Genomic DNA, 54,328 nt, shown 5'->3' with positions numbered 1-54,328 from the left:
GCTTCGGCCCGGCGTACAGCACGGCGCTCTGGCCGGGAGCCACAGCGAACTGGGCGTCCTCGAATTCCAGCTCGAAACCCTGCTCGTCGGCGTGGACGATTCGCGCCTTCACCGGGGCAGTACGGTAACGCACCTGCACTTCCAATTCGCGGGGCAAGTCGGCCAGGTCGATCAGGTAGTTGGCTCCCTCGGCCTTCAACCCGGTCCACAGACAGTCCTCGTATTCGCCCACCCAGACGGTGTTGCTCGCCACGTCCAGGTGAACCACATGCCGCACCAGATGCGACTGAAACAGGCCCAGACCCTTTTTCTGGCCGAGGGTGTAGAACTGTGTGCCCAGGTGCGCGCCCAGCACCTCGCCGCTGCGAATGTCACGCATCGGGCCGGACTGCTGCGGCACATACTCGGCCACGAATTCCTGAACGGTGCCAGGCACGAAGCAGATGTTCTGGCTCTCGGCTTTCTGGGCGGTCAGCAGGCCGTATTCCTCGGCGATCTCGCGCACACGGGGCTTTTCCAGCTCTCCGACTGGAAAGAGGATGTACGGCAGGGCGTCTTTGGGGGTGCCCCACAGGAAATAGGTCTGGTCCTTGCGTGGGTCGTCGCCCCGGTGAAAGGCCACGCCCCCGTCCGGCTCGTCAACCCGCTTGACATAGTGCCCGGTGGCGACGTAATCACAGCCGAGCATCCTGGCCTTTTTCACCAGCTCGTCGAATTTGACCTTGGTGTTGCAGTTGACGCAGGGGTTGGGCGTGCGCCCGGCGGCGTACTCGGCCAGAAAAGGGCCGACGATGTGGCGCTGAAAGGCCTCGCGGTAATCGAGCAGGTAAAACGGCACGCCGACCTGCTCGGCCACCCGACGGGCCTCGTAGGCGGCGTCGGGCGAGCAGCAGCTGTCGAAGGTGTCGGTGCGCTTGTCGTCGGGCCAGAAGCGCATCATCGCGCCGACCACCGAGAAGCCCTGCGCCTTGAGGAGCGCGGCACTCACACTGCTGTCGACGCCGCCGGACATGGCGCACAGCACCCGCCCGCCCGGCTTAATGCCATGGCCCGCTCGTTTTTGGGTTGTCTGGTCTGCCGTGGCCATCATAACGAGTGAGTGTAACAGGCCCGCTGTCACCCTGGCGTGAGCGCCGCGACAGTGAGACGCAACGGCGAGCAAAAACAGTGGCTAGACTGCTGGACATGCTCACCGACGCTCAACTTCTTGGTGCCGCCGCCCGCTTCGGCACGCCGCTGTATGTCTACGACGCTGCCGAGCTGGACGCCGCCCTCTCACGGGTTCGCAGCGCCTTTCACGACGCGCGCCTCTTTTACGCCATGAAGGCCAATCCCAATTTGACCCTGCTGTCCCGGATGCGGGCGGCGGGCGTGGGTTTCGAGTGCGTCAGCGCCGGAGAACTGGCGCGGGCGGTGAAGGTGGGCGCGGGCGGTGAGGAGATTCTGGTGAACGGCCCGGCCAAGACTGACGAGGAATACGCCGAGGGCGGGCGGCTCGGCGCGACCTTCATCGTGGATAGGGCCGAGGAAGTCGGACTGCTGCCGCCGCGCTCACGGGCGCTGGTGCGGGTCAACCCGGCCCTGGAAGTCAGCACCCACGACCACCTCGCCACCGGTGCCGGTAGCAGCAAGTTCGGCGTGCCGCTGGACGGGGTTCCCGCCGTGCTGGTAGCCCTCGAGGCAGCGGGACATACGGTACGCGGTCTACACGTCCACATCGGCAGCGCCATCCGCGATGCGGGCGATTTCGCGGCGGCCTTCCGTCGGCTGAGCGAACTTCGCCCCAGCGTGGGCGCGCTGGAAGTGCTCGATGTGGGCGGCGGCTGGGGACTGGACGCCGATCTGAATGGCATCGCGGCCCAGGCCAGATCGGCGGCGCAGGTGTTCGGCGCTCAGCTGTGGGCCGAGCCGGGAAGGTATCTGGTGGCGGGCGCGGGCGTCCTGCTCAGCCGGGTGGTGGGCCTCAAGGAGACCACCCGCGACTTCGTACTACTTGACGCGGGCATGACCGAACTGCTGCGCCCGATGCTCTACGGCGCGGAGCACCCGGTCAGAGCGCTCTGGCAGCGCGGCGAAGATGGGTCAGGAGAAATGGACAGCTACGACCTGGCCGGTCCCGCCTGCGAGAGCGGCGACGTGCTGGCCCGTGCCGTGCCGCTGGCAGAGCCGCAGCGCGGCGATGTGCTGGCCTTGCTGGACGCTGGAGCCTACGGCGCGGCCATGAGCAGCAATTACCTCACTCGCCCGCGCCCCGCCGAGGTGCTGTGGGACGGGGAGTGGCAGGTCATCAGGCAGCGCGAGAGCGTGGAGGCGATCTGGAGCGCTGAAGTCTAGGTCAGCCGTCCTCGTCGCTGGGAATCAATTCGGTCTCCGACGCGGCGTGCTGCTGCAACTTGGCGGCCTTGTCAGTAGGCGTCTCGTTCTGAGGGTCGCTGTCCGGCACGGCCACCACCTCGGGATGCTCGTTAGGCAAGCTGGACTGGATGATCTCGCCGGGCTGATTGCTGGCAGTCTTGTCGGTCATGGGCGCACCTTAAAGGCGGAATGGGCCGTTATGGTGGCGATTTGGGCAAGCAGGCTTTAGAAAAACCTCTCACAGCTGCGCGTGCAGCCGCCGCGACAGCTCGCCCGCCGCCTCGATGCCAGCTTTGAGGAGGGCCATGTAGGCGTCGGGGGCAATCGGGGCCTCCTCCGCACCTCCCTGGGCTTCCAGAATCAGGCCCGCTGCGGTGGCGACCACGTTCAGGTCAGCACTGGCCCGCGCATCTTCGCTGTAATCGAGATCGACCAGCAATTCACCGTCCACGTAGCCGACGCTGACCGCGCCGAGTTCGTGCGTCAGCGGCCACTCGCTGAGCGTGCCGCGCTTGACCAGCCGGTCCGCGAGGTCGAACAGGGCAGTGTATCCCGCCAGCAAGCTGGTGATGCGGGTGCCGCCGTCGGCCTGCAACACGTCGCAGTCGATGACCAGTGTCTGGTTTCTGAACGGCTTCAAATCGACGACCGAGCGAAACGAGCGCCCCAGCAACCGCTGAATTTCGTGCCGCCGCCCATTTTGCATGTTGCGTTCGCGGTTCTGGCGGTCCTGGGTGGCGCGCGGCAGCATCAGGTACTCGGCCATCAGCCAGCCTTCCTTCTTGCCGCGCATGTGGTGCGGCACCTTCGGGTCGAGACTGACAGTGGCGATCACCCTGGTCTGGCCGAGTTCCACCAGCGCGCTGCCCTCGGCGTAGGCATTGACGCCCCGGCTGACCTTGAGGACGCGGGGGTCGAGGGCAGCCCGGCCCTGCCTCACCTGGCTTGCCTCACCTGGGTGGCCTGCGGCACGGCGGGTTCGGCAAACGAGCATTCGGCCCGCTCGACCCGCACCGGCTGGCCCGTCAGCGCCGCCATCACGGGCGCGGCCTGCGCGGGGTCACCCGTGACGAAGAAGGCCGTTCCTGCCTCAGCGCCGGACGTCTCGGCACCCGGCGGCTCCTGGGCCGTTCCCAACACCTGCACCGTGCGCCGCGCCACCGCCGCTCCGGAATCGAGCAGCGCGAACTGGTCGCCGAACTCGGCCCGGATACTGTCCACCAGAAACGGAAAGTGGGTGCAGCCCAGGACCAGCTGGTCGGCCCCAGCCTCGGCGGCGGGCGTCAGTACCTCGCGCAGCACGGCCCGCATCCGCGCCGAGTCGGCCTGACCGGCTTCCACCAGCGGCACCAGTTCGGGATGGCTCAGATGTAGCACTTTTGCCCCGGCGGGCACCGCGAACTGCCGGGTCACCTCGGCCAGCTTCTCGCCGCGCAGCGTGACTGGCGTGGCGAGCACAGCCACTATGCCGCTGCGGGTGGCCGCCACCGCTGGTTTGAGCGCCGGAACCAGGCCCACGATGGGAAAATCAGGGCCGAAACGCGCCCGCAGAAAATCGAGGCTGAAGGCGCTGGCGGTGTTGCAGGCGACGACGGCTCCCCGGCAGCCGTGGTCCCGCAACCAGACCAGACCAGTCGCCGTCAGGTGGCGCACCTCGTCGTCAGAGCGGCTACCGTAGGGCACGTGGGCGGTGTCGGCCAGGTACACGAAGTGCTCGTCCGGCAGCGCCCGGCGCAACTCGGCCAGCACGCTCAGGCCACCCATGCCCGAATCGAAGACCCCGATGGGCCGCGCCCTCAAGGCGTATTGCTGCTGCGCTGCGCTCACGCCCGGAAGTCTAGCGGGTTTGCCCACCCCGCAACACGCCTCCGCTTCCAGCTAGCCCTCTCGGGGCGGGCAGGAAAATGGGAGCCGGCGTCACCTATGCCGCGTACAGCGCGCAGAGCATTCTGTGCAACCCAGCTTCGGGCACCTTCCCTAACACTTGCAGTTCGATGTTCCATTGTCACACCAGGGCGCCGAATAGTCGAGACAAGGATTCGCTGTTCCTGTGCGTCGCCTCAGAATGTTTAAAAAGATACCAGTCGCCATAAATCCGATCTGCCCATCTCAAATCTGTTCATGACATCAGCAAATAGTCAAGAAGGCCTTGAAGATAGGAGAATATGCCTGCAAATGTAGCAGCGATAGAGATAGAGACACCAGCGCAATCAACACTATTCCAGAACTCGGACTTTTTAGGGCAGGTGTGCCAAAACGGGAGAGTTATAACCCCCCGCAGCAGGACAAACCCTCCAAACATTCGTGGAGAGTCATGGAAATGCAGCCCAGGTTGATAAAGACCCACCAAACCAAGAAGCCCAGCGACTTCGGCGGTGAACATGTCAGAAAGTAAATTCTGTTACTTCTCCCCTGCCCCTGTTTGGCCGATGCTGCCCGCGTGAAAGTAAACGACGATCTGCTGGTGCTGGAACTCTCCGCCAACTTGATGGGCGGCCCGACGCTGATTCATCCGGTCGTGATTGTGGACGAAGCTATGGGGTTGACGCTGGTGGACGCGGGCCTCCCCGGCATGGCCGACGCCATCGGCGCTCTGCTCTCCGAGCAGGGGCTGAAGCTCAGCGACATCAAACGGGTCATCATCACGCACCACGACCTCGACCACATCGGCAGCGTGCCTGCCGTGGTGGAAGCCAGCGGCGCACAGGTCTGGGCACCGGAGCGCGAGATTCCCTTTCTTGAGGGCCGCGAGTGGCCGCAGAAAATGCCCACGCCGCAGCAGGCCGATCAGTTGCTGGCCGATCCCAACGTGCCGCAAGCGCGCAAGGAAATGATCAAGCAGATGTCCGGCATGAAGCCGGTCACACTCAAGGTGGACCGCGCCCTGAAAGACGGTGAGGTGCTGCCGATGGCCGGGGGGGTACGGGTTGTCACGACGCCGGGACACACCTTCGGGCACGCCAGCCTGTATCTCGAACGCCACCAGACGCTGATTACGGGAGACGCCCTGTCGTCCAGTGCCGGGCAACTGAGTGGGCCATTCCCCGCCGGAACAGCCGACATGAAGACGGCAGGCGAGTCGGTGAACAAGCTCGCCGGGCTGGACGTGCAGACCATCGTGACCTATCACGGCGGCGTGGTGAGCGAGGAGGCCAGCGGGCAACTCAAGCAGGTGGCGGGGCAAATGGCCGCAGCAAACTGATGGGGACCGAGCGCTGGGTCTTTATAGGCGACAGCATCACCGACACCGGGCGGCGAGAAGACCCGGAAGGCTACGGCGACGGCTACGTCTCGCGCATCCGTGAGCAACTGCTGGTGGGTGACCCGGCCTGCACCACCGACATTCTCAACCGGGGCGTCAGCGGCGACACCGTGCGCGAGTTGCGCCAGCGCTGGCAGACTGACGTGACGGCCCTCAAGCCCGACCTACTCAGCGTCAAGATCGGCGTGAATGACGTGTGGCGCAGCTTCGACGGCGCACCGGACCGGGCGGTGAATGCCGACGAGTACCGGGCCACCCTGCGCGGCCTGCTCGGTGAGGCCAGTGCCCTGGACTGCCGCCTGGTGCTCGTCACGCCGTTTCTGGTGGAACCGGACCGCCAGGAAGCGATGCGCCGCGAGGTCGAAGCCCGCGCGCACATCGTGGCCGAGCTGGCCCACGAGTTCGGGGCCACGCTGGTCGAGCTGCAACCCGCCTTCGACGAGGCGATGGACGCCAGCTCGCCTGAGTGCTGGGCTCCGGACCGGGTGCATCCCAGCGGGCCGGGCCACCTGCTGATCGCGCGCGAATGGCTGCGGGCAGTGGAGAGCGGAGCACCCACCTTGCTCTAGACTTCCGCTTGAGATGACCCAGCCCGGTTCCGATGCCCCAGCTTCACCCGCTCCGCCGCACGACCTGGGGCTGGGCCGCATCCTAGCCGAGCAGTCGGGCGAGCGATTCCTCAACAAGGACGGCTCATTCAACGTGCAGCGCCAGGGCATGGGCTGGCAATCGGTCAGCGTGTACGGCAGTCTGCTCACTGCGCCGTGGAGCGTCTTTTTTCTGGCGATGGGCGGCCTGTATCTGGCGCTCAACGCGCTGTTCGGCCTGGCGTATTTCTGGCTCGGCAAGGGTGCCCTCAGCGAGGAGCCGCTCAGCGGCATGCCGCACTACCTGGCCTGCTTTTTTTTCAGCGTGCAGACCTTCGGCACCATCGGCTACGGCCACGTCTACCCGCTGACCGAGGCGGCCAATCTGGTGGTCACCGCCGAAGCGTTTATCAGCTTGCTGGGCGTGGCGCTGGCGACCGGGGTACTGTTTGCCCGGTTTTCCAGGCCGCAAAGCCGCATCCTGTTCAGCCACCACGCGGTGATCGCGCCGTTCGGGGGCGGAGCCGGGCTGATGTTCCGGCTGGTCAACGGACGGCGCAGCCAGCTGATGAACGCCCGCGTCGAGGCGGTGCATACCCAGTTCGAGGTCATGCCCGACGGACGGCGGGTGCGGCGCTTCACGGCGCTGGCGCTGGAGCGCTCGCAGGTGACCCTCTTGCCGCTGGCCTGGACCATCGTGCATCCGATCACGCCAGGCAGTCCGTATTGGCAGGTCAGCCTCGAGCAACTGCTCGAAGCCGACGCCGAGATCATGGTGATCTTCAACGCCACCGACGAGGCAGTGCAGCAGACCATCCACGCCCGCAGCAGCTATAAGCCGCATGAGCTGCGCTGGAACGAGCGCTTTGCCGATCTTTACCGCCGCACTCCACGCGGCGAACTCTACGTGGACGTGGAGAGACTACACGACACCGAGCGTGCGGTGGTGGACGCCTGAAGCAGGACGAATGAGCGGCAATCAGTTTTATTTAGCCATCTAAGCGCTTTCGTCGGCTACACTGAACGCATGGCTCAGGTCTCCCGCTACTACGATGTCAAACGCGGCCCCGACGGACACCGCTACCTCAGCGTGAAAGTCACCGGCTTCTCGCTGCTGCACATTCCGCTGCTCAACAAGTCCACCGGCTTTACACCCGAGGAGCGGCGCTTTCTGAACCTGGAAGGACTGGTGCCGCCACACACCTCCACTTTCGCGGAGCAAAAGCAGCGCACCTTCCAGCGCTATCTCCAGCAAGTCACCGATCTGGACAAGCACGAATTCATGCGCGCCCTGCAAGACCGCAACGAGGTGCTGTTCTACGGCATTCTGGCCGACCACCTCGAAGAACTGCTGCCGATTCTCTACACCCCCACGGTGGGCGAGGCGGTGCGGGTCTTCTCGCACATCTACCGCTACCCGCGCGGGCTGTCGGTCAGCACCCTGGACGTGGACCGGGTGGACGAGATGCTGAACAATGTGCCACTCGACGACGTGCGGATGATCGTCGCCACCGATTCGAGCGCCATTCTGGGCATCGGGGATCAGGGTTTCGGCGGCATGGCGATCAGCATCGGCAAGCTGAGCCTCTACACGGCGGCGGGCGGCGTCGGCCCCGACAAGACCCTGCCAGTCGAACTCGACGTGGGCACCAACCGCCAGGATTTGATCGACGATCCGCTCTACCTGGGCGTTCACCACACCCGCCTGACCGGGGCCGCCTACGACGAGTTCCTCGACAGCTTCGTGGAGGCGGCCCAGGCCCGCTATCCCAAGGCCATCATCCAGTGGGAGGATTTTGCGCGCGGCACGGCCTTTCACGTCCTTAACCGCTACCGCAAGGTGATTCCCAGCTTCAACGACGACATCCAGGGCACCGGGGCGATGGCCCTGTCCGGCCTGATCAGCGCTTCCAGGCTCAAGAACGAGACCTTGCAGGAGCAGGTGTTCGTGGTTGTCGGCGCGGGCGCGGGCGGCATCGGCGTGGCGGGGATGATCCGCAGTGGCCTGATGCGCGCGGGTCTCTCGCCCGCCGAGGCTTCGGCCCGCGTGTACGTGGTCGACCGCTTCGGCCTGCTGATGCACGGCCAGAACTTAGAAGACCACCAACTGGGTTTTGCCAAGACGCCCGGCGAGCTGGAGGGCTGGTTCGGCCCAGAGCGTCTGGCGGCGGGCGAGTGGCCGAGCCTATACGAAACCGTCAAGCACACCGGGGCCACCGCCCTGCTGGGCCTGTCCGGGGTGCCGAATCTGTTTAACCAGCCCATCGTGGAGGCGCTGCACGCCAACGCCGCGCGGCCCATCGTGTTTCCGCTGTCCAACCCCACCGCCAATGTGGAAGCCCAACCTGCCGACGTGCTGCGCTGGACCAATGGAGCCGCCATCGTCGCTTCGGGGAGTCCCTTTGCCGATGTGCAGCTGGAAGGCACGAGCTACCCCATCGGGCAGGGCAACAACGCCTTCATCTTTCCGGGGCTGGGCTTCGGGGCCATCATCAGCCGAGCGCGCGAGATCACCGACAGCATGATCATGGCCGCCGCCGAGACGCTGGCCGACGAAACCGCCCAGCACGGCGGGCTGGTGTATCCACCGATCTCGTGCATTCGCGACGTATCTCTCAAGGTGGCGGTGCGGGTGGCGCGGCAGGCGATTTTCGAGGGCGTGGCCGCCGAGAAACGTGTGCGTAACCTCACCGACGACGAACTGGCCGCCTTCGTGCAGCGCCGCTTCTGGCAGCCGCACTACCTGCCGCTGAGAAAGGCCGAGGACGCCCAGATGCTGCTGTGACGGAACGCGGCTTGTCAGCAAGGAATTCCAGGCAAAGAAGAAGGCCGGGCAGCGTGGAATCACCGCCCGGCCTTCCTCAAATCGCAGCCTGCCTCACGGCTTTTAGCTGTACCAGTTCTTGTCCCAGCGCTGGCCGCGTAGCTTCTCCAGCTGACTTTGCGGCAGCCCCTGGCCGTCGGCGAGCGCCGCGTTGCGCTCGACGTTTTTCACCGATCGCATGCCCACGATCACGGTGCTGACAGCCGGGTGGCTCAGCACAAAGCGCAAGGCCTTTTCAGGAATCTGGGCCGTGCCGATCCCCAGCGCCTGCTCGATGGCCCGCAGGTGCGGTTGCAACTCTGATTTGCGCTCGCCCCTGAAGTAGTGGTTGCGGAAATCGCTCTCGGGAAACTGGGTCTCGGGCGTCACGTTGTCACTGAGCGACCCCTCGTCGAGCGCCACACGCACGATCACGCCGACGCCGTGCTGCTGACACACATCTAGCAGGCGGTCGGCGGGCGTCTGGTCGAAGACGTTGTAGATGACCTGCACCGTTTCCACCCAGCCCTCCTCAATGGCCTTGATGGCGTTTTCCGGCTGGTGGTCGTTGATGGAGATGCCGAAGTGCTTGACCTGCCCGCCCTTCTTAAGCTGCTCAACGCCCTCGCGCCAGCTCCCCTCACCCAGCCAGGAGTCGTTCCAGACGTGAAACTGCTGCACATCCACACTCTCCATGCCCAGGTTGCGCAAACTGGTCTCGGTGCTGGATACGATGTAATCGGCGGGAAAGGCGTCGTCGGCGTGGCTGCCGGGTTGGGCAGGCCATTTACCGTTCTTGGGCGGAATTTTGGTGGCGATCAGCGTACCGGGATTGCGGCGGGCCACCTCGCCGACCAATTTCTCGGAGTGGCCTTCCCCGTAAGCCAGGGCCGTGTCGATGAAATTGCCGCCGAGGGCGATGTAGCGCTCCAGGGCTCGGGTGCTCTCGCTGTCGTCGGCACCGATCCACTGCTTGCCGCTGATGCCCCACGCGCCGTAGCCAATCTCGGTGACGTGCAGGCCAGTGCTCCCCAGCGGACGCTGATGCATGGTTGGTTTTGGGTTGGTCATAGAGGGTGTTGTAGCGCCGCAGCCAGCCACATGCGTGAGCGCAGACTCAAGGCCAGACCATATCTGGCCCAATACATTTCAAATGATAAGTTTATATGGCATTTTCATTGACATTCGCCAGATTTTGGCGCTAGACTTGATGGATGACCGCCACCGATCTGCCGCCACACGGCCAGGCCCAGCAGGCCACCGCACCGCCGATTCCGGCCCGCTCCTGGGCGATCATCGACTCCACGCTGCGCGAGGGTGAGCAGTTTGCGCGCGGCAACTTCAAGACCGCCGACAAGATCGAGGTGGCCCGCGCCCTGGACGCCTTCGGGGCCGAGTACATCGAGCTGACCACCCCGATGGTGAGTGTACAAACCGCCTCGGACATCCGGCAACTGGCCGATTTGAACCTGAACGCCAAGCTCCTCACCCACGTTAGGTGCGCCATGGAAGACGTGCAGCGGGCGGTCGATACCGGTGTGGACGGCCTGGACCTGCTGTTCGGCACCAGCAGCTTTCTGCGCGAGTTCAGCCACGGCAAGAACATCGGCCAGATCATCGAATCGGCCCAGAAGGTCATCGGCTGGCTCAAGACCCACCATCCGAACCTGGAGTTACGCTTCTCCGCCGAGGACACCTTCCGCAGCGAGGAAGCTGATCTGATGGCGGTGTACAAGGCCGTGTCTGATCTGGGCGTTCACCGGGTGGGGCTGGCCGACACGGTAGGTGTCGCCACGCCGAGGCAGGTCTACACCCTGGTGCGCGAGGTCCGCAAGGTGATTCACGCTGAGTGCGGCATCGAGTTTCACGGGCACAATGACACCGGCTGCGCGGTCAGCAACGCCTACGAGGCGATTGAGGCCGGAGCCACCCACATTGACACCACCATCCTGGGCATCGGCGAGCGCAACGGCATCACGCCGCTGGGCGGTCTGCTGGCGCGGATGTTCACCTTCGACCCACAGGGCCTGATCGACAAGTACAACCTCGATTTGCTGCCCCAGCTCGACAACATGATCGCCCGGATGGTCGGCCTGCCGATTCCCTGGAACAATTACCTGACGGGTGAGTTCGCCTACAACCACAAGGCGGGCATGCACCTCAAGGCCATTTACCTCAATCCCGGTGCCTACGAGGCGATTCCGCCGCAGGTGTTCGGGGTGGGGCGGCGCATTCAGGCGGCCAGCAAGGTGACCGGCAAGCACGCCATCGCCTACAAGGCCCGCGAGATGGGCCTGCATTACGGCGAGGAAGCCCTGCGGCGTGTCACAGACCACATCAAGGCGCTGGCCGAGCACGATGATCTGGACGATCAGCACCTCGAAGACCTGCTGCGCGAATGGGTGAGCGCCTGAGTGGTCGTGAGGTTCGGGGTACGCTGGTTTGGAGATGACAGCTGACAGACCAGGTGAGCTGAGTGACTATAGCTCGCGTGCGGCGAGGGCCCTGGTGCTGCTGCACAACGGGCATCTGCGGCAATGCATGGAACTCTGGAAGCAGGCGAAGGCCGCCGATCTCCAGCTCCCAACCACCCAGAGCAAGGCCGCCGATCTCCAGCTCCCAACCACCCAGAGCGAGGATTACCGCTCGCTGGACGCCCTCCTTCACCATATTCTGCGCTCGGCCAGAATCTACATGTTCCGCATCTGTGAGCACCTTGGGCGGCCCGCCCACAGATCTACCCGGTGCCGAATGTCGACGAGCTGGCGGGGCAAGTCGATGCCTACCTCGAACACCTTCTGGAGCGCTGGCCGCTGACCGACGTAACGGACGAGCAGATGGAACCCGCCGAGGAACTTTATTTCGCGGGCATGCCGTACTGGGTCGATGCCATGCTCGACATGCGGTGATGCACCCGATTCGCCACGGGTTTCAGCTTCGAGAATTGATAGACCGGCAGGCCTCGCTCTGAAACGCAGCTGAGCCGCGCCACCGACATGGCACTCAAGAGCGTTGTACAGCACCTCCAGCGCAAACCACTGACCTACACCCAGGCCCGCTTAACGCGGCACACCACCCTGCTCGACACTGGACAGGCGACCTTCAAGCGGGCCCGCTTGGCGCTGCGTGACTTCGCCACCCATCAGTCACACGGGCTGCGGCTCTTTCCAGCCGACTCGCCGCCAGATGCATGGAGACTGTGCTGATCGTGTTGCGTTGGCTGCCGAATGGTGCAGGTGATCCGTGAACCGAGGCTCTCCGGCTCTACTTACGCCTCACTGCTCGGTCATCCCTAACACGGCGAGAACCTGTTTTTGGTGGAGTGGCATGAAAACGAGCGCGTCACCCTTGAACTGCGGGCCGTGGGTCAGCCATCCAACCTGTCCTACAAACGCACTCGGCCTCTTGAAACGTGGCTGCACCCCCTGAGTACCCGACAGGACATCCGGGCCATGTGGCGGGCGGCAACTGGCACAATACTTGCCAGATGACTGGCCTCTCTCCCCTTTCCTACCGCGTCTACGCTGCGCCGCGCACCGAGGGCGGCAAACTCGTTTCGGTGTTTGCGAGCGCCGAGGGCGACTTGCAGGCCCACGCTGCCCGCGCGGGCACGCCCCTTTCGGTGTTTCTTGAAAAGCTCGACGATACCGGCGCTCACCTGCGGGTCTTCACACCCGACCGCGACAAGGGCGACTCCGACAGCGCGGCACTGGCGGTCCTGAGCCACCTCCAAGTCGAAGGGCAGATTGCCGACGTGTCGAGCGTCTGGATGGGTGGCCAGGAATACCCGGCCCAGCTCTGCGGCGGCGAGTGGCTACTGAGACAGGGCGACGTAGCCGTGACGGGCGGGCCGGAAGCCGACCTCGGCCCGCTGGGCATTCAAGCGAACCACCTTCAGATCGCCTCGGCGGGCCGCCCAAATCTGGTCGTCACCGTGCCGACTCTGGACGACCTGACCCGCTTTCAGCCTGATTTCGACCGCATCAGACAGCTCGGCCACGCGACCGACACGACCGGGCTGATCCTCTGCACGCTGGATGCCGGGCGGGCCGACGTGGCGTTCCGAGCCTTCGGGCCGCTGAGGGGCTTCGGTGAGGACGCCGCCAGCAGCAACATGTTCGCTTGCCTGGTGGGTACGTTGAGCGTGCGCGGAGCGCTGCCGGAGAATGAGCCGCTGGTACGCGGCCTCCAGCTGATGCCGGGTGCGCCCTCGCAGCTCAGCGCCCAGTACGCCCCGCAGCCCGGCGGCGCAAGCGGCGTGTGGGTGGGCGGCGCGGCCCGCAGGTCGAATGAATGACGGAACTGAACCTGAGCGCCCCCACCCTCGGTGAATTCCGCCGCGACCTCTCCTTCTCGGCGGTACTGGCGGGCTTCATCGCCGTGCTGGTGGGCGCGTCGAGCAGCATCGGGCTGGTCATCGCCGCCGCGCAGACCGCGCACCTGACCCCCGCGCAGACGAGCAGCTGGATATTCAGCGTCTACATCAGCATCGCCGTCAGCGGGTCGCTTCTGAGCTGGCGTTACCGCGCACCCATTCTGACCGCCTGGACAACGCCGGGCCTGGCTCTGGTCGCCACCCAGGCCAGCCACCTGACCCTGCCGGAGATGATCGGCGCGTATCTGATCAGCGCCGCTCTCATCACGGCACTGGGCCTCAGCGGGGCTTTCGAGCGGGTCACGGCCAGGATTCCGGGGCCGCTGGCGGCGGGGCTGCTGGCGGGCGTGCTGATTCCCTTCGTACTGGGGGCCTTCAAAGCCCTGCCCACCTCGCCGCTGATCGTCGGCGCGATGACGGGCGCGTTTCTGCTGGGCCGTGCCCTCCTGCCGCGCTACGCGGTGCCGCTGGCGCTGGCGGCGGGGGTGATCGCCGCATTGCTGAGCGGCCAGATCGGCGCAGTGGGCGGTGCGGGCGTGTTCGGCACGCTGACATTGACACGGCCCCACTTCACATTGGGCGCGCTGCTGGCCCTGGCCCTGCCGATGACACTGCTGACGCTGGCCTCGCAGAATTTGCCGGGCGTGGCGGTGCTGCGCACCTGCGGCTACGCGCGGGTGCCGACCACGCCGCTGATCTGGGTCACCGGACTGGCCTCACTGCTGTCGGCTCCGTTCGGAGCGCACACCACCAACCTGGCGGCCATCACGGCGGCCATCGGCGCGGGCGAGGAAAGCCACCCCGACCCGGCCCGGCGCTACGTGGCGGGCCTGTCGAGCGCTTTCTTTTACCTGCTGCTGGGCATCTTCGCGGGCTGGGTGGCGGGCGCGGTGGGAGCCGTGCCACCCGCCTTCATCGCCGCGCTCGCCGGGCTGGCCCTGCTCGGCACGGCCACCAGCAGCCTGGTGTCGGCACTCAGCGACGAGCAGTGGCGTGAGGCCGCCGCCGTCACGGTGTTCGTCACCGCCTCGGGGCTGAGCTGGTGGGGACTGGGGAGCGCGTTGTGGGGCCTGATGCTGGGCGGGCTGCTGGGCTGGGGGCTGCGCAGGAGGCAACCGGGACCCCGAGCATGACCCTGGCACGTGTCCCCCTCAGCGCCCTCTCCGCCGGAATGGTCGCCGTGCTGATCAGCTTCGCCAGCAACATTCCGCTGTTCGTGCAGATGTTCGCCGTAGCGCACTTCTCGCCGGGCCAGTCGGTCAGCAGCCTGACCAGCATGTACCTGCTGCTGGGCCTGCTCGGCGCGGGCCTGTGCTTGATCTACAGAGCGCCCGTCATTCTCGGCTGGAACACGCCAGGCCTGGCGGTGCTGATTGCCGAGGGAAGCCGTTTTACGCCGAACGACGTGGTGGGCGCACTGCTGCTCAGCGGCATGGTGCTGACCCTGATCGGCGTCAGCGGCGCGTTCGACGCCGTGGCCCGGCGCATTCCCCCGGCGCTGGCCTCAGCGCTGCTGGCGGGCGTGCTGCTGCCGTTCGTGCTGCGGGGCGTCTCGGCCATCCCCGCCGCCCCCGCGCTGACCCTGCCGCTGCTGGGCACTTACCTGCTGGGCCGCGCCTTCTTTCCGCGCTACGCCGTGCCCGCAGCCTTGGTCGTGGGGCTGGGGACCGCCGCGCTGGGCGGGCAACTGCACCTCAGCGCGCCGCATCCGCTGGGCCACCTCGAACTGATCGCCCCGGCCTTCAGCTTCGGCGCGGCGCTGACCCTGGCCCTGCCGATCACCCTGCTGGCGCTGACGGCCCAGAACCTCACCGGCATCGCCATTCTGCAATCGAGCGGCTACAGCCGGGTGCCGGTCAGGCCGCTGATCACGCTGACCGGGCTGGCCGCCACGCTGGGCGCACCGTTCGGCAGCCTGACCCTCAACATGGGAGCCATTACCGCCGCACTGTGCACCGGGCCGGACGCCCACCCCGACCCGGCCAAGCGCTACTGGGCGGGCCTGAGCTGCGCGGTCGGCTATCTGGCCCTCAGCCTCGGTGCAGGCGCACTGTTGGGCCTGGCCAGTGCCTTTCCCGCCGCGCTGATGCAGTCACTGGCGGGCGTGGCCCTGCTCGGCGCGGTGCTGGGCGGTCTGGAAGGCGTGCTGAGAGACCCGCACTGGCGCGAACCGGCCCTGCTCACCTTGATCGTTACCGCGTCGGGTTTCAGCTTGCTGGGCCTCAGCGGCGCAGTGTGGGGGCTGGGACTGGGCTGGGGCCTGGCGTGGCTACGAACAAAAGCAAGCGCGTAAGCGGAAACGAAATTGAACGCCGCCCCTGACCCCCCTCTCAGCTACATCGCACTCGGCACCTCGATCCCGATGAGTCCGAGCGTCTGCACGAAGGCCCGCTGCAACCTGCCCACCAACGCCAGCCGCGCTTCTCGCAGTCCCGGCTCGCTCGCCAGCACGTTGGTCGCGGGGCGGCCCTCCTTATTCTTGGCGTTGTACCAGCCGTTGAAGGCCGAGGCCAGATCGAGGGCGTACTGGGCCACCACATGCGGGCTGTGGACGCGCACCGAGTTGGCCACCACTTCCGGAAAGCGGGCGACCACCTTGGCGAGGTTCAGATCGAGGTCGGTGATGCTGCCCCAGTCGGCCCCGGAACCGTCGACCGCGTACCCCTCGGCCTGTGCTCTTTTCAAGATGTTCCCGGCCCGTACCGCCGCGTACTGCACGTAGGGGGCGGTGTCGCCCTGGAGGGCCAGCGCCTGGTCCCAGCGGAAGTCGATCTGACGGGTCGGTTCGGCCTTGAGCATGGCGAAACGGATGGCCCCCACGGCGATCCGGCGCACGATTTCCGCGCCCTCAGAGGTGCCGATGACCTCCGGCTTGAGGCTGTGCATCAGCTCGGTGACGAGTTGCCCGGCCTCGTCAATCACGGCGTCGGCGCTGACCCCAATGCCCTTGCGCCCCGAGATGGTCTGGCCCTCGAAGGTCACGAAGGCATACGATAAATGGATGCTGCGCTCCTCTTGCCCCGGCGACCCGGCCACGCCCAGACTGGCCTTGACGATCTTCTGGGGATGCTCCTGGCGCGAGTCGATCACGTTGATGACTTCGGCGGCGTGGCCGAATCTCCGCTCGGTGTCGGGCTGTCCGTCGGGCGCAGAGGTCCAGACGGTGCGGCCCTCGGGGTCGGTCGTGAAGGGCTTGAACTTCATGCCCTCAAACAGGCCGAACTTCCAGAACTGGTAGCCGATGTCCTTGGCGGCGTACATGGCCGTGCCGTCCGAACGCATCAGCACCACCTTGCTCTCCTCCAGCCCCGGCATGAAGGCCGACACGTCCATCACCAGCGCCCCGGCAAACTTACCCTCCAGCGGGCGGGCGGTGTAGCTGCTGTTCTCCAGGATGTTCATGGCCTGACTCAGAAACCCGCTGCCCACCACGTCGGATTCCCAGTTGAGCAGGTCGTAGCGCGCGCCAAGCCGGAAACAGGTCTCGAGGTGGGCCTTCACGATCTGCTCGATCTCGCTTCTCAGCTCGCCGGTTTCCAGGCGGTGAATGACGGCGCGGATGCCGCTTTCGAGTTCGGGTTTGTCGGGGTCGGCGTTGAGCCGCACGTAGCCCTCGCCCATGAAGTGGTCGTACTTCTGCTTGCCGTCCCACTTGCGGCGGTAGTGCGCCTGGGCATAGAGGCTCTCGGCCGCCTGCCGCCCGGTGTCGTCGATGTAGTTCTGAATTTCGACCTCATGCCCAGCGGCGCGGAAGATGCGGCCCATGCTATCGCCCAGAACCACATTGCGGACGTGCCCGACATGCAGCTCCTTGTTGGGATTGACCGAGGTGTGCTCGATGACTACCTTGCCGCTGCCCTGCTCCGGGGTGGCCGGGTCACTCACCACCGCTCGCACGAAGGCTCCGGCGTCCACGAAGAAATTGAGAAATGGGCCAGCAGCCACCGCGCGGGCGATTCCAGCGGGCAGCACCACCGTCTGGGCGAGCTGGGCGGCCACCTGCGCCGGGTTCTGGCCGAGCAGCTTGGCGAGCTGAAAGGCGGCTGGTGTGCCGTAATCGCCGGGCTTGTTCGGCGGCGTTTCCTGAATGGCCACGTCCAGAGGTGCGCCGAGTTGGAAGGCGGCGTTCTCGACGGCGGCTTTGAGCTGGGCCTTGAGGTTCATAAGGGGGGATTTTAGCGCAGGCGGCAAGCCGAACGGCAGCTGACTCTGTACTGACGCCGGACCATCAGGCTGACATCAGGGCGGGTGGTGTATCATCAATTGCTAGAGCGGCGGCCATCCTCACTTCGCCCTCATGACTGGTCGCCACAGGAGTTTCATGAGCGTCCATACCATTAACCAAGCCAAGACCGAATTGGAGCGTGCCCGGCTGCTGGCCGATGTCCACGACTTCCTGAGCGTGCTGCGCGGCATGAACAACGAGCTGACTCCCTTCGATTGGGTGCGCCATCTGGCCCCGGACGGCGAATTCCAGCGCGGCGTGCAGCCCATTCCAGTCGACCACATCACCGGCTCGGTGGACCGCTACCGCGAATTCGACCGCTACTACCTGCCCAAGGAGAAGTACCTCGACGACCGCTGGGTGGGCGTGCGGCGTGCCCAGCTCGACGGCAAGGAGCTACCGCCGATCGAGGTCTACAAGGTCGGGGAACTCTACTTCGTCAAGGACGGCAACCACCGGGTCAGCGTGGCCCGCCGCCAGGGGCAGGCGTACATTGATGCCAGCGTGATCGAGCTGCACGTCACGGTGCCGCCAAGTGAGGGCGACACCTTAAAAGACATGATCATTAAGGGTGAGTACGCTCACTTTCTGAGAGACACCAAACTCGACGAGGTGTCGCCACATCACAAAGACATCCTGTTTACCAAGCCGGGGCGCTACGCCACCCTGATCGAGCACATCAACGCCCGGCGCTATTACCTCGACCTCAAGCCCGGACGCGAGCGGCCCGTGACCTGGGAGGAGGCAGTGGAGAGCTGGTACCGCCGCTTGTACAGCCGCATCGTGGAGAACATCGAAGCCCACGACGTGATGCGCCGCTTTCCGGGCCGCACCGAGGCCGATCTGTACTTGTGGATCATGGACCACCGCTATTTTCTCTCGGAGAAGTACGGCTACGACGTGGGCAGCGAGCGCGCCACGCTGGACTTCAGCAAGAAGCATGCGCCCGGACTCTACAAACGCCTGGGCCAGCGCATGAAGATGGCCTGGCGCGGCAAGCTGGAGCCGAGGCTGTAGGGTTGCGGTCTTGACCGAAGCTGCGCTCTCAGACCGGCGCGCTAGACTCTGCAGCGTGACTTCGCTTTATCTGATCATCAGCATTCTGATGGGCCTGGCGTTGATGGCGCTGCTGCTGCGCCCCGGCCCGGCCCGACCGGTTGCCCTGTGGCTACTGGCGGCGCTGCTGCCGGTGCTGGTATCGGTGACGGCGGCCCTCTACGGACAGGCGCAGGCCCAGCACACCTTGTCGGACTTCAATCCGGCCATGCAGGACCGCGCGTTGGCCTGGCGCGACGCGGGCGGGGCCGAGAACACCTCCACTCTGTCACTCAGCGGGCTGGACGCGGCCTGTGTGGTGCGCGCCGCCCAGCGCGGCGGCACCTACCAGCTCAGCACTTCCACGCTGTTCGTGCCGCATCAGGCCCAACTGCTCGGTCCCTGGCCCAGCAAGGCGCAGGCCGACGCCCTGATGCTCAGCGGTCAACTCAGCTGCCGCCGGGTCAGCCGCGCCGACGAATAACAGCACGGACGAGAAGCCGGGCAAACGCAGCTGACGGCCGCCTGACGCGCCGAGCCACCGTTTTCATGCCCGCCGCTCTTAAGGTAGGAGCGTGAACGGGTTTCTTCGCACCACCCTCGGTCTGCTGGCCCTGCTCGGCGCGTCCAGTCGGGCCGCCGCACCCACTTCCCCGCCGTCTTCTGCCCCCATGACCTACGTGGCACTGGGCGACTCGCTGACCGCCGGATTTCAGTCGGGCGGCCTGACCGCCGAGGATCAGCGCGAGGCCTACCCGGTGCTGATCGCCCAGCTCTCAAAAACGCCTTTCGGCGTTCCGGCAGGCGGTGGCCCCGGCTGCCCGCCGCCGCTGGGCGCGCCAGCGATCAATGCCGCATCGTGCGTGCGGCTCGATGCACGGGTGCGCGGCTCGAACTTCGCCGTGCCGGGCGCGAAGGTGGCCGATCTGCTGGGCCGCAGCGCCCGGAACGCGGGCGACGAGCTGACCCGCCGCCTCTACACCCTGATCCTGGGGCCGCAGCAGACCCAGGTACAGGCGGCCCTCAAGTCCAGGCCGCGCTTCATGACCCTGTGGATCGGCGGCAACGATGTGCTGGACGCCGCCGCCTCAGGCAACCCGGCCCAGGCCACCCCACCGGCCCAATTCGCGGCCAGCTACGACGCGCTGCTGAGCGCCCTGGCCCCCGCCCACGCCCAACTGGTGCTGCTGACGGTGCCAGACGTGACCGCGGCGCCGGTGCTGGTACGCGGCAGCGTGCTGTTTGGCCTCGGCCTGGGTGACGCCTCGTGTCAGGGCAGCGCCGTCCGGGTGGCGGCGACCTGGGTGCTGAGCCACGCGCCGGTGAGCTGCACCGCCGCCTACGCCCTGACCCCGGCCAAACTGGACGCCATTCGGGCGACGGTGGCCGCCTACAACGCCAGCATCCGCCAACTGGCCCACGAGCGCGGCCTTGAGGTCTTCGACGTAGCCTCGCTGCTGGCCGACTTGCAGCGGCCCGACCCCGACCCTGAAAGCCCCCAGCCATTCGGCCCGGACTTCTCGCAGGACGGAGTCCATCTCTCGGCAGCGGCCCAGGAGAAGCTGGCCCGCGCCCTGCTGGTGTTCGGCAACGCGCACCTGAAGCTGGGCGTGGCGCTACCCTAATCAGCTGAGGTCGGCTATTTTCCCACGCAGAAGTTCCGGAACACCGCGTCCACCACGTCCTCCTGCACGTCGCGCCCGGTGAGTTCGGCCAGCGCGCCGAGGGCCTGCTCCAGCTCGTAGCTGGCCAGATCGTCGGGCAGCCAGCGGGCGGCGGCAATATGAATCAGGGCGCGGCGGGCGGCGTCGGCCTGACGCTCGGTGGTGAGCCAGGCCTCGCTGCGCGTCTGGCTGCCCAGCAGGGCCGCGCGCACCGCTTCCCGCAGTTCCGGCAGGCCCACACCCGTCACGGCGCTGACCGGCAAAAACCCGGCAGCCTGCCAGCGCTGGCCAAGGTCGGTCTTGGTTTGCACCCGCAGAATGGGCACGTCGCTGGCGAAATCGAGTGGCTCGTACTCAACGCTGCCGTCTTCGAGCAGCAGCACCAGATCGGCGTTCTGGCCAAGCAGCTGGGCCTGGCGCACGCCCGCCGCCTCGATCTCATCCAACGTCTCGCGCAACCCCGCCGTATCGACCAGCGTGATCGGCACCCCCGCCAGTTCGAGCTGGGCTTCCAAGTAATCGCGGGTGGTTCCGGCAATCGGGGCCACGATGCTGCGCTCGTAGCCGAGCAGGGCGTTGAGCAGACTGGACTTTCCGGCGTTGGGGCGGCCCAGCAGCGCCAGCCGGGCGCCGCGCGTGGCGATCTGTCCGGCGCGGGCGGTGCCGAGCAGGGCCGTGAGTTCGGCCTCGGCGCGGGCCAGCGGCTCGGCGCGCTCCTCTTCCGGCACGCCTTCCTCGGGGTAGTCGAGCATCGCCTGAATGGCCGCCAGGGTACGCGTCACGTCTTCGGCCACGCCCAAGACCCGCGCCGCGATGGCCCCGCTCAAACCCAGGGTCGCCTGCCGCCGGGCCGCGTCGGTCTGGGCATTGACCAGCGAGAGCACCGCCTCGGCCTGGGTCAGGTCGAGCCGCCCGCCCAGGTAGGCCCGCAGGGTGAATTCGCCGGGCCGGGCCGCCCGCGCGCCCACTTCCAGCACCCGGCCCAGCAAGCGGGCCAGCACCGCCGGGCTGCCGTGCGACTGCAACTCGGCTACATCCTCGCCGGTGTAGCTGTGAGGACCACGAAAAACGAGACACAGTCCCTCGTCGAGCGTCTCGCCGTTCTCACCCTTAAATACGCCGTAGAGAAATCTGCCGCCGGGGGTGCGGCTGGGCCGAGTGCGCCCGGCAAACACCGCGTCGGCCACCCGCAGCGCCGCCGGGCCGCTGACGCGCACGATACCCACCCCGGCACTGCCCAGCGCGGTGGCGACGGCAGCGATGGTGTCGGTCAGGCCAGTCATGCAGAGAGGCTAGCAAAAGCCGGGCGCGCAGACTGTTGTGCCCTGCCGGGCGTGAGGCCCAGGCCACCGCTGAATCCCCGGCCTCAGCGTCTGTTGGAGCGCGTCACCATCAGCTTGAACTCGTTGGGACTCGAAGCGTTGTCGCGGGCTTCTTCCATCGAGATGATGTTGGCCTGGTACAGATCGAGCAGGTGCTGGTCGAAGGTGTGCATGCCCCTGATGTTGTCCTCAATAAGCGCCTCCTTGATCTCGTGGGTGCGGTTTTCATCGCGGATGAACTCGGCAATCAGAGGAGTGTTGATCAGCACTTCGTGACCCAGCACCCGGCCCACTCCGTCGGAGCGGCGCAGAAGCCGCTGGCTGACGATGCCCACCAGCGACTCGGCCAGCAGCACCCGGATCTGACCGCGCTCGTATGGAGGAAAGAAGTCGATGACGCGGTTGATGGTCCGCATCGAGTCAAGGGTGTGCAGCGTCGAGAGCACCAGGTGGCCGGTCTGGGCGGCGGTGAGGGCCGCCTCCACCGTTTCCTTGTCACGCATCTCGCCGATCAGGATCACATCGGGGTCCTGGCGCATGGCGTACTTGAGGGCGGTGCCGAAGTCGCGGGTGTCCGCGCCGATCTCGCGCTGGGCCACGATGCTGCGCTGGTTGCGGTGCAAGATCTCGATCGGGTCTTCGATGGTGATGATGTTGTAGGCAAAGTTGCGGTTGATGTGGTCGACCATGCTGGCCATGGTGGTGCTCTTGCCCGAGCCGGTCGGGCCGGTCACCAGAATCAGCCCGCGCGAGGCTTCCGAGAAGGTCCGCAGAACCTCGGTGGGCAGCCCCAGCGTCTCAAAATTGGGAATACTGTCGCCGACCACCCGCATGACGATGCCCACCGCGCCGCGCTGCCGGAAGATGTTGCAGCGAAACCGCCCCATGCCCGAGACACTGTAGGCGGTATCGAGTTCGTTGCGGTACTCGAAATCCTCCCACTGGTCGGCGCTGAGAATGCTCTGGGCCAGCGCCTGGGTATCGGGCGGCATCAGCAACTGGGTGCCGAACTGCACCAGCTGGCCGTCCACCCGGCCGGTCGGCGGGCTGCCCGCCTGCAAATGCACGTCGCTGACCCGGCGCGAGAGCATCTGGCGCAGCAGTTCGTCGAGGTTCACTGGACCGTCTCCCCGTGACCCACCGCAGCGGGCGCGTGCCCTGGCACGGTCAGCGGCAGATTGTCGATCAAGCGCACCCCGAACAACCGGGCCGCCACCAGCAAGCGGGCCTGCGTCGGCGCGTCGGCGGCCGGACCAGTGTCCAGTAAGGCAGTATCGAGCAGCAGGGCATCGGAGCGGTGCGGAGTAGACACCCCCCCATTATCGAGCTGCTTTATGTCACGCATGTCACCGTCCACCAGCCCCAGGTAATCGAGGCGCAGCTCCGGTTCGCTCGCCAGCACGGCGCGGGCGGCAGCCAGCAGTTCGCTCGGGCGGCGCTCGCCCGCCGCGTAGCGCTGCTGGGCCGACCCGAGGGCGCGGGCGATCACGGCGGCCCGCGCCCGCTGCGGCGGCGTGAGATAGCCGTTGCGGCTGCTCAGCGCCAGGCCTTCCTCGCCGGGCAGCGCCGAGCGCACCGTCGGCACGCCCACGATCTCCAGCGGCACATTGAGGTCGCAGACCATCCGGCGCACCACCATCAGTTGCTGCCAGTCCTTTTCGCCAAAGTAGGCCCGCGTCGGCTGCACCAGATTGAACAGCTTGAGCACCACCGTCGCCACCCCGGCGAAGTGGCCGGGCCGCGACGCGCCGTCGTACCCTTCCGAGACGCCCGCGACGCTGACCCGCGTGGCGAAGCCCGGCGGATACATCTGGTCGGTGGCGGGCGCAAACAACACGTCCACCCCGGCTTGCTCGGCAAAGGCCATATCGCCCGGCAGATCGCGTGGGTAGGCGGCGAAATCCTCAGTGGGGCCGAATTGCAGCGGGTTGACGAAAAGGCTGAGCACCACCCGGTCGTTCTCGGCACGGGCACGGCGAATCAGGTGAGCGTGGCCGTCGTGCAGGCGGCCCATCGTCGGCACCAGCCCCAGCGACGAACGCTCCGGCCCCAGCGCGGCCCGCAACTCGGCAGGCGTGTGGACAAGTTGCATCACACCCGGCAAGCTATCAAAAGTTCAGACCCGAGAAGGACAGGGAAATCAGCGTTCCAGGTCGTGCGGCAAGATGAGATCGATCAGCCAGTTGAGCACGGTCAGGATGATGGCCCCCACAAACGCGCCCACGAAGCCCGCCACGTTGAGTGCCGTGAGCGAGGCCACCAGCATCAGCATCAGAGCGTTGACGACCAGGGTAAACAGGCCCAGCGTCAGCACATTGATCGGCAGCGAGAGCAGCAGCAAGATGGGCCGGATGATGGCGTTGATGATGCCCATGACCAGCGCGGCGATCAGCACGTTGATCCAGGTGCTGCCCGGCTCGAACGACACCCCGCTGTAGAGCCGGGTGACGAGGTAGAGCGCCGCTGCACTGATAATGAGTTTCAGGAGGGCATTGAGCATGGCTTTACCTTAAGACCTCGCCGGATGCAGGCGTCTTGAGCCGGGCTTGAGGGAGCGCTCAGAGAGCCGGGTGCTTTACGCCGGGGCACCACAGCGCTTATGCTACGGCCATGCTTCGCTGCAATGCCTGGTGGTGGCCCCGGTTTTCTGGGTGACACTCCGGCTGCCTTGATTCTCGCCGCGCCCAGGAACCGACTTCGTTCCGGGCGCGGTTTCTTGTGGTGTTTCCGCTTCCTGCTCTCACTCCAAAAGGAGCCAGTATGACCCTCACCCCGCCGCAGACCCCGCCAACCCGGACCCAGCCGACGCAGACCCCACCCACCTTCACCGAGGTTCGCGAACTGAATGCCGATCTCGACACGCCGGTCAGCGCCTACCTGAAAGTCACGGGCGGCGCGAAAAAGCTCAGCTTTTTGCTGGAGAGCGTGGAGGGCGGCGAGCGTCAGGCCCGTTACTCATTTATCGGCGTGGGCGAGGTGGGACGCTTTACCCTGAACGGCAAAACGGCGACGCTGAGCGGGGTGCTAGCCCAGGATCAGACCCAGGAGATCCTGGAGACGGCCGACCCGCTCGCTCTGCTCTACACCCGCGTGCTGCGGCCCGTGACGCTGCCCGCCGAGAAGTTCAGCGGCCTGCCGCCCTTCTTCGGCGGCGCGGTGGGCTACGCGGCCTACGACATCATCCGGGTCTACGAGCAGTTGCCCGACGCCAACCCCGACGAGCTGAAGGTGCCCGACGCCCTGTTCATCGTGCCGGAAGGCATTGTCATTTTCGATCATCTGCGCCACAAGCTCTACGCGGTGGCGATCTCCGGGAGCGGGGCCGAGGCCAGGCGCATCGTAGACACGCTGGAAAGGGATCTGCGCGGGCCGCTGCCGGACGTGCCGGGCCGCGAGGCCGCCGAGCCGATGACATTTGAGAGCAACTTCACCTCCGAGGGCTACCAGAACGCCGTCAAGCGCTGCATCGAGTACATCCACGCCGGGGACATCTTTCAGGTGGTGCCGTCTCAGCGCTTCTCGGCGGACCTGACGGTGGAGCCGTTCGCGCTCTACCGGGCGCTGCGCGGCATCAATCCGAGTCCGTATCTGGGTTTCTTGAATCTGGGCGAGGTGACCCTGGTGGCGAGCAGCCCGGAGAGCTTGCTGCGAAGCGATGGCGTGAGCATCGTGACCCGCCCGATTGCCGGAACCCGGCCGCGCGGCCAGACGCCTGAGCAGGACGCCGCGCTGGCCGAGGAGTTACTGGCCGACGAGAAGGAGCGCGCCGAGCACCTGATGCTGGTCGATCTGGGCCGCAACGACATCGGGAGGGTGGCCGAATACGGCAGCGTGACGGTGGAGGACGCCTTTTCCATCGAGCGATACAGCCACGTCATGCACATCGTCAGCGGCGTGCGCGGCAAGCTGCGAGGGGGCCAGACGCCGCTCAACGCCCTGGCCAGCACCCTGCCGATGGGCACGCTGTCGGGCGCACCCAAGATCCGGGCGATGGAGATCATCGACGAGATCGAGCCGGTGCGCCGGGGACCGTATGGCGGAAGTTTCGGCTATATCGCCTTCGATGGCAGCCTGGATATGGCCCTGACCCTGCGGACGATGGTCATCGTCAAAAACCGGATTCACATTCAGGCAGGCGGCGGCGTGGTGGCCGACTCCGACCCGGCCGCCGAGGAGCAGGAAACGAAGAATAAGGCGGCGGCGCTGATGCGGGCGGCGGAGCGGGCGGCGGCGGGGCTGTGAACATCCGCTTGGCCAACGCTGACGACTTACCCGCGCTGCTGAGGCTGCAAAAACTGGCTTTTCAGAGCGAGGCCGAACGCTACCCGGAAACGGAAATCGCGCCGATGCGTCAGACCTTGCCGGAACTTGTGAAGGAGTTTCCCAAATACACAATGCTCGTTGCCGAGCAGGGCGGCGAACCCATCGGCTCGGTGCGTGGGCGGGTCGTGAACGGCCGCGGCGAGATCGGCCGCTTGATGGTACATCCGACTTGGCGCGCCCAGGGCTGGGGCAAATGCCTGATGCGTGAGATAGAGGCCGCGTTGGACGTGACGAACTATATCCTCTTCACCGGAGAGCAGAGCGTGGGCAATCTGAAGCTATACGAATCGCTGGGCTATGTCCGGAGTGGGCAGTTCAAAGCGGGTCCTCTCGTCATGGTTGAGCTGACCAAAACGGGAGTGCTGGCGTAAATGGCGCAGGTCAAGATTTACGGTCACACTGCCCACCTCGCGGCCCACCGTCAGGCCATCTCGGATGCCATTCACGCCGCCTCAATGCAAGTCCTCGGCCTGCCAGAAGGCAAGAGATTCCACCGTTTCTTTCCCCTGACTGCCGAAGACTTTGTTCATCCCGCCGACCGCTCGACGGCTTACCTGATTCTGGAAATCCACCTGTTTCAGGGTCGTCAGCCAGCGACCCTGCGCCAGTACATCCGGCAACTCCAGATCAATCTGGGTGAGGGGGTTGATCTTCCCTTGAACGATCTGGAAGTGACGCTGATAGAAACGCCTGCGGCCCACTGGGGCATTCGCGGTCAGATCGGCGACGAACTGCGGTTAAACTACGAGGTAACGAAATGAACGCGCCCCGCATCCTGATCATCGACAACTACGACTCGTTTACCTACAACCTCGTTCAGTATTTCGGTGAACAGGGCTGCGAATTGACTGTCTGGCGCAACGACGCCTTCACGCTGGCCGAGGTCGAAGCCCTCAACCCCGACGCCATCGTCATCTCCCCCGGTCCCTGCACGCCGCTGGAGGCCGGCCTGAGCGTGGACGTGATCCGCACCTTCGCGCCGAAGTACCCGCTGCTGGGCGTCTGCCTGGGCCACCAGAGCATCGGCGAGGCGTTCGGGGCCAGCGTCAAGCGCGCGCCGATTCCAGTCCACGGCAAGACCAGCCGCGTCTCGCACGACGGTCAAAGCTTGTTTGCGGGCATTGAGGGCGAGGCCCGCGTGACGCGCTACCACAGCCTGATCGTCGAAGACCTGCCGCCGGAACTCGTGGCGACGGCTTGGACCACCGACCAGACTCCGGCGGGCGAGTACCGGGCGCTGATGGCCCTGCGCCACCGCGACTACCCGGTGTTCGGCGTGCAGTTTCACCCGGAGAGCATCGCCACCGAGGACGGCAAGACCATGATCCGCAACTTTCTGAAGGAAGTGCGCCAGCACCAGGCGATTCAAGCATGATCCACGCCCGCTTGATGAACGGCGAGCGCCTCAGTCAGTCGGAGGCGTCGGCCTTCATGGACCAGGTGATGCAGGGCGACGTGAGCGCCACCCGGCTCTCGGCGGCGCTCTCGGCCCTGCGGGTGCGCGGCGAGACCCCCGAGGAGATCGCCGGATTCGCCCAGTCGATGCGCCGACACGCGGTGCGGGTACCGGTGACGCCACGCCCCATCTTGCTGGATACTGCAGGCACCGGCGGCGACGGAGCCAACACCTTCAACATCTCCACGACCGCCGCCTTCGTCATCGCGGCGGGCGGGGTGCATGTCGCCAAGCACGGCAACCGCGCCGCCAGCGCCCGCGCCGGGAGCGCCGACGTGCTCGAAGCGCTGGGCGTCAATCTCGACGCGCCGCCGGAACGGGCCGCCAGTGCCATCGACGAACTCGGCGTGGGCTTCATGTTCGCCCGCAACTACCACCCGGCGCTCAGGCACGCCGCGCCGGTGCGCACCGAACTGGCCTCGCGTACCGCCTTCAACGTACTCGGCCCGATCAGTAACCCCGCCGGAGCGACCCATCAGGTGGTGGGCGTCTACAGCCCGGCCCTGACCCGCACGCTGGCCGAGGTGCTGCGATTACTTGGCAGCACGGCGGCGCTGGTCGTGTCGGGCGAAGGGCTGGACGAGCTGACCGTCAGCGGCCCCACCCGTGTCAGCGAGTTGCGGGCAGGCGAGATCCGCGACTACACCCTGAGTCCGGCGGAGGTGGGCCTGGGCGAGTACCCCCTCTCTGCCCTGATGGGTGGCGACGCCTTCGAGAATGCGGCCATCACCCGCGCGGTCTTGCAGGGCGGCGGCACAGCAGCCCAGCGCGATGTGGTGATGCTCAACGCCGGAGCCGGACTCTACCTGGCAGGAAAAGCCGCAGATTTGCGCGGCGGAGCCGAACTGGCGGGCCAGATTCTGCATGGTGGCGCGGCTTGGACCCTGCTGGAGCGCTACGCGGCCTACACCCACCGCTGAAGGTTGATCAAGCCCGCCTTAATCTCAGCTGCCATGAATGTTACCGAACGGTCAGTTCGTTCCGCTAAGCTCTGGGCATGAGCAAACGACACCCCCTCGGACTGTGGCTGACCGTCGCGGCCCTGGGCCTCAGCGTGACGCTGGGACGAGCCGGCGCGCAGACCATCAGCGATGGCAACACCACCGCTGATGCGCCCTCCGCCGCCAGCCAGACCCAAGCGCCCCTCTCTCCCGCGCTGGACGCCGAGCGGCGCTCTTTCGAGCTGCCCGGTTTCGGCAGGGTGGCTTACTACGCCGACACGCGCGGCACGGGCCGCCCACTGCTGCTCACCACCAGCATCAACGCCGCCGCCAGCGCTTACGAGATGAAGCCCATCTTCGACACCTACGCGGGAACGAGGCCCATCTACGTGCTGGAATGGCCCGGCTTCGGCAGTTCGGCACGCCCTGACGCGACTTACACCCCCGACCTGATGACCCGCGCCCTGAGCGGTCTGGTCGCCCAGATCAGCTCGGACGTGGATGTGGTGTCGCTCTCGCTCGGCTCGGAGTTCGCGGCGCGTGCCGCCCTCTCGGAGCCGCGCATCAAGTCGCTGGCGTTGATCTCCCCCTCCGGCCTGGGCAGCGCGCGCGGCGGCACCCAGCGCGCCCGTGACGAGGACGGCGGCCAGAAGCTCTACCAGCGCCTGCGCACCTTCGGCACACCGCTCTACGCCTTGATCAAGAGTCAGCCGAGCATCCTTTACTTCCTGAAGCAGAGCTTTGTCGGCTCGGTGGATGCGGGGCTTCTCAACTACAGCCGCGAAAGTGCCAACCAGCTGGGCGGCAAGTATGCGCCGCTGTTTTTCATCAGTGGCCGCCTGTTCACGCCCGACGCCTTCGACACCCTGTACAGCAAACTCAACATTCCGGTGCTGGTCCTTTACGACAAAGACAATTACGTGAACTTTGACCGCCTGCCGGACTTCACCGCCAAGAGCAACGTGAGCGCGGTGCGAATCGTGCCGAGCCAGGGCCTGCCGCAGTTCGAGAAACTGCCGCAAGTGAAGGCAGCGCTTGACGGGTTCTGGCAAAACAGCGGTCAGTAAGCATTGCTCGTATAAGGGATGAAGCGGCACTCTTCTGTCTCAACCGCCCTCATGCTAGTGCTCTCAGCTTCCTTTTGTCTCGGCTTCCGCCTTGTTTGCCCTTTCTCCACTGAGACTGACGATTTGCGTTGGGCGTTGTGGCCAAGTGCATCCTTTTCGCTCACTGGCAAATCAGAGGACAGATATTGATGGAGTGACATCTTGCAGTTTACGAAAAAGCTGTCCAGCACGGCTTTGGGCCTCAAAATGAGGACGTGAAAACAAAGAATACCCGTGCTGGACAGCTTTATTCTGACATTCTTGCGACGTTCACGCGCAAGCAGCACCTGGACAGTGTCCAGGTGCTGCTCTGCCTCTTCCTGGCGGCAATGGGGAAACCACTCCCAGCTTATGCAACGGTCAAGTCGCCTGCGGCCCTGAGCCGCTTTTTGAATCAGTATTCCTGGCGCTTGCCCGCCGTCATTCGCGTCATGCGACAGCATGCACACGCTCAACTGAAAGCGTATCGAAGAAGCTGTGCTGGACGTCCTCCACGACTGGAACTCGTCGTCGATCTCACGTCAATGGCCAAGGAAGGCCGCTTCGAGGGGTTGGGAGACTGGATGCACACCTTGAATTCGGTGCACGGGGTCCACATCGTGCTGCTGTATCTCTGCTGTGGAGAACGCCGCCTCCCGTGGTCGTTTTTGATTTGGCGGGGCAAGGGACAACCATCGCCGACCCAACTGGCCTGAAAGCTCCTGCGCGGACTTCCATTGGAAGTCCGCAACAGCAGCAAGACGATTCATCTTTTGGCGGATGGAGGGTTCAGCAGCAAGGCGTTTATCCAGGGCGTCATCGCGCTGGGATTTGCTGTGTTCATTGGGATGCGTGCAGACCGGAAAACCTCGACCGGACAACATTTGCGCGATATCACCACCCCAGGCCGCAGAATTGAGCTGCACGATCTTCCAGGAGTTCCGCTCTGGCTGAGCTGGGTATGGTTGCCGGCCAAAACAGGCGACAAACAGGAACAGCGATTTATCGTCTCAACCGTGCCACGCACCGCTCAGGTCATCAAACACACTGGGAAACGCCGCTGGAAAATTGAAGCCCTGTTCAAGACTCTCAAAAGTCGTTTTGGGTTCGGAAACTTCGGCCAGCACAGTAAAAAAGGCGTACTGCGGTTCCTCTGTCTGAGTCTCCTCAGTTTCTTGCTCTGCCACTTCGAGTTCCTGGATCGCCCGGATCCGGGCGATCCAGCCTGGCCCAATTGGCGTGATCTGGCCTGCCGATTCAGACAAAAATTTCTCGCTGGCGTGCGCCTTACGGAGCTTTATCTAGAGATTGATCGGGTCAATGCTGTCCAGGACGCACTTCTTCATCACGAATTCTAAACTGCAAGATGTCAGTGGAGTGACTCCCGAAGCCCCAGGATGGCCAGAAACACCTGCGCAGCTTCGTGGCTCTCAATCTTCAGCGGTGAGGCGCAGAGTCTGGCTCGGAACCCGCAAAGTGATTTCCCCAGCAGCCCCCCGTGGGCAGTGGCCCAAGCGCCTGATCCGGATGCCAGGCCACAATGACTTCTGAGCCGCGCTGATCTGGTGACCCGGCGCGCGCCGCTCCGCTATCCTCAACCCATGACTGCTTTTCACTTCTCTCTGGCCCGCGCTTGAGCGTCCGCATTCTGGGCGGCGCCGCCAAGGGCCGCGTCCTGAAGGTGCCCGACAGCGCCCGGCCCAGCACGGCGCGGCTGCGTAAGAGCCTGTTCGATCTGCTCTACTCGCGCTTTCCTGAAGGGGCCTCATTCATCGATCTGCACGGCGGCAGCGGCGCGATCGGCCTGGAGGCGGCCAGCCGGGGCTACCAGGTGACCCTGATTGAGCAGGACCTGCGGGCGGTCAAGAATCTGGAGCAGGCGGCCCGCGACCTGGGGCTGCGGGTGCGGGTCGTGCGCGGTGACACGCCTCAGCTGCTCGGCAGTCTGCCGCCGCACGACATCCTCTTTTCCGATCCGCCCTACAGCCAGGACATCGCCAAGCTGACCCGCCAGATTCTGAGCAGCCCGCTGATGGGCGCAGATTCGCTGCTGGTCGCCCAGCACCCCTCTCAACTCAAGTCCGGCGAGGTGGCGGGCTTTGGGGCCGAGCGCCGCACCTACGGCAGCAACGTGCTGACGCTCTACACGCGGCAGCCCCCTGCAGGAGATTCATGAGCAAGACGCCCAAGACACTGGAAACGCGCGGCATGAACGCCGTCTTCCCCGGCAGTTTCGACCCGATCACCAGTGGGCACATGGACGTGCTGACCCGCGCCTCGCGCATCTTCGACCACGTGACCGTGACTGTGATGCACAACGCCCGCAAGCGCAGCACCCACCTCTTTGGCCTGGAGGAGCGCCTTCAGATTCTCGAAGAGGCCACCCGGCACCTGCCCAACGTCAGCGTGGACAGCTTCGGCGGCCTGCTGGTCGACTACATGCGCCAGCAAAACCGCAGCATTATCGTGCGCGGGCTGCGGGCGGTCTCGGACTACGAATACGAACTCCAGATCGCCCACCTGAACCGTCAGCTCGGCGACGTGGAGACGGTGTTCATCATGGCCGCGACCCGCTGGAGCTTCGTGTCGAGCAGCATGGTGCGCGAGATCGCCTCATATGGCGGCGAGGTCGACGAGATCGTGCCGCAGGCCAGCGCCAGGGCCTTGCGGCTCAAGTTCGCGGACGTGCAGCGGCCCGAATAAGCAATCAGTCAGCGGGGTTGATCCGCCGGGTTAGACCTTGCTCCCTGTCGGGCGCGGCGGCTGGCCGTTCCTGTGGGCGGCCTTGAGGGCGGCGAAGGCCTTGCCCCGATGACTCACGGCGCGCTTCTCGGCAAGACTGAGCTGCGCCAAGCTGCGGCCATCCGGCAGCCCGAAGAGGGGATCGTAGCCGAAGCCGCCGACCCCGCGCGGGCCTTCGAGCAGTTTGCCGTCCACCTCGCCCCGGTACTCCTCGATATGGCCGTCGGGGTAGGCCAGCACCAAGACGCTGACGAATCGGGCGCGACGGTCAGCAGCGTTGCGGGTGCGCTCCAGCAAGTACAGGTTGCGCTCGTGATCGTCTCTGCGGTCGCCGAAGCGGGCACTATAGATGCCGGGTTCGCCGCCGAGCGCGGCCACTTCCAGACCGGAATCGTCGGCTAGGGCCGGAAGGCCAGTCTGCATGGACGCGGCGGCGGCCTTGATCATGGCGTTCTCGGCGTAGGTGCTGCCGGTTTCCTCGGGCAGCGTCACGTTGCCCAGCGCTTCGAGCTGCCACCCGAGGCCGGAGAGCGCTTCTCTGAACTCATTGACTTTGCCGGGATTGCTGGTGGCGACCACCACACGCAGCGGGCTGGGATTCGGTGAAGTGGGGCCAGATTCTGGATTGGATTGATTTGGGCTGGGTTGACTCACGTGCTCAAGTGTACGGTCAAGAGCCGGTGGCCGGGGACAGGTTTCTTACAGCTGTTCCTTAACGGGCGCGTTGATCGTCCGGAGGCGTTTCCTCCGGCTTGAGGTCGCCGCCCTCGCCGTACTTGACGCTGAGATAGCGCCGTCCGGCTTCCAGCTTGCGGGTGTGCTGCTGGGCCTGGGCATCGCTGATGGCGCGCATCCGGCGCTCGATCAAGCTGAGCTGCTCGGCCAGCAGCACTTCTCCGTACGCCAGATCGCTGCCAGTGACGCGCAGACTCTGGTAAGCCGTCAGCGCACTGGGCAGATCGTCGTCGGCGGCCTGGCGGGCGTCGTGGGCTTCGCGGGTCAGCACCCCGCCCGCAGCAGTCGAGCGCAGTGCGTCGCGGGTGGAGGTGGCCGCTGCGTTGAGTTTCTGGCGCAGCGGCGGGCTGAGGCTGGCTCCGGCCTTGAGGGTCAGGTGCGCCAGCTTCTGAATGCGCTCGGCTTCCAGCGAGGCCAGTTCGGCGTTCACGTCGCTGCCCGCCAGAACCGCCTGAGTCTCCCGCCGCACCGCCACCTGCCGGGTGCGCCGCCGGAACGATACGAAGGTGAACACCACCCCCGCGATGGCCGCCAGCATCAGCAGCGTGGCGATCAGCGAGCCGTTCAGCGCGGCGATCAGTAAGCAGACCAGCAGCACCCCGATGAGCAGGGTGCTCAACCCGCCCACCACGATCAGGCCCAGCGTGTCTCCGGCCCGGCCCACCGCGAACGCCGCCTGCCCCACCAGCGAGAGCGAACGGCGCTCACGGAGCCAGCTTTGATCTTGCCAGGCGTGGTCTTCTTCAGGAAGTTGAGCTGACATCAGTAAAAACTCCAGAGCGAGAAATGAGGAGTGAACGGCAGGGCAGCGTACAGAGCCATCATGTTCACAGTACGCCTTCTCACCGCTGCGGGTTCCCGGTAGCATCGGTCCCGACACAGGCCCCCACACGCTCAGCCAGCGCTCGCCAGGGTTTGATCTGAAAGTGGTTGTGGCCCAGTGGACTGGTGCTCGGCAGCACCCAGACTTCCGCACCTTCGAGCCGGGTGGACTGCGGGCCGTATGCCAACTGGCCCGTCGGCAGCCCCAGCACCTGGCTGGCTCCGCGCTTGCTGGTAAAGGCCACCACCTGGGGGAGGTAGTAAGCGATTCGGGCACGCACCTCGCCGGGTTCCCAGGCTTCTTTGGGCAAGTTGGCGTCCACCCCGCTGTGCTTCTTGGCCACGTCGGTCAGGCCGATGCCGAGCGCCAGCAATGCCGGAAATTCCTGGGGCGCGAACAGGCGCGGGGTCAGGCCCACCTCGGCTAGGACCCGCCAGAATTTGTTGTGCGGATTGGCGTAGTAAGCCCCGGCGCGGGCGCTGATGCGGCTGGGCGCGGTGCCGATCAAGACCAGCCGCAGCCCCGGCGCGAGCAGATCCGGCACCAGGTGGCCCGCGCCGGACGGCACACCGGACTGTTCAGTCGTCGCTGTAGCGCTCATCGTTGAAGGGATCGCCGCGCATGTGGTAGCCGTTGCGCTCCCAGAAGCCCGGTGCGTCGGCGCTGATAAATTCCAGACCATTGATCCACTTGGCACTCTTCCAGAAGTACAGGTGCGGCACTACCAGCCGCAGCGGGCCGCCGTGCTCGGTTTCCAGCGGCTTGTCGTCGAAGCGGGAGGCCAGCAGGTTTTCGGGCCGCACGAAATCCTCCAGGCTCAAATTGGTGGTGTAACCCCCCACCGAGTGAATCATCACGTGGGTCGCCTCAGGCTTCAGGCTCAGCAGCGGCATCAAATCGGTCACGCGGATGCCAGTCCAGGTGGTGTCGAACTTGCTCCAGTGGGTCACGCAGTGAATGTCGTAGGTCAGCGTGGTCTGCGGCAGGGCACGCAACTCCGGCCAGGAGAATTCCCGTTCCTCGGCCAGCCCGAACACCCTCACTTTGGCGTCTTCAAGCTTGTAGCGCGGCGCGGGGCCGTAAGTCAATACCGGAAAACGGGTGGTCAGCGACTGGCCGGGCGGCACACGGCCATTCATATCGTCTGCGGGTTTCTTGAAGAAGTTGCCGAGCATGGCTGCATTTGAGCGCTCCACTGGCCCGAGCTTGGTAAGCGCCGCTGCCTTAGACGTACAGAACCAGCGTTGATCAGCCCCGGATTAATGCCTTCCTCACGTCCGCTTAAGGTGCTGTCACGTGCCCGTCAGCTTGAACCGGCAAAGTGAGAGGTATGAACAGGGGAATTTTAGGACTCATCGGCGCGGCGGCCCTGCTGTCGTCTTGTAATGTCACGGTGACAACGCCCGCTGACAACTCGTCGACCACACTGAGTCTCGACGCCATCAGCTCCTACACCAGCCAGTACAAGCTGCTCACCAGCACCCAGGATCAGAATGGCAACACGCTGGCGGCTGGAACGCCCATCATCTGCGACAACCTCAACACCCGCCTGGACGTGGGCGTGAGTTGGACCGGTGGTTTGCAGCAGATTGGCATTCGCTTCAAGGGAGCACTGACCGGCACCACCACCAACACCAGCGTCTTCGGCGACCGCTACAGCACGCCGGACTACAGTGGTAACGGCACGGCCAGCATCACCATTCGCCCCGGCCTGGCACCGCTCAAGGTCAGTAGCGGTATCAGCGCTCAGGCCATCGTCGTGACACCTATCAACACTGTGAACGTCAAGGGATACACCTACGTTCAGGCGTTCGGCAAGGACAGCAACGGCAATTACAGCAATGTGGTCCAGAGCGTAACTGATATCCCCGTCGCTGACTGCTCCTGAGCTTTCCAAAACAGTTCCGCTCCTCTGTTCGTTCCAGCTGCTTTCCCGCCACCGCCCCCACTTCACAGGAGACTCCATGAAACTCAGCGCCAAAATGCTCTTGCCTACCCTCGGCCTTCCCCTTCTGCTCGCCGCCTGCGGTAGCGCCAGCACTGGCTCGGCCACCGTCAAGTTCAATGACCTGAAAACCGAGTTCAGGGACTCCAATGGCAAGTACGTGGCCTGCGACACGACCAACCTCAATCCCGGCACGACGGAGATCACCAACGTCGCCGTTTACTACACCGCTACCGGTACCATCAGCAGCCTCGATATCGGTCTGCTGGGCAACACCAGCAACGCCTACGACAGCAATTACAAGACCAGCGTGCAGGGCAGTCAGCTCCAGTCCATTAGCGGCAACGACTTCAAGACGGTCTTCACCGCCGATTCGAGCACCGGACTGCTGCCCCAGGCCATCGTGGTCAAGCCCAACCCTAACGTGGCCATCAAGAACGTGACCACCAGCGGTGGGGCGGGCAGCTTCTACGCTCAACTGACGCTTCATAGCGGTAGCGCGGTCGCGAGCACCAACAGCAAGTTGGCCACTCTGCCTTCCATCCCGGTGTACACCAACTGCACCGTGACCAGCGTAACCAACGAAAAGCTCTGAGCTTTTTGCTTCTTCGGACCGCCCCACTGTGGGCGGTTTTTTTGTGGCTGCTCTGCGCGCCTGCACGCTACACTGCACCCACATGTCCACTTCAACCCCAGATGCTGCCAAAGACGCGTTGTACCGCTCCTGGCTCACACTGCTCGGCTGGCTCGGCGAGGAAGCCGCCGCACGCGGCCTGAAGCTGAGCAAGGTGGCCGACTTTCCCGATTACATCTACCGCATGGAGCGGCCCTACGACCTACCCACCACGACCATGAGCGTCAGTCTCAACCGCGCCGACCCCCAGCAGTCGGAAGGCGGTCAGGCGCTGTTTCTGGCGGCGGTCAGCCCCCGGCACGTGGACCTCGGCGGGGTGTCACTGCGGGTCATGGGCGGCAGCAAGCACTGGCATCTGCACACGCACGCAGGCGAGTTGCTGGAAGGCAAGCGGCCTTTTACCCGCTCGCGCCTCGCCAGCATCCTCGACGGTGTGCAGGAGGGCGTGGACGCCTAGCGCGGCAGCTTCATCCGGCTTTGATTGATTCCAGAGCAAGTCTCCATGCAATCCGGCTCAAAATTGATTTCGCGGTGAACGGCGACGTACAGTGGCTCCACGACCAATCGGGAGGAACGCCATGGACGAGACGCTGCGCGTTTCCGGAACATCACGGCCCAACGCGGTGGCGGGGGCCATCGCCGCCTTGATTCGCAGCGCCGGAGTCCTTGAAGTTCAGGCCATCGGACCGTCTGCCGTCAATCAGACGGTTAAGGCGCTGGCCATCGCGCGCGGCTACCTGCGTGGCGACGGCCTAGACCTGAGTGCCCAGCCTGCCTTCATCAAGCTCGATGTGGCCCAGGAGGAGCGCACCGCCGTCCGGTTTCTGGTGCGGCGCGAGGTGGCGTTGCCAGGCAGTCTGCCCGGCACAGCCGTCGAGGCGGCGGCCACCCAGACGGAAGCGTAAGTACAGCGGGTGACGACACTGTGAACGGCATGAACGGCGCTGTCAGAACCTGGCTGTGCTCGGGCGTCCGTTCCCCCTCCTGCCAACGTCTATACTGGGAAATCGCATGACCAGAGCCAAACTTCCGATGACCCGGCGCGGGCACGACAAACTCGCCGACACACTCAATCACCTCAAAACCACTCGCCGTGAGCAGATCAGCGACTACATGGGCAGCGCCCTGGCCGACGGCGATTTGCGCGAGAGTGCCGCCTACGACGAAGCCCGCATGCAGCAGTCGGAAAACGAGGCGCGCATCATCGAACTCGAAGACCAACTCGAGCGCGCCGTGATCGTCGACGAGAGCGGCCAGGACGGTGTGGGCCTCGGCGCGAAGATCAAGGTCCGGGATGCCAGAGGCACCGAGCGGGCCTTCGAGATCGTCGGGACCTACGAGGTGGACGTGCTCAAGAACCGGATCAGCGACCAGTCGCCGATCGGTCAGGCGCTGCTGGGCAAGCGCGTTGGCGACAGCGTGACGGTGCAGCTTCCCAAGGGCAGCGCCGACTTCACGCTGCTCGAAGTCGTCTACGACTGAACCTTACCCGAACCCGGCCAGACCACGCCAGATAGAGAAGCCGCGCTCCCGAAAATGGGGCGCGGCTTCATTTGGATCGGGCGCGGCGAAGTCAGGTACTCAGGACAGTTCGTAGGAAACAGGTTCACGGCGTCGCACGAAGGCCGCCACTCCAGCAATGGCGAGCAGTACGACGTTGAGGCCGATCCAGAGGATCAGCAGAAGGGTCAGTAAATTCATTTCTGACTCCAGTATGAAGGCCACGTCAGAAAACAACTGTGAACATCCATACGTCAACTGTTGATGGCCGCTGCGACCTCGACGAGGAGTTCCGGGCGGAAGCGCTGGCCGCTGGCATGCTCGAGCTGGCGGGCCAGCACGCGGGCCGGAAAATCCGGCAGGCTCAGCAGGGTGGCCCCGGCGCGCTGCACCGCGTGAGTGGCCTGCCCCATCAGGTCGAGCACCGTATGGTACGGCTGCACCAGATCAGCGGGCAGGCTGCCCCCAGTGAGAATGAGCAGATCGGCACGCTCGGCCAGTCCGCGCAAGGCCGCGTCGCTGCGGGTCAGGGCGAAGGCAGCCAGTCCGGCAGGCAAATCACGCGAGATGGCCTCGGCCTCACGGTGGGTGTCGGCGACCACGGTAATGGCCTTGAAACCGAGCCGGGCCAGCCCCAAGCCCAGCCGCAAATCCACCGCCGAGCCAATCAGCACGGCGTGCGCGCCCCTGACGGCATAACTGCTGTCCTGAACGGCATTGAGCAGCGCTTCGGGAGCAGCGTAGGTGCCGCGCGGCCCGCCGGCAAAGGCCACGGCGTCGCTGAGTCCAGCGCGGCGGGCGTCCGGGTCGAGCTGAAGGTGCGGGGCGGCCTGGGCGTGCAAGCTGGGGTGCAGCAGCGCTCCAGCAAAGCCCAGCGCGCCGCAGGCGGACAACACTTCCGGCAGCGGGGCGGCGGCCACCCCCAGCACCACCAGGCCGAACTCGCGCAGGGCGCGGGCAGCGGCCACCGGGTAGCCGATCAGGGCCAGCGCTGCCTCGCTCACAGCACGTCCCCCGGCACACCGCGCTTGCGCAGGTTGTTCTGGGTCTTGCGCCAGCGCAGGCCGCGCGTGATCAGCGGACTGAGCGGGTTGAGACTCAGCTCGTAGCCGGGAAACCAGAGTTTCTCGCCGCCGAAGTTCTCCTTCATGCGGTACACGCCGAAGCTGTGCTTGCCCTCGTCGAGCTGGCGCGGAATGCCCCAGAAGTCGAAGGTGCGGTAGCCGCGCGCCCGCGCGTCAAGCATGGCCCCCCAGTAAAAGGCGGTGGGCGCCTTAGCGTCCTTACGCTCGCCGCCGCCCAGGCCGGGCCGGTCATCCTTGATGCTGCCGCCGAAGAGGTAATTGGTGACCGCGCCCATCGCCAGAAAGAAGCCCCCGGCCAGCGCCCGGCCCTCATGGCGGGCCAACACGATGTAGGCGTCGCCACCGTGGGCCGCGCCATCGCACAGCATGGTGCGGTAGTAGGCCTGCGGAAACGCGCCGAGCTGGGCACGCTCGTTGGTGGCGGTGAAGATGGTCCAGAATTCGTCAAACAATTCGGCCCCGCCGCTGACGACCTCGACCCCGAACTTGCCCGCCGCCTTGACATTGCGCCGCGCCATGCTGTGCAGATTGGCGAGCAGTTCCGACTCGGGCCGCGCCAGATTCACCGTGATGGTGTGCTCCGGCTGCTCGGCCTCGGTTCTGTGCCAGGGACCGATCTGTTCGGGAATCAGCTCGGGGCTGCGGGCAAAGGGCGGCTCGATTTTGATCAGGCTATCGTTGAGGCGGGCCACCTTCCGCAGGACCGGAGCCAACTGCGGCAAGCGGGCCATGCTGTCGAGCACCGGGCCGCGCGGAGCGTAGAGCAGATCGAAGCCCGGCACCAGGCGCTTGCGGATGAGTTGTAGCGCCCCAACGGTCTGCCCGGCGTCGTGCAGCAGGTAGCGGGTCGGCGTCTGGCCCAGTTCGCGGCGGGCCTCGCCGTAGCCCCAGCCTTGCAGGGCGCTGGTGATCGGCATTCGGGCCACCACCTCGTCGTAGGCGCGGGCGTCTTGGGTGGAAAGCAGCTCTAAAGGCACGGTCAGGATTGTAGCAGGGGGTAGGAAGATGGACGGATGTTCAAAGCGCCCGGATGACTTTGGGCGCTACAGTAGGGAGGTGAAACTTTACCTCCTGACGGCCCTGCTGGCCCTGACCTCGCTGGCGGCAGCCCAGACCGATGCCCCGGCCACCACCGACCCTGTGCCCGCCCAGACGACGCCAGCACAGCCGGCTCCCGCCACGCCCGCCAACCCGGCCACGACCGCACCTGCGACCCCAGCCAGCGACACGGCGGCGCCGGAAGCCGACCCCACCACCGTGGTCGCCTCGGTGGGCGGCACCGACTACACCCTGGCCGAGTTCGACCGCTCCTTCCGGATGGCGGTGGCCCGCAGCGCCAACGCCCAGGGCATGCCCTACAGCGCCGATATGGAAGCGGGGTTCGCCCAGTACCGCCCGCAATTTCTCGACACCTTCGCGCGCCAGCAGGCCGTGCTTCAACTGGCCGAGAAGGGCCAGTACACCAGTGACGACGCCGCCATCGACACCCAGCTCACGGCCGACCGGGGCCAGTTCCAGAGTGACGAGGAATTTACCGCCGCCCTGCAAGGCAGCGGCTTTGCCGACGAGACCGACTACCGCCTGTCACTGCAAGAGCAGCAGATCACCAGCGCCTACCTTAAGGCCCTGTCAGCCCGCTTCAAGTTCAGTGACGCCGTCGTGGCTGGGTTCTACAGCCTCAACAAGGCTAGCTTTACCCGTCAGGCCCAGGCCTGCGTCAAGCACATCCTGGTGCCCACCGAGGCCGAGGCCACCCAGATCGTCAAGGATCTGGCAGCGGGCGGCGACTTCGCGACGATTGCCAAGGAGAAGTCCAAGGACCCCGGCAGCGCCGTGCAGGGCGGCGACCTCGGTTGCCTCGCGCCCGGCGACACCGTGCCGGAATTCGACAAGGCCAGCTTCGAGGGACCGCTGAATCAGGTCCAGACCGTCAAGTCGCAGTTCGGCTACCACGTGCTGGTCGTGACCAAGCGCACCGACGCGGGCGTCGCGCCGCTGAGCGAGGTGGCTCCCCAGATCCGTGACCAGCTCGCCGCCGATGCTGCCCAGAAGTATGTGGACGCCCAGATCAAGCGCCTGAACTTGACCGTGTACGCCGACCGCCTGCCTGCCGCGCCCACGCCTGCCCCGACGGACGACACTGCGCCTGCTGACAGTGCGCCCGCGCCCACCGACGCCGCACCCAGCGACACGGCTCCCAGTGACACTGCCCCAATGGACGCCGCGCCTACCGACGCGCCTCCTGCGCCCTGAGCCGCAGCTGGTTTACGCCCGCCCACCTCTGGTCAGGTGGGCGGTTTTTTTACAGCTTTGAATCGGCTGCCCAAGGCACAAGCCGCAGCATGTCGCTCAGCCCCGTCAAGACGAAATCGGGGACCACGCCCGGCGGCAGCGGGTGGCCAGTGGGCAGGTAAGCCGCCCGCATCCCTGCCGCCTGCGGCCCGACAATGTCATTGGTGGGCGAGTCACCGACGAACAGCGCTTCTGGAGCCTCTACGCCCAGTCGTGCCAGCGCCAGCCCGTAGAAGCGCGCATCGGGCTTGGCGACTCCAGCGGCCTCGCTGATCAGCAGATCGTCGATCAGTGGCAGCAGGCCGAGGCGCTCCACCACCGCAGTCTGCAGCTCAGTGCGGCCATTGGTCAGCACGCCGAGTTTCAGGTCGCGCCGCCGCAGTTCCCGCAACAGCTCGTGCGCTCCGGCCATCAAGCGGACGGCGGCCAGCTTGTGCTCTCCAAAGTCGGCCAACAGGGCGGCGGGGTCGTGCGGCAGCCGATACTCGGTCACCAGAGCCGCGAACACTTCCGGCTTGGACCGGTAGCCGAAGTCGTCCAGCTCGGTGAAACGCTCGGCATAACTAGCGGGCAGCCCGAAGCGTGACAGGTGACCACACAGATACCCGGCAATCGTCGCCGGGCGGTCATGCAGGGTACCGTCGAGGTCGAAGAGTACCGCTCTGAGCGCCCTCAAACGCCGGACCGCAGGGTCAGCTCAGGAATCTGTGCGTCGCGGGGGGTGTCCAGCACGAAGCGCACCGCTGCGGCCAGGGTCGCGGGCTGAATGAAGTCAGCAGGCTGGTATTCGGCTCCCTCCTGCCCACGGACTTTTTCCTGCATGGCCGTGGCAGTGCGGCCCGGATAGACGCTGGTGACGCGCACACCCGCAGCCACCTCCTCGGCCCGCAGCGCGTCGGCCAGGGCGCGCAGGGCGAACTTGCTGGCGGCGTAGCTGCTCCAATGGGCACTGGCAGAAAGGCCCGCTCCGGAGTTGACGAACACCACACAGCCGCGCGTCTGTCTCAGCCCCGGCAACAGCAGGCGGGTCAGCTCGGCGGGGGCCACCACGTTGACGGCCAGCGTCTGTGACCAGAGTTCGTGCGACTGCGCGGCCACCGCACCGAGTTCGACCACTCCGGCGTTGTGAATCAGATTGTTCAGCAGCGGCAAACCGGCCAGCGCCGCCGCGAACGTCTCAGGCTGGGTCAGATCGAGCAGCAGCGGGCGGGCGTCGGGCAACCCGGCACAGAGGGCGTCCAATTTGGTTGCATCCCGTCCCTGCAAGATCAGGTGGTGGTCGCGGCAGGCCTCGGCCAACGCTCCGCCGATACCGCCGGTGGCTCCGGTGATCAGGGTAACGGGGGCCGGGGAAGTGAGGGCAGTCATGGGGGCAGTGTAACCAGCCGGGAAGCGGAGAAGCGCTCCTGAAACTGAACGGCACTCCAGAGTTGCGCCTCGGTCCAAACGGTGCCGGGCCGCACCACGATCAGTTTGTCCTTGCTCTCGCCGCCGAGTGTACCGGGCAGTTCACCGTCACTGACCGGAGAGATCAGCCCCGGCCAGCGTGGATGGACGCTGCCGAGCGGGCGGTCCACCACGACCCGCACCATCTGGCCGAGGTAGGGCGTGAGATCGGAGCACATGGAAGAAGCGTCACGCGGCTAGACTGACCTTCACGCATGGGTCTCGCGGACGATCCCTTCACCTACCAGCCGACCCGAGACGGGCGGCTGCGAATTTCACGCGGCGCGAAAGTGATCATGACGCTGGGTGGTGAGCGGGCCGGGAAGCTGCTGAAAGCGCTTCAGGCTGCCGCCACCGAAGACGCCCGGCAACAGCTGCTGGCCCGTGCCACTGGCAATTACCGGCGCGGCAACGAGCGGACGGCCAGGCCAAAGACCCCGCAGCGACGCTGATGCTCTCCCCCACCCGTGCTCCGGCGTAGAATCGCGGGCATGAGCCAGCTTCAGAATCTGTCCCTGACCGACGCCGAGCAAGCCAGCGCCAACGCCGAACTGTTCGATCTGCTGCGCATTCCCAGCGTCAGCGCCGACCCCACCCGCGTGCCCGACATGCGCCGCGCCGCCGACTTCCTGCAGGCCAAGCTGGCGTCCCTGGGCTTCATCGCCCGCGTGGAGGCCACCGCCGGACACCCGGTGGTCTACGCCGAGCGCCTGGGCGACCCCACCCGACCCACCGTGCTGATCTACGGCCACTACGACGTGCAGCCCGAAGCTCCGCTCGAGGAGTGGCTGACCCCGCCGTTCGAGCCGACGGTGCGTGGAGGCCGCATCTACGCGCGCGGGTCCACCGACGACAAGGGGCAAGCCTACGCCCACCTGCGCGGCGCGGAATTGCTGCTCAAGCAAGGCGAGTTACCGCTCAACGTCAAGTTCCTGCTGGAAGGCGAGGAGGAGGTCGGCAGCAAGAATCTGGAGCCGTACCTGCGCGACCACGCCGAACAACTGGCCTGCGACGTGATCGTCATTTCCGACGGCTCGCGCTTCGCGCCGGACGTGCCCACCGTGACCTACGGCCTGCGCGGCCTGAGCTATGTGGAAGTCCACGTGCAGGGGGCCAACCGCGACCTCCACAGCGGCAGTTACGGCGGGGCCGCGCCCAACCCGATCAATGCCCTGTGCCAGATCGTCAGCCAGCTCAAGGACGAGTCGGGCCGCATCACCATTCCCGGCTTCTACGACGGCATCGACGAGATCACCCAGGAGGAGCGCGACATGTGGGCAGGGTTGCCGCACGACGACGCGGCCTTCGCGGACAGCATCGGCGCATCCGGGCTGCCGGGCGAGGCGGGCTACACCACCCTGGAGCGGCTGTGGGCACGCCCCACACTGGACGTGAACGGCATCTGGGGCGGCTACCAGGGCGAGGGCAGCAAGACCGTGATCGCCGCCAAGGCCGGAGCCAAGATCAGCATGCGGCTGGTGCCGGGCCAGGACCCCGAGAACATCACCAAGCTGATTCAGGCCTACATCCCTACCCTGGCCCCCGAGGGCGTCCAGGTGGAGGTCAAGGGGCTGCACGGCGGCCAGCCGGTCAAGATCGATCTGGACAACCCCTACGTGCGGGCGGCGGGCAAAGCGCTCGAACAGGTCTACGGCAAGGCCCCGGCCTTCACGCGCGGCGGCGGCTCGATTCCGATCGTGGCGGCCTTCCGGGACATTCTCAAAGCGCCGGTGGTGCTGGTAGATTTCGGCCTCAACGAGGACGCTCCGCACAGTCCCAACGAGAGCTTTGCGGTGGCCGACTACCACAACGGCATCCTGACCAGCGCTTATCTGTTGCAGGCACTGGCACAGGCCGAGTGAAGTCCGGGCGATGAGGTCTGGCTCGATGCGTCTAGGCTTTCTCTCCTCGCACGGCGGTAGCACGGCGCGGGCGGTGACGGCGGCCTGTCAGCGCGGCGAACTGGCGGCCACCCCCGCGCTGCTGATCAGCAACAACAGTATGTCCGCCGTGATGCAGTGGGCCGCCGACACGGGGCTGCCACACTTGCACCTCAGCCGCGCCGCCCACCCCAACGCGGATGAGCTGGACGCCGCTATCATGGCCGCCCTGCACGCCCACCGGATTGACGCGGTGGTGCTGAGCGGCTACATGAAAGCGCTGGGGCCACTGACGCTGGCGGCCTACCGGGGGCGCATGCTCAACGTGCATCCCAGCTTGCTACCGCGATACGGCGGGCGCGGCATGTACGGCGACCTGGTGCATGCGGCGGTGCTGGCGGCAGGCGACATTGTCAGCGGCGCAACCGTGCATCAGGTCGAGGCGGGCATCGACGAGGGCGCGGTGGTGGCACAGTCGCGGGTGGCGGTGCTGCCGGGCGACACGGTGGCGACCCTGCGCGCCCGCGTGCAAGCCACCGAGGGACCGCTGATGATCGCCGCCCTGCAACAGCTGGTTGGACAGAAACCAGCCGGAGCCACGGCATGAAACGCAAGGTGTTCGATCGCCGCATCTGGTCGCGCGCCGTCAGCGGCGAGCAAACCACCCTGAGTCTGCCCGGCGGCCTGCTGGTGGACTACCGGGCGGGTGAGGTGACGACGCCGAAGTGGGTGACCGTCGCGGGTCAGGCGCGCTGCATTCTGGCTTCCGGCTACCGCTGGGTCCATTACGCGCCCAGCGGGGCCACCCACGCGCTCACGGTGCAACTCGACGCGGCAGGCCGGATCCAGCAACTCTACGTGGACGTGGGCGAGGCCAGCGGCGTCGGCGTGGACGGCCTCCCCTGGATGGACGACCTCTACCTGGACGTGGTTGGTCTGGTGGAGGTGCAACAGGACGGGCACTGGCGGGTGACGGATACCGAGGTGATTGATCAAGAGGAGCTGGACGAAGCGCTGCGCGCCGGACAGGTCACGCCGGGGCAGCACGCCTTTGCCTGGGCCGAGATCCGGCATGTGCTCGCCGCCCTCCACGCCCAGACCTTCGCGCCGCTGGAAGTGGTGCGCCGCTACCTGCAAGACCCGTACACCTGACTTCCCGGCTGACAGACTTGCATCCAGGCCACCGGACGCGCTAACTTGGTCGCCGCTGGAACGGTGTCCGAGTGGTTGAAGGAGCACGCCTGGAAAGCGTGTATAGGTGCAAGCTTATCGAGGGTTCGAATCCCTCCCGTTCCGCCAGCAGCAGCGGGCCACTCCGAGTTGGGGCGGCCCGCTGCGCTTTTATGTGTCGAGCGCCCGCACCCGCCGGGTCGCCTCGTCCAGAATGGCACGCACGTCCGCTTCCGTCTGGGCTTCCACATAGACGCGCACCACCGGTTCGGTGCCGGACGCGCGGAACATGGCCGACGCGCCGCCCGAAAGGTCGAGCTTTACTCCGTCGCGGGTGTTGACGCCCTCAACTGCGTGCCCGGCCACCTCGCGGTAAGCGGCCGCCTGACTGAGGAGCCGGGCCTTGTCGAAACCGGCGCTGAGGTGCAGATCGGCCCGGTCATAGACATGCTTGAAGCCGACGTCCGCCTCGATCTCGGCAAACAGCTCACCGAGACCCTGACCGCTCATCGCCACCGCCTCGATTAGCAGCAGGCTGTTCAAGAGGCCGTCGCGCTCGGGAATGTGGCCGCGCGATGACAACCCGCCGGACTCCTCACCGCCGATCATCACGGCCTTGGCGGGGTCGGCCTGCCCTTCCAAGAACGCGTCAGTGACGTACTTGAAGCCCACCGGCGTTTCCAGCAGCTCCAAACCCAGTTTGTGGGTCAGCAATTCGATGATGCGGCTGCCAGATACGGTTTTGACGACCCGGCCCCGCAACCCGCGCCCATATAGATGCTTGATGAACACCGCGAAAATCTGGTGGCTGTTGAACACCTGCCCACCCGCCGTGACGGCCCCGACCCTATCCGCGTCGCCATCGGTCACGACGGCGAAGGTCTGCCCCGTTTCACGGCCCAGCAACGCCATGAGCAGGCCGAGGTTGGCCGCAATCGGCTCGGGGTTGACGCCGCCAAACAGCGGGTCCGGCTGGCCACGCACCTCGCGCAGCTCAAAGCCGAGGGCGCGGCTGCGCACATAGTCGCTCAGCCAGCCCGCCGCCGCGCCGCCCATCGCATCGTGGTAGACCGTGCCCCGGTAAGCGCGCAGGGCCGCAAGATCGAGTTGCCGGTCAAGCTGCTGGAAATAGGCTTCGCGAATGTCGAGCGGCTGAATCTTCCCGGCTGGCCCGCTGTAAGGCTCAGGCCGCGCCAGGGCCGCCTCCACCCGCGCCACCATCTCTGGCGTGGCGCTGCCACCATACGGTCCCTTGAGCTTGTAGCCGTTGTAAATCGGCGGGTTGTGCGAGGCGGTGATCATCACGCCGCCCGCCGCCCCCACGTGAAGCGCCGCGAACGAGAGGGCGGGCGTCGGCAGGTAGGCTCCGGCCAGCCAGACATCGAGGCCCTGACGCGCCATCGTCTCAGCGACAACGCGGGCAAAATGGTGACCCTGAAAGCGGGGATCAAAACCCACCACCACAGAGCTGTCACCCGAAACCCGCAGCATCTGGGCATGGGCCTGTGCGACCAGACGCAGATTGGCGTAGGTAAAATCCTCGGCGATGATGTCACGCCAGCCGTCGGTTCCGAATGTGATGGGCATAGTGAATTCTCCGAAAAGAGGTCGGGAGTCTTGCTGCGCCCACAGCCTAGCAAATGCTTGGCTCGCCGCCCGCTCCGCCTGAGTGTCAGGCACGGGTAGTGTTGACACCCACCCCTTTCCCCACTATTATTCCCTCCGTGCTGAAAAGCACCCCTTGAAAGGGCGGCGATCGAAACCTTCACCGGTTTTTTGACCCGACAGGTGTGGCCCCATCGTCTAACGGTTAGGACACTACCCTTTCAAGGTAGCGATACGGGTTCGAATCCCGTTGGGGTCACCACCATTGCCTCCGTTTTCTGCCGCGTGCAGGGCGGAGGTCTTTTTTGGCTGGTGTTGGCCCGGCCCTGTGACACGCGCCTTCGTGGAATACTGCCGGACGTGCCGTTGCCCGCCGCCCCAGCTGTTCCCGCGCCTGTTCCTCACCCCGCAGCCATGCCGTTCGCGCCGCCGCGCTGGCTGTCCTGGCTGATCGCCGCCGTACCGGTGCTCCCATTTTTCTACCTGGCCGCCTTCGGGGCCCTCGGATCGCTGCGGAATCTGCCGAAAGTAGCCCGCTGGATCTTGTTTTATTTTGCTGCCTCGCAGGTACTGGCCGCGTTGCTGACACCCAACCCGCTGCTCTCACTGGCTTTCGGGGGCGTTCGCACCCTGCTGATTCTGGCGATGGTCGCGGCAGGCGTGTTTTTGCAAGACAGCCGCCAGTTGCGCCCGCTCCTCTGGGGGCAACTCGTCATCTTCATCACGGCCTGGGGCTATACCCTGCTGACCCAGGGCGTCGCAGGGGTCGCGGCGCGGCTCAACCACCCTTACTACTACCCGGTGTCGCTGGGCTTGGTGGCAGTTACCTCGCTATGGCTGGTGATGTTCTGGCGCGGTGGAGCGGCCTGGTGGCGTGGCGTGGCGGGCCTGATCGCCGTCGCCACGCTGCTGGCGGCTGGGAGTCGGGGGCCGACGCTGGCGCTGGTGGTGGGCAGCGTCGCGGCGCTGTTGCTGGCCGGGGTGCGGGGCAGCCGACGCTGGGTGGTGGTACCGCTGGGCGTGGTGGCCACTGCCATTTATGTGGTCAGCGCCCTGCAACTCAAGTTCACGCCGATTCTGCGCTTGATAGATGACCAGACCAGCGGGCGTAGTTTCGTCTGGGCTGATGCCCTCGCCGCCTGGCAAACCTCACCCCTCGGCGGGGTGGGGGCGTATCAGGGCGGGCCATACCTGACTTACCTGTTCAAGGGCGGCTGCCAGCTCAACCCGGTATTGGCCGCCAACCAGATTCAGTGCCCGGAGTGGCTCGGCGGTTTCAGCGGCCTGTGGTTGATCGCCCACAACGCCTGGCTGCAGTGGCTGATGGAAACCGGCGTGGTGGGCCTGAGTGGGCTGCTGCTCGTTTACGGTTACGGGCTGTGGTCGGCAGCCAAAAGCCGCGACCCTCTGCTGATCGCCGTGCTGTTCGGCTACACCGCCATGAATTTCGTGGACGTGGTGATCGCTGTGCCCAGTCCGCACTTCGCCGAGCTGTGGTGGGTGGCGCTGGGGATCAGCGTGTGGCGCGCGCGGCCAACGGAGACCCACGATGGCTGATTCCAAGATCAGCCCGACGTTCGACCACACCTTGAATCTCAGTTCAGTCGAGCAAGTCAATTTCCGGGGACAGGAAGCTTGGGGCCGCTGGCTTCTGGGGCACCGAGCCAAGCTCGTGTTGGCTGCTCCAAAAGACCAGCCCGGCGAGCTTGGTTTCAATTTATCCTTGCCCTATGAAGGCCAATGGGCCGAACTGGTCCTCAACGGTCAGGTTATTTTTCGCGGCTCGCGCCTCACCAAGTCAGCAAGCGAATTCCGTTCCCAATTGCTGATTGAACTGAAGAGAGGTTCCAACACACTTGAGATCCTGACCAACCGGAGCAACTTAGATGGACTCGGAAAACCGTTTGCCAAAAACGACAACACCGATATCTCAGTGGGTCTGGGTCAGCTCGATTTCAAATCCGTTCAAGTGCGTCCGAACATTCTCTATGGACCGCAACCCAGCAACTTCGTTGGTTCGGCTTATAGTTCGGCAAGTTCTCTGGGCCTCGAGAAGCTGACCGAGCAAAGTGGCTCGCTGACCGTGGAGTACCGTCTGCTCCGCCGCTTTGAGCATCAGGGCTTTACCTTTTCTTTGGACGGCAAATCCGTTTACGAACTGCCGACCGGGACGCCGGGGAATTTGCTGGTCGGTCGGTTCAATCTGCCTGCCACCCCACCGGGTAAGAATGGCGTCCACGTGCTCAAGGTCAATAGTCGACCCGTTGCACCGCCAGCCCAAGCTTTTTTGACGACAGCTCAGGACGACCCCAACGTGCAGTTCTATGTTCAAAAACTCGAAATCAGGCCCACTACACCAAATCTTCAAACCAATGGCTGGGCAGCAGGAATACTGACTCTGATGCTCGGCAGCTTGCTGTGTCTGCTCTTCTTCAGACCTAGGCGGACCTGAAACCAGCTTTCAACGCTTCCCACCGCTCTGTGTTTAGGCTCACGTCCCCAGGCAGCGTCACGCCCGCCTCTGCCCGCGTGCCCTCGCGCACGTCCGGCTTGCGTCGGCGCGCCAGCTCATAGACACTCTTGCGCTCGGTGGCGATATGCAGCACCTCGTCCGAAATGGTGAGCGCATGCTGCACCGCTAGAGCGATGTCCGGCGCGATGATGTCCACGTAATCCTGCCCGGTGAACACGTCGCTGAAGGCCACCGGATACGCGAACTCGCGGGGCCGGAAGCTGGTGCGGATGATCAGGTGCGACGCGGCGGCGCGGGCGGCTTCCTCGGCCACCAGTTTTGTCAGCGAGTAGTAGTTGACCACGGGGCCCGGCGTATCGTCCTCGCGGTACTGCCCGGTCTGACCGTTGAACACGTAGTCGGTGCTGATGTGAACCAGCTTCGCACCCACCGCGTTGGCCGCCTGCGCCACATGCCGGGTGCCCTCCACGTTGACACCCCAGCACTGCGCCCGTTCCTTCTCTGCGCCGCCCACATTGGTGTAGGCCCCCGTATGGACAATGACGTCCGGCTGCTCACGGCTCACCACTCCCAAGACGCTTGCAGCGTCGGTCAGATTCAGCTCCGCGCTGCTGGGGGCCATTACGCCGGGAAGCAGGGTACGCAACTCTGTGCCGAGGCGTCCGCTGCCGCCGGTCAGGAGAATCTTCACCCCATGTCCTCGGCCCACAGCTCGTCCCCGAAGAAGTTCCAGGGGAGCCTGCCCTCGTTGGGGTCGGCCAGATCGAACTGGGCGTCCATAGTGTAGATTAGGGTGGCTCCAGCCTCGCCTGCCTGATAGCCGTGCGCCACGCCGCTGGGGATATGTACCATCATCGGCTGCTCACCGCTGAAGACCAGCTTGCGCTTGACGCCCAGGGTCGGACTACCCTCGCGGCAATCGACGAGCCAGATCACCAGTTGACCCGACAGCACGCACCAGATCTCGTTCTGCTCATCTTTGACGTGAATGTGAAACGCATTGATGCGCTTCGGGGCGGCCCACGAGACACTGATCTGGCGCGGCATGAGCTGACCAGGCAAGCCCTGCACGCCCTGCTCGTCCAGCCGCAGGTACTCCATGAACGCGCCGTTCTCGCTGCGGTTTTTCCTGAGTGCCTGAAACCAGACGCCCTCGATCTGCGGCGCAGCGGGATAGCTCTCGAACTTGAGGGCTTGGGCGTACTCGCTGGCCAGTTTGATTTTGAGATTGAGGGTCATGGATGGCTCCGGTGCTCTTTGCTGAGTTTGAGCAGGTATTTGCCGTACTGGTTCTTGGCCAGCTTCTGTGCCTGCTCGATGAGTTGTTCAGTGCTGATCCAGTGGTTGCGCCAGGCGATTTCCTCGGGCGCGGCCACCTTGAGGCCCTGGCGGTGCTCGATGGTCTGGATAAAGCTGCTGGCTTCGAGCATGCTTTCGTGGGTGCCGGTGTCGAGCCAGGCAAAGCCCCGGCGCATCGTCTGCACGTCGAGCAGCCCGGCGTTGAGGTAGTGAATGTTGACGTCGGTGATTTCCAGTTCGCCGCGCGGCGAGGGCTTGATGCTCTTCACCACGTCCACGATATTCTGATCGTAGAAATACAGGCCCGTGACCGCAAAGTCCGACTTGGGCTGGGCGGGCTTTTCTTCTAATGAGACGGCCTTGCCCGCGCTATCGAATTCCACCACGCCGTAGCGCTCGGGGTCACCCACCTGGTAGGCGAAGACGGTGGCCCCCTCGGTCTTCTGATTGGCGGCCTCCATCAAATCCGAGAGGTCGTTGCCGTAGAAGATGTTGTCGCCCAGAATCAGGGCGCTATGGTGGCCGCGAATGAAGTCCTCGCCGATCAAGAAGGCCTGGGCCAAGCCCTCGGGTTTGGGCTGCACGGCATACTCCAGCTGAATACCCCACTGCGAGCCGTCGCCGAGCAGTTGCTTGAACCGTGGGGTGTCATCGGGCGTCGAGATGATCAGGATCTCGCGGATACCGCCGAGCATCAGGGTGGTTAGCGGGTAGTAGATCATTGGCTTGTCGTAGATGGGCAGCAGCTGCTTGCTGACCGCCAGCGTCGCCGGATACAGCCGGGTGCCGCTGCCGCCCGCCAGGATGATGCTCCGGCGCGCTGAAGTAGTGGCGGCATCTGCTGCTACGCTCACTGACCGGCTCCAGCCAGACGCTCGGCGTACTGCTTTTCATAGTATTCGCGGAACTCGCCACTACGAATCGGCTCCCACCAGGCCTGGTTCTCGGCGTACCATCCGGCGGCCTCAGCCACTGCCTGCCGTGGATCGTACTTCGGCTGCCAGCCCAGCGACTTGAGTTTATCCACGTTCATGCTGTAGCGCCGGTCATGGCCGGGGCGGTCGGTGACGTGCCTGACCAGACTGTGGTCCTTGCCGAGCGTGTCCAACACAATATCGACCATTTCCAGATTGGTCATCTCGCGTCCGGTACCGACGTTGTAGACCTCGCCGATGGTGCCGCGCAGCAGTACGGTTTCGATGCCGGTACAGTGATCGTAGACGTGAGCGTAGTCGCGCATTTGCAGGCCGTCGCCGTAAACCGGGATAGCCTCACCCAGAATGGCGTTGGTGGAAAACAGCGGCACGGCCTTTTCCGGATACTGGTACGGCCCCACGTTGTTGGCCCCGCGCGTGATGGTCACCGGGATGCCGTAAGTGATGGCGTAGGCCTGCACCAGTTGATCGGCGGCGGCCTTGCTAGCAGCGTAGGGACTGCGCGGGGCGAGTTCGTCCGTCTCTATACTCTGGTGGTCGTCCTTGATATGGCCATACACCTCGTCGGTACTGATGTGGTGAAGCCGGATGCCCAGTTCACGGGCGACTTCCAGCAGCACGTGAGTGCCACGCACGTTGGTGTCGGTGAAAACCAGCGGCCCGAGAATGCTTTGGTCCACGTGAGTCTCGGCCGCAAAGTTGACGATCAGGTCAATCTGGTTGTCCTGGCAGGCACGGCGCACGGCGTCCATATCGCCGATGTCGCCTACCACCAAGCTGAGATTGGGCTGGTCCCACAGATCGGCCAGGTTTTCCTTTCGACCGGCGTAGGTCAGCTTGTCGTAGACGACAACTTTGCTCTCAGGATGTTGGGTGAGCCAGTAACGCACGAAGTTGCTGCCGATGAAACCGCAGCCCCCGGTGACGAGTAGATTTTTCATATGGGCTTCCTCTCCAAGGTTGCACCGTGGAACTCCACGGAGAGCGGCGCAATGAGGTCTTCTGGATTGCGCCCACTCTGCCAGGCCAGTAGCGCCGCATCCATCGCCTGTCTGAATTGGTGGTCAAAGCGTTGGTTGCTGAAGCGAAGCGCGTTTTCACGGCAAGCTGCCGGGTTGAAATCTGTTTTCCGGTCTTCAAAGCGGAACACGGCGTCCATCAAGCTGCGGGGCGTCTGTTCCTCGAAAAAGAGGCCTGTCTCACCGTCGCGTATAGTCTCTACTGCGCCACCGCGCCCATAAGCAATAACTGGCGTACCACAAGCTTGGGCTTCAATCGGGGCAATCCCGAAATCCTCCTCAGCGGCAAAAATGAAGGCGCGGGCACGACGCATCTGTTCGCGCATCACGTCAAACGGCTGATAGCCCATGATGGTGACGTTGGGTGCCGCCAACGCCCGGATCTTGGGCATCTCGGGGCCATCACCTATCACCACCAAGCGTTTATCGGGCATCCGTGAGAACGCCTCCACAATCAAATCAATGCGTTTGTAAGGCACCATCCGTGAGGCGGTCATGTAGATATTGTCCCGCTCCTCAGCAGGCGTAAACGCGGAGGTGTCGACTGGAGGATAAAGAATCAGCGAGGGCCGACGATAAACTTTCCTGACCCGCTTAGCGATGAAGTCAGAAATAGAGATGAACAAATCCACGCCCGGCTCCGTCCGCGTGTCCCACAGCCGGATGTAGTGAAGCACCGCCCGGGCTGCGGCTCCCTTAACGCCCTGCTCCAGGCCGGATTCCCGCAAGTATTGGTGCTGTAAATCCCAGGCATAACGTACGGGCGAGTAGCACATACAAACGTGCAACTGCTCCGGACCGGTCAGTACGCCTTTTGCGACGGCGTGACTGCTCGAAAGAATTAGATCGTAGCCTGAGAGATCGAACTGCTCAATGGCCAGAGGCATTAAAGGCAAGTACTGTCGGAACGCCGTTCTGGCTTTGGGGAGATGCTGAAGAAACGAGGTGGTGACTGAACGGTGGCCGATAAAGCCTCGCTGCTCAGGCCCAAGAAAATCAACCAGACTGAAAAGGTCCGCCTGCGGGAAAGCGGTCAGCATTCGTTCGAGAACGCGCTCCGATCCAGCATGGGTCACCAGCCATTCGTGGATGACGGCGACTTTTAGATTGTTTCTGTCTCTCTCCATGATCCCCTTTCAAGACAAAGGGAGTGAGGCCGAATCTATGCCCACGACCTCCTCCCGTTGTCCCATGTTACATCCTTAGATTGCCCGTATTTGATTAGCGGTCTGTGTAGGATCCGTAATGGAGCGCGTTCAAGCTAGGTGCGTCACCTTCAAGATTGCTAACTTGGCATGCACCACAACGGCCT

At 65.1% G+C, this 54,328-nt stretch carries 62 protein-coding genes and 2 tRNA genes (1 of these 64 cut by a window edge); 38 read left to right on the top strand and 26 right to left on the bottom strand.

All coding sequences use genetic code 11. The annotated features are described in order from the left end of the window. Positions 1–1,087: the 5' portion of a tRNA 2-thiouridine(34) synthase MnmA gene (gene mnmA, locus GUI70_RS18215; protein ID WP_161883744.1), read on the bottom strand. The gene continues 50 nt to the left of window position 1, outside the view; the window shows 1,087 of its 1,137 coding nt (coding positions 1–1,087); it begins with the start codon at positions 1,085–1,087; the stop codon falls past the left edge of the window. A 98-nt stretch (positions 1,088–1,185) separates the two neighbouring features. Between mnmA and lysA the strand changes: the two genes are divergently transcribed. Next, on the top strand, positions 1,186–2,334 hold the full coding sequence (lysA, locus tag GUI70_RS18210; protein ID WP_161883734.1) for a diaminopimelate decarboxylase: 1,149 nt from the start codon (positions 1,186–1,188) through the stop codon (positions 2,332–2,334). Position 2,335: 1 nt separating this feature from the next. On the opposite strand, the gene GUI70_RS18205 is transcribed toward lysA, so the two are convergent. The 4 genes from GUI70_RS18205 to GUI70_RS18190 all read right to left on the bottom strand — a co-directional run bounded on the left by GUI70_RS18205 (position 2,336) and on the right by GUI70_RS18190 (position 4,738). Next, positions 2,336–2,524 carry a hypothetical protein gene (locus GUI70_RS18205; protein WP_161883733.1) on the bottom strand — a complete coding sequence of 63 codons (189 nt, stop codon included), beginning with the start codon at positions 2,522–2,524 and terminating at the stop codon, positions 2,336–2,338. Positions 2,525–2,593: 69 nt separating this feature from the next. Continuing rightward, positions 2,594–3,349 (bottom strand): ribonuclease PH, encoded by a 756-nt coding sequence (rph, locus tag GUI70_RS18200; RefSeq protein ID WP_161883732.1) that lies wholly within the window; start codon positions 3,347–3,349, stop codon positions 2,594–2,596. After that, entirely contained in the window at positions 3,292–4,182 is an 891-nt protein-coding gene (gene murI / locus GUI70_RS18195; RefSeq protein WP_272952898.1) for a glutamate racemase, read from the bottom strand. The genes rph and murI overlap by 58 nt, the downstream gene beginning before the upstream one ends. 292 nt (positions 4,183–4,474) lie before the next feature. Beyond that, positions 4,475–4,738, bottom strand: coding sequence for a hypothetical protein (locus tag GUI70_RS18190; RefSeq protein ID WP_161883731.1), 264 nt, complete (start codon positions 4,736–4,738; stop codon positions 4,475–4,477). A gap of 57 nt (positions 4,739–4,795) precedes the next feature. On the opposite strand from GUI70_RS18190, the gene GUI70_RS18185 reads away from it, so the two are divergent. The 4 genes from GUI70_RS18185 (at position 4,796) to GUI70_RS18170 (ending at position 8,989) form a co-directional block, all read left to right on the top strand. Continuing rightward, positions 4,796–5,557: an MBL fold metallo-hydrolase gene (locus GUI70_RS18185; protein WP_237725021.1), complete on the top strand. Its 762-nt coding sequence runs from the start codon at positions 4,796–4,798 to the stop codon at positions 5,555–5,557. Then, positions 5,557–6,186, top strand: coding sequence for an SGNH/GDSL hydrolase family protein (locus GUI70_RS18180; RefSeq protein WP_161883730.1), 630 nt, complete (start codon positions 5,557–5,559; stop codon positions 6,184–6,186). The genes GUI70_RS18185 and GUI70_RS18180 overlap by 1 nt, the downstream gene beginning before the upstream one ends. A 13-nt stretch (positions 6,187–6,199) precedes the next feature. Next, positions 6,200–7,162: an ion channel gene (locus GUI70_RS18175; RefSeq protein WP_161883729.1), complete on the top strand. Its 963-nt coding sequence runs from the start codon at positions 6,200–6,202 to the stop codon at positions 7,160–7,162. 69 nt (positions 7,163–7,231) lie between these two features. Then, complete coding sequence (locus tag GUI70_RS18170) at positions 7,232–8,989, top strand: NAD-dependent malic enzyme (RefSeq protein WP_161883728.1); 1,758 nt, start codon at positions 7,232–7,234, stop codon at positions 8,987–8,989. A gap of 102 nt (positions 8,990–9,091) precedes the next feature. Here the strand turns inward: GUI70_RS18170 and GUI70_RS18165 are convergent, their stop codons facing one another. Continuing rightward, positions 9,092–10,078: an aldo/keto reductase gene (locus GUI70_RS18165; protein WP_237725020.1), complete on the bottom strand. Its 987-nt coding sequence runs from the start codon at positions 10,076–10,078 to the stop codon at positions 9,092–9,094. Between the two features lie 143 nt (positions 10,079–10,221). Between GUI70_RS18165 and lysS the strand changes: the two genes are divergently transcribed. From lysS to GUI70_RS18135, 6 genes are all read left to right on the top strand, one after another. Continuing rightward, complete coding sequence (gene lysS / locus GUI70_RS18160; RefSeq protein ID WP_161883727.1) at positions 10,222–11,421, top strand: homocitrate synthase; 1,200 nt, start codon at positions 10,222–10,224, stop codon at positions 11,419–11,421. 330 nt (positions 11,422–11,751) lie between these two features. Beyond that, positions 11,752–11,916, top strand: a complete 165-nt coding sequence (locus GUI70_RS18155; protein ID WP_161883726.1) for a hypothetical protein — start codon at positions 11,752–11,754, stop codon at positions 11,914–11,916. A gap of 87 nt (positions 11,917–12,003) precedes the next feature. Continuing rightward, a complete protein-coding gene (locus GUI70_RS18150; protein WP_161883725.1) occupies positions 12,004–12,213 on the top strand; it encodes a DUF1990 family protein in 210 nt (69 codons plus the stop codon). 281 nt (positions 12,214–12,494) lie between these two features. Beyond that, the gene (locus GUI70_RS18145) at positions 12,495–13,304 is read left to right on the top strand and encodes a PhzF family phenazine biosynthesis protein (protein ID WP_161883724.1); all 810 of its coding nucleotides are present in this window, start codon (positions 12,495–12,497) and stop codon (positions 13,302–13,304) included. Continuing rightward, the gene (locus tag GUI70_RS18140; RefSeq protein WP_161883723.1) at positions 13,301–14,515 is read left to right on the top strand and encodes a benzoate/H(+) symporter BenE family transporter; all 1,215 of its coding nucleotides are present in this window, start codon (positions 13,301–13,303) and stop codon (positions 14,513–14,515) included. Before GUI70_RS18145 ends, GUI70_RS18140 begins: the two co-directional genes overlap by 4 nt. Then, a complete protein-coding gene (locus GUI70_RS18135) occupies positions 14,512–15,675 on the top strand; it encodes a benzoate/H(+) symporter BenE family transporter (protein ID WP_161883722.1) in 1,164 nt (387 codons plus the stop codon). Before GUI70_RS18140 ends, GUI70_RS18135 begins: the two co-directional genes overlap by 4 nt. Positions 15,676–15,716: 41 nt before the next feature. Here the strand turns inward: GUI70_RS18135 and GUI70_RS18130 are convergent, their stop codons facing one another. Further along, positions 15,717–17,546: an arginine--tRNA ligase gene (locus GUI70_RS18130; RefSeq protein ID WP_161883721.1), complete on the bottom strand. Its 1,830-nt coding sequence runs from the start codon at positions 17,544–17,546 to the stop codon at positions 15,717–15,719. 157 nt (positions 17,547–17,703) lie between these two features. On the opposite strand from GUI70_RS18130, the gene GUI70_RS18125 reads away from it, so the two are divergent. The 3 genes from GUI70_RS18125 to GUI70_RS18115 all read left to right on the top strand — a co-directional run bounded on the left by GUI70_RS18125 (position 17,704) and on the right by GUI70_RS18115 (position 20,267). Further along, positions 17,704–18,624 (top strand): DUF4032 domain-containing protein, encoded by a 921-nt coding sequence (locus tag GUI70_RS18125; RefSeq protein WP_161883720.1) that lies wholly within the window; start codon positions 17,704–17,706, stop codon positions 18,622–18,624. 55 nt (positions 18,625–18,679) lie between these two features. Beyond that, complete coding sequence (locus GUI70_RS18120; protein ID WP_161883719.1) at positions 18,680–19,126, top strand: hypothetical protein; 447 nt, start codon at positions 18,680–18,682, stop codon at positions 19,124–19,126. A gap of 91 nt (positions 19,127–19,217) precedes the next feature. Further along, the gene (locus tag GUI70_RS18115) at positions 19,218–20,267 is read left to right on the top strand and encodes an SGNH/GDSL hydrolase family protein (RefSeq protein ID WP_161883718.1); all 1,050 of its coding nucleotides are present in this window, start codon (positions 19,218–19,220) and stop codon (positions 20,265–20,267) included. Between the two features lie 14 nt (positions 20,268–20,281). Here GUI70_RS18115 and mnmE read toward each other — a convergent pair whose 3' ends face one another. The 4 genes from mnmE to GUI70_RS18095 form a co-directional block, all read right to left on the bottom strand. Further along, the gene (gene mnmE, locus GUI70_RS18110) at positions 20,282–21,589 is read right to left on the bottom strand and encodes a tRNA uridine-5-carboxymethylaminomethyl(34) synthesis GTPase MnmE (protein ID WP_161883717.1); all 1,308 of its coding nucleotides are present in this window, start codon (positions 21,587–21,589) and stop codon (positions 20,282–20,284) included. Positions 21,590–21,672: 83 nt separating this feature from the next. After that, the gene (locus tag GUI70_RS18105) at positions 21,673–22,746 is read right to left on the bottom strand and encodes a type IV pilus twitching motility protein PilT (protein WP_161883716.1); all 1,074 of its coding nucleotides are present in this window, start codon (positions 22,744–22,746) and stop codon (positions 21,673–21,675) included. After that, the gene (gene panC / locus GUI70_RS18100) at positions 22,743–23,720 is read right to left on the bottom strand and encodes a pantoate--beta-alanine ligase (protein WP_161883715.1); all 978 of its coding nucleotides are present in this window, start codon (positions 23,718–23,720) and stop codon (positions 22,743–22,745) included. Before panC ends, GUI70_RS18105 begins: the two co-directional genes overlap by 4 nt. Before the next feature lie 48 nt (positions 23,721–23,768). Further along, positions 23,769–24,128 carry a phage holin family protein gene (locus GUI70_RS18095; protein WP_161883714.1) on the bottom strand — a complete coding sequence of 120 codons (360 nt, stop codon included), beginning with the start codon at positions 24,126–24,128 and terminating at the stop codon, positions 23,769–23,771. 260 nt (positions 24,129–24,388) lie between these two features. On the opposite strand from GUI70_RS18095, the gene trpE reads away from it, so the two are divergent. The 10 genes from trpE to coaD all read left to right on the top strand — a co-directional run bounded on the left by trpE (position 24,389) and on the right by coaD (position 32,136). Further along, positions 24,389–25,870: an anthranilate synthase component I gene (gene trpE / locus GUI70_RS18090; RefSeq protein ID WP_161883713.1), complete on the top strand. Its 1,482-nt coding sequence runs from the start codon at positions 24,389–24,391 to the stop codon at positions 25,868–25,870. Next, the gene (locus tag GUI70_RS18085; protein WP_161883712.1) at positions 25,867–26,322 is read left to right on the top strand and encodes a GNAT family N-acetyltransferase; all 456 of its coding nucleotides are present in this window, start codon (positions 25,867–25,869) and stop codon (positions 26,320–26,322) included. The genes trpE and GUI70_RS18085 overlap by 4 nt, the downstream gene beginning before the upstream one ends. Next, entirely contained in the window at positions 26,323–26,712 is a 390-nt protein-coding gene (locus GUI70_RS18080; RefSeq protein WP_161883711.1) for a tautomerase family protein, read from the top strand. It abuts the gene before it with no gap. Then, positions 26,709–27,326 (top strand): anthranilate synthase component II, encoded by a 618-nt coding sequence (locus tag GUI70_RS18075; RefSeq protein ID WP_161883710.1) that lies wholly within the window; start codon positions 26,709–26,711, stop codon positions 27,324–27,326. The genes GUI70_RS18080 and GUI70_RS18075 overlap by 4 nt, the downstream gene beginning before the upstream one ends. Further along, a complete protein-coding gene (gene trpD, locus GUI70_RS18070; protein ID WP_161883709.1) occupies positions 27,323–28,327 on the top strand; it encodes an anthranilate phosphoribosyltransferase in 1,005 nt (334 codons plus the stop codon). Before GUI70_RS18075 ends, trpD begins: the two co-directional genes overlap by 4 nt. 77 nt (positions 28,328–28,404) lie before the next feature. Continuing rightward, complete coding sequence (locus GUI70_RS18065) at positions 28,405–29,415, top strand: alpha/beta hydrolase (protein WP_161883708.1); 1,011 nt, start codon at positions 28,405–28,407, stop codon at positions 29,413–29,415. A gap of 254 nt (positions 29,416–29,669) precedes the next feature. Further along, the gene (locus GUI70_RS18060) at positions 29,670–30,149 is read left to right on the top strand and encodes a hypothetical protein (RefSeq protein ID WP_161882394.1); all 480 of its coding nucleotides are present in this window, start codon (positions 29,670–29,672) and stop codon (positions 30,147–30,149) included. Positions 30,150–30,170: 21 nt separating this feature from the next. After that, complete coding sequence (locus tag GUI70_RS18055) at positions 30,171–30,791, top strand: transposase (RefSeq protein ID WP_161883707.1); 621 nt, start codon at positions 30,171–30,173, stop codon at positions 30,789–30,791. Positions 30,792–31,066: 275 nt separating this feature from the next. After that, positions 31,067–31,609, top strand: a complete 543-nt coding sequence (locus GUI70_RS18050) for an RsmD family RNA methyltransferase (protein WP_161883706.1) — start codon at positions 31,067–31,069, stop codon at positions 31,607–31,609. 32 nt (positions 31,610–31,641) lie between these two features. Continuing rightward, on the top strand, positions 31,642–32,136 hold the full coding sequence (gene coaD / locus GUI70_RS18045) for a pantetheine-phosphate adenylyltransferase (protein ID WP_161883740.1): 495 nt from the start codon (positions 31,642–31,644) through the stop codon (positions 32,134–32,136). 30 nt (positions 32,137–32,166) lie between these two features. Here the strand turns inward: coaD and rdgB are convergent, their stop codons facing one another. The 4 genes from rdgB to GUI70_RS18025 form a co-directional block, all read right to left on the bottom strand. Continuing rightward, complete coding sequence (gene rdgB / locus GUI70_RS18040; protein ID WP_161883739.1) at positions 32,167–32,763, bottom strand: RdgB/HAM1 family non-canonical purine NTP pyrophosphatase; 597 nt, start codon at positions 32,761–32,763, stop codon at positions 32,167–32,169. Positions 32,764–32,887: 124 nt separating this feature from the next. Then, positions 32,888–33,673 carry a hypothetical protein gene (locus GUI70_RS18035; protein ID WP_161883705.1) on the bottom strand — a complete coding sequence of 262 codons (786 nt, stop codon included), beginning with the start codon at positions 33,671–33,673 and terminating at the stop codon, positions 32,888–32,890. Between the two features lie 79 nt (positions 33,674–33,752). Then, positions 33,753–34,334 (bottom strand): mismatch-specific DNA-glycosylase, encoded by a 582-nt coding sequence (locus GUI70_RS18030; protein ID WP_161883704.1) that lies wholly within the window; start codon positions 34,332–34,334, stop codon positions 33,753–33,755. After that, positions 34,312–34,908, bottom strand: a complete 597-nt coding sequence (locus GUI70_RS18025) for a sulfite oxidase-like oxidoreductase (RefSeq protein ID WP_161883738.1) — start codon at positions 34,906–34,908, stop codon at positions 34,312–34,314. The genes GUI70_RS18030 and GUI70_RS18025 overlap by 23 nt, the downstream gene beginning before the upstream one ends. A gap of 155 nt (positions 34,909–35,063) precedes the next feature. On the opposite strand from GUI70_RS18025, the gene GUI70_RS18020 reads away from it, so the two are divergent. The 5 genes from GUI70_RS18020 (at position 35,064) to GUI70_RS18000 (ending at position 37,794) form a co-directional block, all read left to right on the top strand. Then, the gene (locus GUI70_RS18020; protein WP_161883703.1) at positions 35,064–35,621 is read left to right on the top strand and encodes a hypothetical protein; all 558 of its coding nucleotides are present in this window, start codon (positions 35,064–35,066) and stop codon (positions 35,619–35,621) included. A 76-nt stretch (positions 35,622–35,697) separates the two neighbouring features. After that, the gene (locus GUI70_RS18015; protein WP_161883702.1) at positions 35,698–36,273 is read left to right on the top strand and encodes a hypothetical protein; all 576 of its coding nucleotides are present in this window, start codon (positions 35,698–35,700) and stop codon (positions 36,271–36,273) included. Between the two features lie 82 nt (positions 36,274–36,355). Next, positions 36,356–36,769 (top strand): NADH-quinone oxidoreductase subunit 15, encoded by a 414-nt coding sequence (locus GUI70_RS18010; RefSeq protein ID WP_161883701.1) that lies wholly within the window; start codon positions 36,356–36,358, stop codon positions 36,767–36,769. Positions 36,770–36,890: 121 nt separating this feature from the next. Further along, a complete protein-coding gene (locus tag GUI70_RS18005) occupies positions 36,891–37,217 on the top strand; it encodes a stage V sporulation protein S (RefSeq protein ID WP_161883700.1) in 327 nt (108 codons plus the stop codon). 106 nt (positions 37,218–37,323) lie between these two features. Beyond that, entirely contained in the window at positions 37,324–37,794 is a 471-nt protein-coding gene (locus tag GUI70_RS18000) for a transcription elongation factor GreA (protein ID WP_161883699.1), read from the top strand. 272 nt (positions 37,795–38,066) lie between these two features. On the opposite strand, the gene GUI70_RS17995 is transcribed toward GUI70_RS18000, so the two are convergent. After that, positions 38,067–38,816: a shikimate dehydrogenase gene (locus GUI70_RS17995; RefSeq protein WP_161883698.1), complete on the bottom strand. Its 750-nt coding sequence runs from the start codon at positions 38,814–38,816 to the stop codon at positions 38,067–38,069. Next, complete coding sequence (locus GUI70_RS17990) at positions 38,813–39,874, bottom strand: lipid II:glycine glycyltransferase FemX (RefSeq protein ID WP_237725019.1); 1,062 nt, start codon at positions 39,872–39,874, stop codon at positions 38,813–38,815. The genes GUI70_RS17995 and GUI70_RS17990 overlap by 4 nt, the downstream gene beginning before the upstream one ends. 79 nt (positions 39,875–39,953) lie before the next feature. Here GUI70_RS17990 and GUI70_RS17985 point away from each other — a divergent pair, with 79 nt between their 5' ends. Next, positions 39,954–41,150 (top strand): peptidylprolyl isomerase, encoded by a 1,197-nt coding sequence (locus tag GUI70_RS17985; RefSeq protein WP_237725018.1) that lies wholly within the window; start codon positions 39,954–39,956, stop codon positions 41,148–41,150. 49 nt (positions 41,151–41,199) lie between these two features. Here the strand turns inward: GUI70_RS17985 and GUI70_RS17980 are convergent, their stop codons facing one another. From GUI70_RS17980 to GUI70_RS17970, 3 genes are read right to left on the bottom strand one after another with little or no spacing between them, the layout of a single operon-like run. Beyond that, positions 41,200–41,865: an HAD family hydrolase gene (locus GUI70_RS17980; protein WP_161883696.1), complete on the bottom strand. Its 666-nt coding sequence runs from the start codon at positions 41,863–41,865 to the stop codon at positions 41,200–41,202. Beyond that, entirely contained in the window at positions 41,862–42,557 is a 696-nt protein-coding gene (locus GUI70_RS17975) for an SDR family oxidoreductase (protein WP_161883695.1), read from the bottom strand. Before GUI70_RS17975 ends, GUI70_RS17980 begins: the two co-directional genes overlap by 4 nt. Next, the gene (locus GUI70_RS17970; protein ID WP_161883694.1) at positions 42,554–42,814 is read right to left on the bottom strand and encodes a hypothetical protein; all 261 of its coding nucleotides are present in this window, start codon (positions 42,812–42,814) and stop codon (positions 42,554–42,556) included. The genes GUI70_RS17975 and GUI70_RS17970 overlap by 4 nt, the downstream gene beginning before the upstream one ends. Positions 42,815–42,850: 36 nt before the next feature. Between GUI70_RS17970 and GUI70_RS17965 the strand changes: the two genes are divergently transcribed. From GUI70_RS17965 to GUI70_RS17945, 5 genes are all read left to right on the top strand, one after another. Further along, a complete protein-coding gene (locus GUI70_RS17965) occupies positions 42,851–43,087 on the top strand; it encodes a hypothetical protein (RefSeq protein ID WP_161883693.1) in 237 nt (78 codons plus the stop codon). A gap of 39 nt (positions 43,088–43,126) precedes the next feature. Then, the gene (locus tag GUI70_RS17960; protein WP_161883692.1) at positions 43,127–44,497 is read left to right on the top strand and encodes a dipeptidase; all 1,371 of its coding nucleotides are present in this window, start codon (positions 43,127–43,129) and stop codon (positions 44,495–44,497) included. Between the two features lie 25 nt (positions 44,498–44,522). After that, a complete protein-coding gene (purN, locus tag GUI70_RS17955; protein WP_161883691.1) occupies positions 44,523–45,122 on the top strand; it encodes a phosphoribosylglycinamide formyltransferase in 600 nt (199 codons plus the stop codon). Next, positions 45,119–45,667, top strand: a complete 549-nt coding sequence (locus GUI70_RS17950) for a DUF402 domain-containing protein (protein ID WP_161883690.1) — start codon at positions 45,119–45,121, stop codon at positions 45,665–45,667. The genes purN and GUI70_RS17950 overlap by 4 nt, the downstream gene beginning before the upstream one ends. 57 nt (positions 45,668–45,724) lie before the next feature. Continuing rightward, positions 45,725–45,814, top strand: a tRNA-Ser gene (locus GUI70_RS17945). A 42-nt stretch (positions 45,815–45,856) separates the two neighbouring features. Here GUI70_RS17945 and GUI70_RS17940 read toward each other — a convergent pair. Then, on the bottom strand, positions 45,857–47,272 hold the full coding sequence (locus tag GUI70_RS17940; RefSeq protein ID WP_161883689.1) for a phosphoglucomutase/phosphomannomutase family protein: 1,416 nt from the start codon (positions 47,270–47,272) through the stop codon (positions 45,857–45,859). Positions 47,273–47,477: 205 nt separating this feature from the next. Between GUI70_RS17940 and GUI70_RS17935 the strand changes: the two genes are divergently transcribed. The 3 genes from GUI70_RS17935 to GUI70_RS17925 all read left to right on the top strand — a co-directional run bounded on the left by GUI70_RS17935 (position 47,478) and on the right by GUI70_RS17925 (position 49,742). Beyond that, positions 47,478–47,552 (top strand) — tRNA-Glu (locus GUI70_RS17935). 98 nt (positions 47,553–47,650) lie between these two features. Beyond that, a complete protein-coding gene (locus GUI70_RS17930) occupies positions 47,651–48,847 on the top strand; it encodes an O-antigen ligase family protein (RefSeq protein ID WP_237725017.1) in 1,197 nt (398 codons plus the stop codon). Next, complete coding sequence (locus tag GUI70_RS17925; RefSeq protein WP_161883688.1) at positions 48,840–49,742, top strand: hypothetical protein; 903 nt, start codon at positions 48,840–48,842, stop codon at positions 49,740–49,742. The genes GUI70_RS17930 and GUI70_RS17925 overlap by 8 nt, the downstream gene beginning before the upstream one ends. On the opposite strand, the gene GUI70_RS17920 is transcribed toward GUI70_RS17925, so the two are convergent. Genes GUI70_RS17920 through GUI70_RS17900 form a run of 5 tightly spaced genes read right to left on the bottom strand, consistent with a single transcriptional unit; the run spans position 49,729 to position 54,143 of the window. After that, complete coding sequence (locus GUI70_RS17920; RefSeq protein ID WP_161883687.1) at positions 49,729–50,454, bottom strand: SDR family oxidoreductase; 726 nt, start codon at positions 50,452–50,454, stop codon at positions 49,729–49,731. The two genes, GUI70_RS17925 and GUI70_RS17920, sit on opposite strands and share 14 nt — an antisense overlap. Continuing rightward, complete coding sequence (locus GUI70_RS17915; RefSeq protein ID WP_161883686.1) at positions 50,451–51,002, bottom strand: dTDP-4-dehydrorhamnose 3,5-epimerase family protein; 552 nt, start codon at positions 51,000–51,002, stop codon at positions 50,451–50,453. The genes GUI70_RS17920 and GUI70_RS17915 overlap by 4 nt, the downstream gene beginning before the upstream one ends. After that, the gene (gene rfbA / locus GUI70_RS17910) at positions 50,999–51,916 is read right to left on the bottom strand and encodes a glucose-1-phosphate thymidylyltransferase RfbA (RefSeq protein ID WP_161883685.1); all 918 of its coding nucleotides are present in this window, start codon (positions 51,914–51,916) and stop codon (positions 50,999–51,001) included. Before rfbA ends, GUI70_RS17915 begins: the two co-directional genes overlap by 4 nt. Continuing rightward, positions 51,913–52,938: a dTDP-glucose 4,6-dehydratase gene (gene rfbB, locus GUI70_RS17905; protein ID WP_161883684.1), complete on the bottom strand. Its 1,026-nt coding sequence runs from the start codon at positions 52,936–52,938 to the stop codon at positions 51,913–51,915. Before rfbB ends, rfbA begins: the two co-directional genes overlap by 4 nt. After that, positions 52,935–54,143, bottom strand: a complete 1,209-nt coding sequence (locus GUI70_RS17900; RefSeq protein ID WP_161883683.1) for a glycosyltransferase family 4 protein — start codon at positions 54,141–54,143, stop codon at positions 52,935–52,937. The genes rfbB and GUI70_RS17900 overlap by 4 nt, the downstream gene beginning before the upstream one ends. Positions 54,144–54,328: the final 185 nt, after the last annotated feature.

Origin of the sequence: Deinococcus alpinitundrae (assembly GCF_009982895.1) — a bacterium.
Taxonomy (GTDB): Bacteria; Deinococcota; Deinococci; order Deinococcales; family Deinococcaceae; genus Deinococcus; species Deinococcus alpinitundrae.
Note: the sequence above shows the minus strand (reverse complement) of the source record. Positions and strands in the feature narration are given on the sequence as shown.

Coding starts and splice junctions, on each gene's coding strand:
- trpE (WP_161883713.1), top strand. CDS start 24,389: ATGACCCTCACCCCGCCGCAGACCCCGCCAACCCGGACCCAGCCGACG.
- coaD (WP_161883740.1), top strand. CDS start 31,642: ATGAACGCCGTCTTCCCCGGCAGTTTCGACCCGATCACCAGTGGGCAC.
- GUI70_RS18130 (WP_161883721.1), bottom strand. CDS start 17,546: ATGAACCTCAAGGCCCAGCTCAAAGCCGCCGTCGAGAACGCCGCCTTC.
- GUI70_RS18180 (WP_161883730.1), top strand. CDS start 5,557: ATGGGGACCGAGCGCTGGGTCTTTATAGGCGACAGCATCACCGACACC.
- GUI70_RS17915 (WP_161883686.1), bottom strand. CDS start 51,002: ATGACCCTCAATCTCAAAATCAAACTGGCCAGCGAGTACGCCCAAGCC.
- GUI70_RS18095 (WP_161883714.1), bottom strand. CDS start 24,128: ATGCTCAATGCCCTCCTGAAACTCATTATCAGTGCAGCGGCGCTCTAC.
- GUI70_RS17900 (WP_161883683.1), bottom strand. CDS start 54,143: ATGGAGAGAGACAGAAACAATCTAAAAGTCGCCGTCATCCACGAATGG.
- GUI70_RS18075 (WP_161883710.1), top strand. CDS start 26,709: ATGAACGCGCCCCGCATCCTGATCATCGACAACTACGACTCGTTTACC.
- GUI70_RS18030 (WP_161883704.1), bottom strand. CDS start 34,334: ATGAGCGCTACAGCGACGACTGAACAGTCCGGTGTGCCGTCCGGCGCG.
- GUI70_RS17950 (WP_161883690.1), top strand. CDS start 45,119: ATGAAACGCAAGGTGTTCGATCGCCGCATCTGGTCGCGCGCCGTCAGC.
- GUI70_RS17965 (WP_161883693.1), top strand. CDS start 42,851: ATGGGTCTCGCGGACGATCCCTTCACCTACCAGCCGACCCGAGACGGG.
- GUI70_RS18170 (WP_161883728.1), top strand. CDS start 7,232: ATGGCTCAGGTCTCCCGCTACTACGATGTCAAACGCGGCCCCGACGGA.
- GUI70_RS18015 (WP_161883702.1), top strand. CDS start 35,698: ATGAAACTCAGCGCCAAAATGCTCTTGCCTACCCTCGGCCTTCCCCTT.
- GUI70_RS18020 (WP_161883703.1), top strand. CDS start 35,064: ATGAACAGGGGAATTTTAGGACTCATCGGCGCGGCGGCCCTGCTGTCG.
- GUI70_RS17925 (WP_161883688.1), top strand. CDS start 48,840: ATGGCTGATTCCAAGATCAGCCCGACGTTCGACCACACCTTGAATCTC.
- GUI70_RS18150 (WP_161883725.1), top strand. CDS start 12,004: ATGGCACTCAAGAGCGTTGTACAGCACCTCCAGCGCAAACCACTGACC.
- GUI70_RS18005 (WP_161883700.1), top strand. CDS start 36,891: ATGGACGAGACGCTGCGCGTTTCCGGAACATCACGGCCCAACGCGGTG.
- GUI70_RS17975 (WP_161883695.1), bottom strand. CDS start 42,557: ATGACTGCCCTCACTTCCCCGGCCCCCGTTACCCTGATCACCGGAGCC.
- GUI70_RS18010 (WP_161883701.1), top strand. CDS start 36,356: ATGTCCACTTCAACCCCAGATGCTGCCAAAGACGCGTTGTACCGCTCC.
- GUI70_RS17940 (WP_161883689.1), bottom strand. CDS start 47,272: ATGCCCATCACATTCGGAACCGACGGCTGGCGTGACATCATCGCCGAG.
- GUI70_RS18190 (WP_161883731.1), bottom strand. CDS start 4,738: ATGTTCACCGCCGAAGTCGCTGGGCTTCTTGGTTTGGTGGGTCTTTAT.
- GUI70_RS18025 (WP_161883738.1), bottom strand. CDS start 34,908: ATGCTCGGCAACTTCTTCAAGAAACCCGCAGACGATATGAATGGCCGT.
- mnmE (WP_161883717.1), bottom strand. CDS start 21,589: ATGACTGGCCTGACCGACACCATCGCTGCCGTCGCCACCGCGCTGGGC.
- GUI70_RS18080 (WP_161883711.1), top strand. CDS start 26,323: ATGGCGCAGGTCAAGATTTACGGTCACACTGCCCACCTCGCGGCCCAC.
- trpD (WP_161883709.1), top strand. CDS start 27,323: ATGATCCACGCCCGCTTGATGAACGGCGAGCGCCTCAGTCAGTCGGAG.
- GUI70_RS18165 (WP_237725020.1), bottom strand. CDS start 10,078: ATGACCAACCCAAAACCAACCATGCATCAGCGTCCGCTGGGGAGCACT.
- rfbB (WP_161883684.1), bottom strand. CDS start 52,938: ATGAAAAATCTACTCGTCACCGGGGGCTGCGGTTTCATCGGCAGCAAC.
- lysA (WP_161883734.1), top strand. CDS start 1,186: ATGCTCACCGACGCTCAACTTCTTGGTGCCGCCGCCCGCTTCGGCACG.
- lysS (WP_161883727.1), top strand. CDS start 10,222: ATGACCGCCACCGATCTGCCGCCACACGGCCAGGCCCAGCAGGCCACC.
- GUI70_RS18145 (WP_161883724.1), top strand. CDS start 12,495: ATGACTGGCCTCTCTCCCCTTTCCTACCGCGTCTACGCTGCGCCGCGC.
- GUI70_RS18035 (WP_161883705.1), bottom strand. CDS start 33,673: ATGTCAGCTCAACTTCCTGAAGAAGACCACGCCTGGCAAGATCAAAGC.
- GUI70_RS18175 (WP_161883729.1), top strand. CDS start 6,200: ATGACCCAGCCCGGTTCCGATGCCCCAGCTTCACCCGCTCCGCCGCAC.
- GUI70_RS18125 (WP_161883720.1), top strand. CDS start 17,704: ATGAGCGTCCATACCATTAACCAAGCCAAGACCGAATTGGAGCGTGCC.
- GUI70_RS18140 (WP_161883723.1), top strand. CDS start 13,301: ATGACGGAACTGAACCTGAGCGCCCCCACCCTCGGTGAATTCCGCCGC.
- GUI70_RS18065 (WP_161883708.1), top strand. CDS start 28,405: ATGAGCAAACGACACCCCCTCGGACTGTGGCTGACCGTCGCGGCCCTG.
- GUI70_RS18000 (WP_161883699.1), top strand. CDS start 37,324: ATGACCAGAGCCAAACTTCCGATGACCCGGCGCGGGCACGACAAACTC.
- GUI70_RS17960 (WP_161883692.1), top strand. CDS start 43,127: ATGAGCCAGCTTCAGAATCTGTCCCTGACCGACGCCGAGCAAGCCAGC.
- GUI70_RS17970 (WP_161883694.1), bottom strand. CDS start 42,814: ATGTGCTCCGATCTCACGCCCTACCTCGGCCAGATGGTGCGGGTCGTG.
- GUI70_RS18205 (WP_161883733.1), bottom strand. CDS start 2,524: ATGACCGACAAGACTGCCAGCAATCAGCCCGGCGAGATCATCCAGTCC.
- panC (WP_161883715.1), bottom strand. CDS start 23,720: ATGCAACTTGTCCACACGCCTGCCGAGTTGCGGGCCGCGCTGGGGCCG.
- GUI70_RS18135 (WP_161883722.1), top strand. CDS start 14,512: ATGACCCTGGCACGTGTCCCCCTCAGCGCCCTCTCCGCCGGAATGGTC.
- rph (WP_161883732.1), bottom strand. CDS start 3,349: ATGCTCGTTTGCCGAACCCGCCGTGCCGCAGGCCACCCAGGTGAGGCA.
- purN (WP_161883691.1), top strand. CDS start 44,523: ATGCGTCTAGGCTTTCTCTCCTCGCACGGCGGTAGCACGGCGCGGGCG.